Here is a 57,143-nt window from a genome sequence, read left to right on the forward strand (position 1 = left end):
GTCGTCCCAGCCGATGTGGTGAACGACCAGGATCAGCACGTGCTCGGCAGCGCCAGTGCGCACCAGCGTCGCGCGCAGCGGAAGGTCGGCGGTCAGGTCGAACGGGCGCGCGAACTCCCGGCGGGCCAGCACCTCCACCCGCAGCTTCCGGCTCGGCTCGGGCAGGTCGGTCAGATCGTGCTGCTGCCAGCACACTTCCGCGTCGGCACGGGCCACCTGGTACGGCTCGCCGTCCGGACCCACGTGGTAGGTGGTGCGCAATACCTCGTGTCGCGCGACCACGGTGGCGAACGCGGCGCGCAGGCGATCCACGTCCAGCGCTCCGGCCAGCCGGTAGGCGACGCACACGTTCAGTGTCGTGTCGGCCGGGTCGAGCCGCTGCACGAACCACATGCGCCGCTGCGCGTCCGACAGCGGACTCCGCTCGCCGCTCGTGCGCGCCCGCACCGGCGCCGGCGCGACCGCTTGCACGTCGTTGTCACGCAGCCGCTGCTTCAGCAACTGCTTCCGGCGTTCGAGAATGTCCTCTGCCATTACTGTCCTTCGAATCTACTGACGGGCTGGGCGCTGCGGGTTCGCGCGGTCTACGGGAGCGGGCCACCGACGGCGGCCGGCGTTACCGCGCGGGCCAACGCCGCGACGGCGTCGTGCCAGATCTCGGCGAGTCGTTCCACCTCCGCGGCGGTGAAGATGGCTTCGCTCCAGCGCAGCAGCGCGACCAGCCGCGGTCCGGTATCGGCACCCTGGACACCCGCGATCACGTCCATGGCGTAGCGGAGCGGGAAGTCGGGCTCGGGCGCGGTCGGCAATCGCGTGAACAGCTCGACGTCGGAGATCGGTGACCACGGCTGGTGCGCGCGAGCCAGGTCGAGTCGGCCGAGGTAGTCGAACAGCACCTGCGGCTGCGGCGCCGCGGTGAGTTCGGCGTCCGCTTCGAGGTAGCGCAAGACGCCGTAGTCGACGCCGTTGTTCGGAACCGCCGCCAACGTAGCGGCCACCGAGGCGAGCAGGGCACCGGCCTTGTCCGGATCCTGTATCGCCGTCGGGACGTCCACGCAGTCCCCACCGACGCCGAAGCGGGCGGGGTACACGCTGGTGAACCAGCCGACGGTGCGCGCGGTGTCGATATCGGCGCCGAGCGTCGCGTCCTCGCGACCGTGGCCCTCCAGGGCGAGATACGCTCCCCCGCTGGGATCTTGGCCGCGCTCCACCCGCCACGTCGCCAATGTCATGGTCAGCGCGGCGAGCAAGAACTCCCGTACGCCGATCGCACCGGTTAGGTTGCCGAGCACCGCCGCGGTGAGATCCGGCGGGGCAGGCAACGGGTACACGCGGTAGGAGGACCAGGTGTCGATGCTCGGATCGGGGCGCCGGGCGGCCAGCACCGGGTCCGGCCCGGTCGTCTGCCGAAGCCAGTATTCGCGCTGGGCGGCCACTTCCGCCGTGCCCGCGCGCGAACGGGTGCGCTGCGCCCACGCCCGATAGGTGGTGTATTCGACCGGCCGAACGAGCTCGGCGACCGGCGTTCCGGCCCGCAACTGGTCCCACATCTCGGCGAGGTCGGCGCACACGATGTGCCAGGAGACCGGATCGACCGCGAGATGGTGGATGTGCAGCAGCAGCAGATCGGCGGAGTCGGTGCGGTTGAACCACACGGCTCGAACCAGATCGCCGGTGAGCGGATCGATCTCGTCGGCTGCCGAACGTGCGTACGCGCTCAGCGTCGTGGGGAATTCGGCGCGTGCCTCGACCTCGGTAAGGATGTCCGCGGCGCGCACCACGCCGGGCGCACGGGTGACGATGTCGTACCCCGACGCGGTCTCGACGAAGCGGGCGCGCAGCATGGCGTGACCGTCCAGCACAGCTTGCAGCACTGCCTCCAGACGCGGACGATCCACGTCGGCGGGCAGTTCCACCACGGTGCTCAGCGCGAGCCTGCGATAGCCGCCGTACTCGTGCATCCAGGACAGGATCGGTGTCTGCCCGACCGAGCCGGGCTCCGCCGTGGTGGCCACCGGATCGGCTGCCGCGCCCGCGTCGATCGTCGTCGCCAGTTCCCGGATGGAGGCGGCGGCCAGCACCGCTCTGGGGCTGACCGCGATGCCCTTGCGACGCAGCGCGTTCGCCAGGGAGATGGCGACGATGCTGTCGAGACCCAGCTCGACCAGCTCCTCGTCGACGCCGGGCGCCGCGCCGCCGGTGAGTTCGGCGACCGTCGTGCACAGCGTGCGCTCGGTATCGGTGCTCGGTGCGGCGGCCGACGGGTTGCCGTCCAGCGCGACGCCGGCCATCGCCTCGAGCTGTCCAGTGTCGAGCTTGCCGTTGCCGGTGACCGGCAAGCCGCCGACAACAAGGACGCGGTGCGGAACCATATACGCGGGCAACCGATCCGACAGCGCCGCCCGCAGTCGGGCGGGTTCGATGTCCGCGCCGACCACGAATCCGACCAGAGCCGGTCCGCTCGCACGACGCAGTACGATGACCGCTGCCTCCCGCACACCGGGAAGTCCGTGCAGCGCGGCCTCGATCTCGCCGATCTCGATCCGGTAGCCACGGATCTTCACCTGGTTGTCGGCGCGTCCCAGGTAAGCGAAGTCACCAGACGGCAAGCGCCGCACCAGGTCCCCGGTCCGGTACATGCGCGAGCCGGGCCGGAACGGATCGGCGACGAAGCGGTCGGCGCTGACTCCCGGCTTTCCCGCGTAACCTCGGGCCAGCTGGGCACCGGAGAGATACAGCTCGCCGAGGACCCCGTCCGGCACCGGCCGCAGCCGCGAGTCCAAGACGTACCCGGTCATGCCGTTCGTCGGCGATCCGATGACCGGGGTCGCCGCCGGGTCCGCGACTGCCGCCACCACGGCCTCGACCGTGGTCTCGGTCGGGCCGTAGCAGTTGTGCACGGCGGTATCCGGCAAGGCGCACAACTGCTTCCACAGCGGCACGCCGATCGCCTCGCCTCCCAGCGCGAGCACCGCCAGATCGGTGCCATGCCCGTCGACCAGCCCGGCGGCGGCGAGCTGAGCGAACATCGAGGGCGTGGTGTCGATCATGTCGATGCCGTGCCGGGCTATTCCCTCGACCAGCCGCCGCGCGTCGCGCATCTCCTCGGCGTCGAACAGATGGATCGACTGGCCGCCGAGCAGGCCGACCATGGGCTGCCAGGAGGCGTCGAAGCTCAGCGACCACGCGTGGGCGATCCGCAGCGGCCTGCCCAGCCGGGCGAGCGCGGGCCGGTAGACCCGCTCGCGATGGTCGGCGAAGTAGGCGGCCAGCGCGGCATGGGTGCCGATGACGCCCTTGGGTTCTCCGGTCGAGCCCGAGGTGAAGATCAGGTACGCGCACTGCTCGGGATACCCGGCGCGGGGAGCGGTCAACGCGGTGGAGTCGGAGGCGACAGCCTCAAAGGACTCGACCGGTGGCAGTGCGGCGATACCGTCCCCCAGCGGCAGGCAGGCACCGTCCGACAGGACGAGCCGTGGTTTCGCCTGACGCAGTATCGATTCGATCCGCGCCGGAGGCTGGGTGATGTCGATCGGCACGTACGCGGCGCCGGCCGCGAGCACACCGAGGATCGCCACGATCGATCGCGCCGAACGCGGCAGGGCCAGAGCGACGACGTCTTCCGGTCCGATACCGCGCGCCGCGAGGCCACCGGCCAACCGCAGCGCGACGTCGGACAACTCGCGGTAGCTGAAGCGCTCGCGCTCGGTGCTCAACGCGAGATCGTCCGGCGCGGCGGCCACCTGCCGGGCGAACAACTGCGGCACCGTGACGCCGAGCACATCGGCGGCCGGTCCGGCCGGCGGCCGTGGGCGCTCCCGCGGCAGCAGCACGTCCACGGTGTCCTGGCCGGCCGCGCCGATGTCCGGTAGCTGCGACACCACGGCGAGCAACCGGGTGCCGAGGTCGGCGGCGGACAATTCGCCGAACACCGCTTCGACGGCTTCGACCACCACGGTCAGTTGGCCGTCGAGCAGGAACGACACCACGGCCAGCGGGTAATGGGTCAGGCTCTCCGATGCGGTTGGGCGGAACGTGGTGCCATCGGCGGTGGTCACGGGCTGCAACACGTCGGCGACCGGCGCGTTCTCATAGACGAAGAGCGTGTCGAACAGCGCGCCCCGGCCGGTGGCACGCTGAATCGCCGACAAGCTCAGATATCCGTTGTCGCGCATGGCCGCCGACGCGCGCTGCACCTGGGCGCACGCGTGGACCACACCGCCGGCGGCCGATTCGTCCAGCCGGATCCGCACCGGGACGGTATTGATGAAGAGCCCGATCATGGTCTCGACCCCGGCCAGTTCGTCCGGCCTCCCGGAGACCGTCGTGCCGAAGACGACGTCCCGGCGATCGGTCAGACGGCCGAGCAGGATCGCCCACGCGAACTGGACCACCGTGTTCATGGTCAGCCCGTTGGCGCGGGCCCAACGCTGCACCCGGTCGGTGTCGGCGGCGTCGAGCACCACCTTGTGGATGGCCGGGACGACCGTGTTGATCACGGTGTCGGAGCGATCGGCCAGGATGAGCGGATCGACGTCCGCGAGGTAGTCGACCCACGTACGCAGCGTCGCCGCCGTGTCCCGCGCGGCCAGCCAGCCGATGTAGTCCCGATACGGGCGCGGCGTGGGCAGCGCGGCAGCGGAGCCGCCCGCCTGGTACACGGCGAACAACTCGCGGAAGAACACGCCCAACGACCATCCGTCCATCAGGATGTGATGCGCCGTCACGATCATCCGGCGCGATCCGTCGGGCAGGGTGAGCACGGCGACGCGCAGCGCGGGGCCACGCTCCAGGTCGAAGCCGCGGCGTGCCTCCGACGCCACGACGGCGCGGAACTCCCGCTCGTCCGCGTTCCGTTCGAACCAGGGCAACTCGACGGTGCTGGGCACGATCTGCACGGGCTTGGGCACATCGCGGTCCCAGAACGCGGCTCTCAGGTTGGCGTGCCGTTGCAGGATCACTTCGATGCCGCGGCGCAGCAGTGCGACGTCGACCGGGCCCGTCACCTCGATCACGAACTGCATGTTGTAGAGGTCGTCGTCCCCGGCCAGTGTGGCGAGCGAGAACAGTCCCTCCTGCAAAGGGCTCAGGGCGAGCACGTCCTCGATCCGTGGCGGCGCGGACTCTCGCTCGGTCGCGGGCACGCGGGTGGTCTCCGGCATTCGGCGGACTCCTCAGCCTTTGTTCTCGGTCATCAACAGCACGACGTCATCCAGCGACGCGCCACCGAGGATGGCGGCGACCGGCAAGTCGCGATCGAGTTCGGCCTTGAGCCGCTTGCGCAGATCGAGGGCCTGCAACGAGTCCATCCCCAGCGAAACCAGCGGCACCGAACCGTCGATGGTGCCGTCGACGAGCATGACGCGGCCGAGTTCGGTGCGAATACGCTCGGCGACATCGGTGGCGGCAGGAGCCGTGACATCGACCGTTACTCGGGTCGGCCCGCTCGGCGTGGGCCGTGGCGCGGGTTCCTCCGGGAGCGCGGAGGCGGGGATTTCGGCCAGCGCGTCCAACGCGGGCGCGAATACCGGCTCCAATCCGACGGTTTCGGTGACGCCACGCAGGCGCGGCCAATCCGCCGCCAGCACGATGCAGTTGACGGAAGGATCAGCCAGTCCCGCCGCCACCGCGCCGGCAGCGTCCATAGGTAGCAGACCAGCTCCTTCGATCCGAGCCGTGACAGCGGCGTCCGCCGCGGCGGGCAGCGCCCACAAGCCCCACTGCACCGACGTGCAGACGCGTCCCTCCGCGCGCAGTCGCCATGCCATGGCATCGAGCATGCGATTGGCGCCCGCGTACAGTGCCTGGCCCCAGCCGCCGAGCGTCGCGGCGAACGAGGAGCACAGCAGCACGGTGGCGTTCGGCGTCATCGGCAGCGCACGCGACACCGCACCGAACGCGACCACCTTGACCGCGGCGGCCCGCACCGCGGTCTCGTGATCGGCGTCGCCGACAGTCGAGTACACGTAGTCCACCGCCGCGTGGACCAGCAGGCTGACCGGACGGTCCGCGTAGCGGGTGGCCAGGCTCGCGATGGCGGCCGGAGCACTGATGTCGCAGGACAGAACGGTGATCTCGGTGTCGCCGAGCGCGCGAACCGCGCGGAGCCGCTCGGTGACCGCCGCGGTCTCGCCGCTGCGGCTGACCAGTGTGACGCGGTCCGCACCAGCGCGGACGAACTGTGCGCAGCACTCCAGGCCGACGTGGCCGGTGCCGCCGAGGATCAGCACTTCGCTCAGATCGGGCGCCGAGGCGGCCGGTTCCGGCTCGGCGACGACCAGCCGCTTGGCGTGCAATTCACCCTCGCGCAGCGCGAGTTCCGGCTCGTCGGCCGAGTGCAGCGCCTGGAGAATACGGTCCGCGAGCAGCTTCGGCTCCGACGGGGGATACTCCGCCTGCAAGTCGAGATGCCGGAAGGTCACGCCGATGTGCTCGACCGCGGCGCAGCGAAAAGCCGCGCCGGCCGCGGCCGCGGCGAGATCCGGAATCTCACCCGCCCGCACGGCTTCCCCGCCCACGGTCACCAGCCAGCACTCGGTGACCCGCGGCCCCAGTGCCGACAGCCAGCCTCGATCGGTGACGAATCCGGCGAACTCGTCGACCGCCGCGGCCTCGTCGGCGGCGCGGTCCGGCCGCAGCAGCACCACCACGGTGTCGGCTTGCTCGGCGCTCGTACCGTCGAACAGCGACACCGTCGCGCCGTGTCGCTCGGCACGCAAGCAGAGCGCCTCGGCCAGCTCCGCACAACGGCTGCCGCGATCGACCACGGTGACCGTGCGTGGAGGAGTGAGGGTGCGCCGGGTCAGCCGGACCCAGTTCTCGGTCAGCCGGACGGGAGCCACTTCGGCGGGTTCCGGCGCGCCGGCCTCGGAACGGTACGGTGCCCACAGCCGCTTCGAGTCCATGCGCGTATGCGGAAAGTTCAGCAGCGGCAGACGAACGGGAGAATCCTCGACTCGGAGGCTGTCCCAGCTGTAGTTCAGGTCGTGCGTGGCGATGGTCGCCAGATTCCGGCTGAACTCCTCCAGCCCCACCGCCGTGCGCCGGGAGGTGCCCAGTACCTGGAACTCGCGCGGGCCGGTGGCCGGGTCGTCGGGCACCGAGGCCAGATTCTCCTGCAGGGCCAGCTGCAGCGTGGGATGCTCGGCGACCTCGATGAAAGTGTCGACATCCGCGGTGGCGGCCACGACGGCCCGGTCGAAGCGGACCCGGTTGCGCAGGTTCCAGTACCAGTACTGCCGGTGCGTGATATCGGGGGTGATCGGGCCGCCGAGAGTACCGCCATAGCAGGGCGTAGTTGTGGGCGCGAATGTCGGCGTGCTCATGTCGTCGCCGAGCACGGATTCCATTTCGTCGCGGACGCCGATCAGGTACGACGTGTGCGCCGGATAGGCGACCTTGATTTCTTTGGCGAACCTGCCGCGGTTCTTGGCGGCGGTGACGATGTCGGAGACGGTCTCCTGCTCTCCGGAGATCGCCAGGATATGCGGCGCGTTCACCACCGAGAGCTCGGCCCAGCCGGACTGCCGGGCGAGCAGTTCCTCGCATTCGTCGCGGTTCATGCCGAGCACCGCCATGGCGTACTTACCGGCGGGCACGATCTCGTCGACGAGCCTGGCCCGGTGCGTGACCGCCAGCACCGCGTCGCGCCGGGTCAGCACGCCGGACACCGTGCCCGCCGCCAGCTCGCCTTGGCTGTGTCCGACGGTCGCGACCGGCCGGACCCCGTAGGCCCGCCACATGGCGGCCAAGCCGACCATGTGGAACATCAACGCGGGCTGCACCTCCCAGATGACGTCCGCGTACTCGTCCGGCGTGCCCAGCAGATAGTGCAGCGGCCGGCGGTGCCCATAGCGCTGCTCGTGGATCTCGACGCAGGCGTCGACCTCGGCGCGGTACGCCGGAGACATCTCGTAATACAGCTTGCCCATGCCGGGGCGCTGGCTGCCCTGGCCGGGGAAGACGAAACCGATGCGCCGAGCGGTGGCGACACCGGCGGTGGCGACTACGGCGGGATGTGGCGTGTCCGCGACGATCGAGCGCAGCGCGTCGAGCAGTTCGGCACGGGCACCGACCATCGCCAGCGCGCGGCGGCGGCGCGCGTTCCTCGTGCGCAACAGCATGTCCGCCACCTGGTCCGGCGTCACCCGCGGACGGTTCTCCAGATAGGACAGGACGGCCGCGGCTTCGGCGCGCAGTCCGTCGGCGGTCTCGGAGGACAGCAGCACCGGGACGGTGCCGTCCGGCAGACGGTAATCAGGCATCGATATCCTCCAGGACCGGCATCGCCAGGATGGCGTGCGCGTTGGTTCCCGCGACGCCGAACGAGGAGACGGCGCCGTAGCGGACACCGTCATGGGGCTCCCAGGGCTCGAGTCCGGTGGCCAGCCGTAAGCCCGTCGCGGCCCAATCCACCGCGGGGGAGGGATTTTCCGAGTGCAGGCTGGGTGCGATGTAGCCGTTCGCCCCGCACAGCAGCATCTTGATCAGTCCGAGCATGCCCGCGGCCGCCTGCGCGTGGCCCACGTTGGTCTTGACCGAACCCAGCCGTGGCCGGAACTCCGCGTCCGCGCCGTAGGTGTTGCACAGCGCGGTGAGTTCCACCGGATCACCGACCGGAGTGCCGGTGCCGTGCCCCTCGATCAGCCCGACCAGGCGCGGTTCGATACCCGACGCGTCGAGCGTCCTGCGCACCAGCGCTTCCTGCGCCGACGCGCTCGGTACCGCGATGGGTGCGCCTGTGCCGTTGTGGTTGATCCGGGAAGCGAGCAGCCGCGCGTAGATCCGGTGGCCCAGCTCGCGAGCCCGCGATTCGCGTTCCAGCACCACCACACCCGCCCCCTCGCCCCACAGGGTGCCCGTCGCACCCGCGGAGTAGGCACGCAGGTGACCGTCGGCGGACAGCGCGTGATTCTTGGCGAACTCGTAGAAGGCGCCGGGCGAGCCCATCACACTCACCCCGCCCGCCACGGCCCATTCGCATTCGCCGGACCGGATCGCCGCCGCGGCTTGGTGCACCGCGGTCAACGACGACGCGCATGCCGTGTCCACCGAGACCGAAGGCCCGACCAGCCCGAGCCCGTGCGATATCCGCCCGGCGACAGCACCGAGCGCGGTGCCGACCGCGCGATAGCCGCTGTACTCGTTGACGGCGCCGGCCCGCGGCCCGTACTCGCTGAACGAAACCCCCATGAAGCACCCGGCTTCGGCGCGCTCGAGCGCACCCGGATTGATTCCGGCGTGCTCCAGCGCACGCCAGGCCACCCGCATCGCGACCCGCTGCTGCGGGTCCATCGCGACCGCCTCCCGTGGGGTGATCCCGAAGAAGTGCGGATCGAACTCCGCTGCACCGGTGAGAAATCCTCCGGCGTCCCGCACAGCACCCCAGCCTTCGGTGCGGTCGAGAGCGAACAGCTCCCGCAGCGGCCATTCCCGATCCCGCGGGAAAGGACCGATCAATTCCCGCGATTCGGCCAGGGCCGACCAGAAATCATCCAGATTGTCGACGCCCCCTGGCGCCTCCACCGCCATACCGGCGATGACAATGTTGTCCTCGTAGTCCTCGTCCCCCGAAACAGATCGTGCCATATCAAACCTAACCTGCGAATTGCGAACTATCTCGCGGAGAAAACCTCGGATGTCAGCAATTCGGTGATGCCGTCCACGTTGTCGTTCAGATAGAAATGCCCGCCGTCGAAGAGGGTGACGGTGCTGCCCTGCTCGCTGTGCGTCGCCCATTCCCGCAAGTGCTGGGCGGTGACGTGCTCGTCGTCGGAGCCGCCCATGATGTGCAGGCGGGCGCGGACCCGCACCTGCGGCTCGCAGGAATAGCGGTCGAACGCCGCGTAATCGGCCTTCAGCGCGGGCAGCGTCATCCGCATGATCTCCCGGCTGGCCAGCACATCGGCACCCGTGCCGTTCAGTGCGGCGAGGTGGTCGAGCAATTCCTCGTCTTCGGTGGGGTGCGGCGGCATGTCCACCACCCGAAACGGCGCGACCGCGCCGGAAGCTCCGAGCAGGCCGACTTCGACGCCCGCGGCCTCGGCCTGCCGGACGAATTCGAATGCGGCTATCGCGCCCATGCTGTGCCCGAACACGGTTATCGGAGCACCGCGGTGGTGCTCCGATTCCAGAAAAGCGCGCAACGCGCCCGCGGCCAGCTCCGGAATCGTCGCCGCAGCCGGTTCCATCGCCCGGTCCTGACGCCCGGGGTATTGGAAGATGATGACGTCGAACGTCTCACTCAGCGCCTTGGAGAAGTTGCGGTAGGCGGAGGCGCCGCTGCCCGCGTGCGGGAATATCAGCAACTGCGGGCTCGAATCCGAGTTCGGTGTGTGGAATTTGCGAATCCACCCGATGGTCTTCGGCATCTACGGCTCCTGCTCCGATATCGCTGCGATGGCCGCCCGGTTCCGCTGTTCACGGCGGGACCGGGCGCTGCCACCGAGAGACATTAGCATAGCCTTACCAACATAAGCCTAGGGTAACCTCGCGTCCGCCGTCGGCCGAACGATTGGAGCACCGACACCATGAATCCCACCGGGACGCCGCCGTACGTCCTCGCCCGAGAGTTGACCGACATCCCGGACGAGGTCCGGCGCGGGCCCGCGCCGGTTGTCCCGGAATTCTCCGCGCCCTATACGCTGCGCCCGGCCGACCCGGACGGCGACGACCCCGAAATGCTCGCCGAATGGATGAGCAGACCCCACCTGCTCGAGACCTGGGAGCAGCCGTGGCCCGCCGAGCGCCGCCGAGCGGACTGGCGCGCACAGCTGGCCGGAAACTACTCCCGCCCCTATGTTCTCGGCTACGATTTCGCCGCCATCGGCCGTCCCGAACTGGGACAGCGCGATGTCGCCTATATCGAGCTCTACCGACCCGCGAAGGACGAGATCGCCCGGTTCTACCCGGCCGATCCACACGACATGGGCTTCCATATCGCGACCGCCGACCTGAACGTGGTCGGCCGCGGCGTCATGTCGGCCTGGATAGGTCAGCTCGCGACCCAGATCTTCGCGGCGGAACCGGAATGCCGGCGACTGATGGGGGATCCGGATCACCGCAACGCCTCGATTCACCGCGCCCTGATGAAGAACGGATGGCACGAGTTGGGAATCTTCGACGTCCGACCGGGCCGTCGCATCGCGCTGTGCACGCGTCCGCGTACGCCCGCCGATGTTCCACGCGTCCAGCGATAGCGGCGGCCACCCCGAGCGGTGCCGCCGCCGAACGCGGCGCCGGCGGATCAGCGCACGGCACGATCTCGCGCGGACCTGGTCGTGGACCGGGCTCGCGCCGACTCGGTGCGCAGCACCCGGTCCGAAAGCTCGCCCAGGCAGCTGAGATTCGGGAAGCCGGGTCCCTGGGCGAGCGCGGCGAGGTTGGGCAGGTACAACTTGGCATCCAGGCCGGACACCGCCAGGTCGTAGCCGATCGACGATTCGATCCTCGCCTGCGTCGGGCGACCACCGACCGCGAGTTCCAGAAGATCCGACGCGTTCGCGTCGAACAGGTCGAGGAACCACAGCGGCTGCCCACCGGTCGCGTCCACCACGAGGTCGAAGCGGTGCACCTGGTCGGGACGCATCTCGTTGCGCAAGGTCAGCGCGACACCGTCGCCGCGATCCGCGACCCGGACCACGCGCCCCTGCATATGGTGCACCCGGTTGTCGGCGATCAGGCTGTCTTGCACGCGCACCGAGAACACGCCACGGTCGGTCCGCCGGATCACCTCCCTGCGCTCCTCGATGCTCAGCCCACCCCACTTGATCGGATCACTGAACAGCGAATTCTCGAAATAGCTCTCCCCACGGGTGTAGATCGTCGCCATCGGCGAGATGACCGAGATGGACAGCATGCCGTGCCGCACCAGCTCGTCCAGCGCCGATCCCGCGGTCTCGCCGCCGCCGATGACAGCCGCCCTGGAGGACACGGGCAGCTTGCGCTTGCCTGCGAGGTCCCAGAACTCCGCGACACTGAGCACTTTCGGATGCTGTGCCAGAGCTTTCTCGCTGCGGCCCGGACCGGTGATCATGAGCGCGTCGGCATGGATGTCGATCGAGACACCGTCGCCGTCCACAGCTGTCACCAGCCAACCACTGGCGGCCGCCGCCACGGATCGCGCCGTACCGAGGACCAACTCGACATCGACGCGGGCCGCAACCCACTGCAGATACTTCGCCCACACATGATGTTCGGGATTGGGGCGGCCACGATCGATCCACTCGGCATAGGTGCCTTGATCGATCAGGAACGATGTCCAGCTGTAAGCCGTCATGGCCTCGTTGATCGCCCGGTTGTGCCCGCGCGCCCAGGTGGAGTGATACGGGAAGCCGATGTCCTTCTCCGGACTGGTACCGAGCCGGTGCCTGCCGTCCGTCCAGCCGCCGCTGGGCAGCCAATTGCCGCCGATCGTCTGGGCCTCCACCGCGATCACTCGGGGTGCGGGAAGCCCCAATTCGCGCAATACGTGCGCTTTCGCTGCGACGGCCATCGCCTTCGGGCCCGCGCCGATCACCACAAGCGTTTCCACCGGTTCTCCCACTTTCACTTCCCGTGCATCCGTGTTCGCACCTACATCGACCGACGGCCCGCTTCATGTTTGCATAGGCTTACCTTACAGTGAACGCCTGTGCCGATCTCCGCAACGGAGAGCAAGCCGGCACGCGACCAAGGGAAGAACGGATGATCAGCACCCGAAAGAAATTGAGCGCCCTGGCCTTTGCCACAGCCGCCCTGATCGGCGCCTTCGGCACCGTGACCGCCACGGCGATCGCCGAGGCCGCCCCGCTGACCGCGCCGCTGCGCGCCGGCGCGCCGAGCGCGGGCGAATTGCGCGCCAAGCTGGCCGTCGTCTTCAACACCGGCGCATCCCGCGGCGCGCGCGCCGCCGAATTGGAGACCGGAGAAGCCGGCCTGCCCGCGTTCGACAGCGCGGCAGCGCTCATCGCCATCGCGCCGTCCAGCTGGCGCTGGAACGTCGTCGGTCCGGTGACCGTGAACGGCGACACCGCCTACGCGACCCTTACCACCAGCACCGACGGCTACGACCCGTGGAACTTCGACCTGTCCTGGAAGCAGATCGACGGCACGTGGAAGCTGAGCCGCGAATCCATCTGCACGATCGGCAACTTCGTCGGCCAAGGCTGCTGATTCCCCTCGCCCGGATGACCTCGATCGCGGAGATCGAGGTCATCTCGCGACATACGGCGGGTGAGCGCAATTCCCGGCGGGACCGATGTGTCAATTCGCGTTGGACCGGGAGCTTTCGCCAACGACGCGGAGCATCCGGCACCGAGCGGGACGACAGATCAGTATAGTTAGGCTAACCTTATCTCCATGGGTAAAGGGGCGAACGGCGTCATCCTCAAGATGTGGCGCGCCGACGACTATCGACTGAGCGTGACCTCGACCGAGGCGGTCACCGACAAATACCGACGCATCGGGTTCACCGCAGGCGGGCTGCTCGCCGACCACCCGGTGCATCCCACCCAGTTCATCCGGTTGTGGATCCCCGACGCGGACACCGACAAACTGCATCACCGCGGCTACACGATCATCGACCAGGACCCGGCCGGCGACCACTTCTACATCGAATTCGCCGTGCACAACGGCCCCGCCGGCGCGTGGGCGCAGCGAGCGAAGGTCGGCGACGAAATCGAGGCGTCGGTACTCGGTTCGGATTTCGCGCTACCGGCGACCACACCGAGCGAATACCTGATCTTCGGCGACACCGCCTCGCTCCCGGCGATCAACTCGCTGCTCGAGGCCATCGGCGACGTCGCGGCCCGAGTCTGGCTGGAATGGCAGTACGAATCCGACCAGACCCTGCCGGTCCGCAACAAACCACACCATCGAGTCACCTGGCTGCGACGCGTCGACGACGGTCGCCTACTGCGGGAACAGGCCGAGGAAATCTCCTGCCCCGCAGACGCGTACGCCTGGGTGGCCTGCGACGGACCCACCACACGTTCGATCGTCAAAACGTTCAAGCAGACCCACAACCTGCCGAAAACTCAACTGAAATACCGGGCTTACTGGAAGTAGACACCCCGGCATATCGAGCCCGTGGCACCTGGCGGCCGGTGCTACGGGCCGTTTCGTGTGGCGGGTTCGCCATCCGGCCGGGCACCGGCCGTTGTCCTGCGTGACTTATTTCGGCAACGTGCGAAAACTGCTGCGGACTCGAGGTTTTCGAGCTCCCGACGCGCCGGGGAAGCCTCCGTGAACGGCCGTGCGTCCCGGCCCGATAGCTCGTGCGCATCGCTAAATTCGGAGGAAAGCACACCCCCGGACGCGCAGGAGTATCGAATATGTGTGGCACGGAGATATTTTCGGTCCTGTCGAATTGCGCGCAAGACCCGGGCGAGCTGACCGCAGGCCAAGCGCACCGGGCCATGCAGGTGCACCTGGATTGCGGCGTCGAAATCTGCCGGGTGCGGCGGCGAGCGCGTAGAACGCTGGTAGAGGCACGGCTGATGGTCTTGGACGAGCGGGCCACGCCGTAATGGCGTCGCCGATGGGCGCACCGCGCTTATGCCTCCGGTCGCCGGTGCGACCCGCCACCACCTCCCACATACCGGCATGGCTTCTGTTCATCGATCGGAATCGACACGGCAGCCCAGGTGTTGTTGCTGCCATGACCGCAACGGCATCCGATCGACCCGCCCCTCGCGTCGTCGACACCGAGACCGAATTCGGCGCGAAAGTCGCCGAACGCCTCGACCGCGAGTCGGTCCTCTGGCTGACCACTGTCGGCCCCACCGGCACACCACAGCCCAACCCGGTCTGGTTCCAGTGGCGCGACGGCGAATTCCTCGTCTTCAGCAAGCCCGACCAGCCGAAGATCCGCAACATCCAGCGCAACCCCCGGGTCTCGCTGAATCTCAACAGCACCGAGACCGGCGGCGACGTCGTCGTGCTCACCGGCACGGCCCGGGTGGACGATCAGCGGCCCGGCGCGGACGAGATCGACGCGTTCACGAAGAAGTACGCCGACGGCCTGCGCTCGATCGACCTGACCGCCGAGCAGTTCTACGCCGAATACTCCGTCGTGCTGCGCGTCACGCCGGATCGGCTGCGGGGATTCTGACCCCGATGACGTTCGCGCCGCCGCCGCCCACCGCCGCGTGGCGGCACCAGTCCGCCCGCGACGGCTTCGAGGTGGCGTATTTCCGCGTCACCGAGCAGGGTGTGCTGATCGACGGCTGCACCACGGCCGTCGAAGGCGGTACGGCGTGGGTGGTGGACTACCGGATCGCGCTGGACACCGAATGGCGCACGCGCCGGGCGCAGGTGGCGATGCGCAAACCCGGTGGCTGGAACACACTGATGCTGGAGTGCGACGGCGCGGGGTCCTGGCTGCTGGACGGCATGCCCGCGCCATTGCTCGACGGCTGTCTGGACGTGGACCTGGAGTCCTCCGCGCTGACCAACGCCCTGCCGGTGCACCGGGCGGCGCCCGAGGTCGGCGATGGCGTGGACGCGCCCGCCGCGTACGTCTACGCCTCCGGCGCCGCGGTCGGCCGGCTGGAACAGCGCTACCTCCGCGTGGCGGACGGCGAGCACGGACCGCGGTTCGAGTACGCCGCCCCGGAATTCGACTTCCACTGCACCCTCGTCTACGACAAATCGGGCTTGGTGCGCGAGTACCCGGGCATCGCGGCCCGGATCCACTGAGCCGCCGGCCTCGGACTATGTCCGACCGCACCCACTATGGTCGATACCGATGAGAAGGCGGCAACAACCGCCGTTGCCGAAACGGCACGGCTTGGACCCGGCCCGGCTGCGACTACCGGAGCAGGGCGACTGGGCGACCATCCGGGACCATCTCGTAGAGCGTCTGCCCCGGGTACCCGCGACGCGAATCGACGAACTGCTGCGCGCCGGCGGCATCGTGGACCTGAGTGGGCCGATCGCTCCCGACGCGCCGTATGTGCCCGGCGGCGCGGTCTGGTTCCATCGCGATCTACCCGAGGAGACGATCGTCCCGTTCGACATCCCCGTCGTGCATCGTGACGACGACCTGCTGGTGGTGGACAAACCGCACTTCCTCGCCACGATCCCGCGCGGTCGGCACATCCTGGAGACCGCGCTGGTGCGGCTGCGCCGGGAGCTGGATCTCCCCGACCTGGTCCCGGCGCATCGGCTCGACCGCGTCACGGCGGGTCTAGTGCTCTTCGTGATCAATCCCGCTCGCCGCGGCGCCTACCAGACCATGTTCCACAAGCGCACCGTGCGCAAAGAGTACGAGGCCATCGCCCGGTTCGATCCGGACCTCGAGCTGCCCCGCGTGGTGCGCAGCCGCATCATCAAGGAGAAGCAGGTGTTCGCGGCCCAGGAGGTCCCCGGCGAACCCAACGCGGAAACCGAGATCGAACTGCTGGAGCACCGCGACGGCCTCGGCCGCTACCGGCTGCGCCCGCACACCGGCCGGACCCACCAGTTGCGCCTGCACATGAACAGCCTCGGCATCCCCATCCTCGGCGACGATTTCTACCCCGCGTTCACCGACAAGCCGGTCGACGACTTCACCAGGCCGCTGCAATTACTGGCCGCCGCGCTCGAGTTCACCGATCCGGTCACCCGCCGGCCGCGTCGTTTCGAGACCACCCGCACCCTGCAGGCCTGGACCGACCCGCACGGGTGGGCCGGCTGACTGCACGGAACAGCGCCCACCCGTTGTCTCCGGCAGGGCCGTCTCGACGCGATCACCCAGCGCACTGTTCCGCGACGGGCGAACTCCGGCGGAGCGCAACGGCGGCGAAAAGTGATCGATCCAGCAATAAAGCCGGGGTCCGTGGTGAACGTGTTCCGGTTCCGTAGACTCGACCGGGATGTCTGAGCCGGACCTAGCAACCCCGCCCCATCCACGCCGCAAAGTGCACGCCTACGTCGACGTCGCCGTCGTCGTTATCGTCCTCGCGGGCACCAATCTGATCGCGCATTTCACCACCGCCTGGGCGAGCATCGTGACGGTTCCGGTCGCGGCGATCGTGCTGCTGGCACTGGTGCGCAGGCGCGGTCTCGGCTGGTCGGAACTGGGCCTTTCGCCCCGGCACTGGCGGCGCGGGTCGCTCTACGCGCTCGGCGCGGTCGCCCTGGTCCTCACCGTCATCGGGATCGGGGCGGCGCTGCCGCTGACGCGGCCGTTCTTCCTGGCCGATCGCTATGCGACCATCTCCGGCGCGTTGATCGCGTCGATGATCGTGATCCCGTTGCAGACCGTGATCCCCGAGGAACTGGCCTTCCGCGGCGTGCTGCACGGCACCCTGCTTCGCGCGTACGGTGCGCGCGGCGTCTTCGCCGCGGGCTCCCTGCTGTTCGGCCTCTGGCATATCGCGTCGTCCCTCGGGCTCACCTCGGGCAATCGCGGTCTGAGCGCATTCGTCGGTGGCGGTGTGACCGGACAGGTCGTCGGGATCCTGCTCGCCGTCCTCGCGACAGCCGCGGCGGGCGTGGTGTTCACCTGGCTGCGCCAACGCAGCGGCAGTCTGCTCGCCCCGATCGCCCTGCACTGGTCGGTCAACGGCGCTGGAGCCCTGGCGGCCGCCGTCGTCTGGCAGCTGTATTGATTTGCTGTGTTGATTTGCCGCGACTTCGTCGCGGCGTGTTCGCGGCCCCTTGATGGCTCGCGTCCGAGTGACCGCCGCTGGCGCCTGCGTCGCGGACGCGGCGGTCACTCGGACGCGAGCCGGGCCGCGAACGGCGGATGCTCGGTCTCGCTGCGCTCGAAAACGGTGGTTGCGGTGCGCTGGGCACGTCGGCATCGACCGTCGCTATCCAGGTACGCGCGCTGAGGCGGTCAACTGACTGCCCCGCCCCTGCCACCTGTCGATCGGGGTTGTTACACCGCCGGGTACCCGGCGGCCGCGCAACGCGAACCGGACCGTCAACAGCGCACGCTCGCTCCCGCTGCGCTCGAAAAAGGGCGTTGCGATCGGCTCGGCACGTCAGCGCCGAATGTCGCAATCAGATGCGCGCGCCGAAGCGGCCAACCGTCGACCCCCCTGCCACCTATCGATCGGTGTTGCTACACCGCCGGGTACGCGGCGGCCACGTAAACACGAACCCGACCGCTAACAGCGCACGCTCGCTCTCGCTGCGCTCGAAAAAGGGCGTTGCGATCGGCTCGGCACGTGGGCGTTCGGCCGAGGTGTCGGGCATGCGGGCGGCAATCGGAAGCGGAAGATTTCGCGCGATTGCCGGACGCGCATTCGAACTGAGTTTCGACACGCGGAGAGCGCCGATAAAAGCGCCGATCATCCGGATATTCGCGTTTCGGCGCGAATTTCGGCAGCTCGGCGTGTCGCACTCGACCCGGCGGCGCATCGCATTGACCACGAGCAAAGGTCGGTTTAGTCTCACTTCGATCACACATATGTTCGAGCAATCATGTCTCCACCACTCGACATGACACCTGCTCTTGGGAAGGCTCGCGATGCCCGACGAACCCTCGAACGGTAGTTCCGAGATTGCCGCGCTGGCACAGCAGGTCGAAACCGCGCGCGGCAAGTTGCCCCTGCAGCTCGATCCGGCGCTGCTGGAGGTGCTGTCCGAACGCGAGATCGCCGCGGAGCGCGAGCTGGCGGAATGGATTCGCGCGCGGCGCCGCGAACAGCGGCGGCAGGCGATCGAGGCGGAACTGGCCACCGAGCGGCGCGATCGGAAGTCGGCCGCGGCGTTGCGCCGTTCGGAGGAGGCCGACGCCCGCTGGCATCTGCGCGCGCTGGCGGCGCGCCGGCGGGCGTCCAGCCAGGACGCGCGACTGGCGCAGCTCTACCGGCGGGCGGAATGGTCGTCGCGCGCCTTGATCGCGGTCGTCGTGCTCGGCATGGTGTGGGCCGGTGTCAACGTGCAGCACAATCTGGTGCCCAGCGGCGACATGGCCGATCCGCTGTACTGGTTGAGCTACGGCATCGAGGCGATGATCTCGATCCCGATCATCACCATCATGGTGGCGGCGACCACCGCGGCTCGATGGGGCCGCGAACTGGCGCGCGGCAAGGTCATCGTCTTCGAGGCAGCGCTGCTCGGCACCACCGTCGCGCTCAACACCGGCCCGCATCTCGCCGCGGGCGACCTCGGCCGCGCCGCCGAATACGCGATCGCTCCGGTGATGGTCGGCGTCGTGATCTGGTTGCACGCCTGGGTTTCCGCGCGGTACGCGGTGCTGATCGACGGCGCTCCGGTGATCGATCCCGACCCGCGAACGATCCATCTCGATGCGCGACTCGCCACGGGCATGCAGGCGGAAGCAAGTGGTCGCCCCTCGCTCGACGCGGCGGCGAACAGCGGCCGATTTCCCTGGGAAACCTACGCAGGCGTGACCGATGGCCGCGAGGCGCACCACGACGCGAATTACGGAGCGCAAGCCGGTCATCGGAGCGGTGCCGACCACCATCACGCCGGGAGCGAAGCCTCGACTCACCCCGCCGTCCCAGCCGAAATGACGGGCACTCGTCCCGGCGCACGGCCCGACGAGTTCGACTCGGCCGCCGCGCCCATGCCTGTCCCGGCACGCGTCGATCCCGGAAAGTCGGCGACCAATGGTTACGCGGTCGGATCGTCGATCAACGGGCACCCCGTCACCGTCGACCGCATGGCGTCCGCGGCGACAGCCCCCGACAGCGGCGAAGTGCGCGGGAACTTCAGCACTTCGGGTCCCACTGCTACTCGCACCGCCAACGGACATGCGGTCGATACGCCGATCAACGGCCACCCCATCGACCAGGCACAACCCGCGGGTGCCATCCCTGTGAACGGCGAAGTGAGCGAGAACTTCATTACTTCGGGTTCCGCCGACGAGCATCCGGCCAACGGCCACGCGGTCGCCACCAGCTCGAACGGTGCCGCGTTCTCGCACACTCCGAACGGCCGCCCGGCCACCAACGGCCACACCGTGCCGAGTCCTGCCGACGGCACCCCTCCGCGGGTCGACGGTGGCACCGTTCGCACCGGCGCCGATGGCGATACGGCGAAGGTCCCCGCCACGGGAGATACTCGAGTCAACGGCCACAACACCGTTCCAACCTTCGACAGTCGCCCCGCCGATATGTCCACCAGCATCAACCCCAACGCCCTTCCGGTCGACAGGCACACCGCTCCCACCTCCGAAAAGCACACGGGCACCCTCGCTCCCCAGCGAAGCGCGGGTACGTCTGCGTTGAACGGCCGCGAGGTGGTGTCGCCCGCGTCGCACGCAGTTCCGCCTGTCCCCCTCGACGTCCCGGAAGCCAACACAGACCGACGCTCGGCCCCACCGATCGAACTCGAAGCGGCACAACCTTCCTCGATGGTCTCCGAGCACGAAACGCCGAGCGGAGCAGAAGCGCCTGCCGCCAAAACCCGTAAACCGCGTTCCGCGCCCGCAGAACCGGCGGCACAGCAGATCTCGCTCGACGGACTCGAGTTCGACGAGGGTCCCGCGCCACGGACGGACAGCGCGACCTCGACGCACACGCCCGCCGGTCGAGGCGAACGGTCGACCGATCGCGTGTATCGCGGAGACGACGCCGTCCGGCGTCCGAACTCCGCCGAACCCCCGCCCACGCCGTCCCCCGCGAGCGCCGACACTGCCGCACAGGTGCACCCGAACGCCACCGCCCCTCGCGCGGCCAAGCGTGGAAAGTCGTTCTCCGCTGAGCAGAACGACCACTCCACCGACGCGGAGAGCGAACAACTGGCCCTCGAGGAAACCCCGGAACCTTCGCACCCGCGCGTCGAACCCATGCCGATCCTCGATACCGACGAGGACGACGAACTCCCCACCGAGCCGGAGGAAGCAGACACCGACGACGACGAGATCTCCGCGATCGCACGGGCCATCACCGGCCGCAGGTTGTCCGCCCTCCCGATCGAGGAGGTGAGGGAAATCCTGACGCTGGCCGATCAGGGCGGCTCGCCCCCGGCCATCGCGAACGAACTCGGCGTCCCCCGCTCCGCGGTCACCCGCGTTCTGGACTCGGCCATCAAAGTCCACCGCCCTTACGCGACCATCGGCTGACCGCCCGCTCCCCGACGGCTGGGTCTCTTTGCTGCGCAGCTCCTGGATCGGCGCGGCGAAACGCAGCGCCGATCCAGGACGGTCGCAGCCATCCGCCCCTCTCCCAGCCCCGAGCTTGTTGTCCGCTTCTGCGAGCAGTGTCCGCGCGCCGTAAAAGTTCGGCACGGTGCAGTAGGTCCGGGAAGCCGCGACACCGGGCAGTAGGCGTCGAAGGATGCGGCCGAAACTGCCGCCGACGAGCGGTCCGGCGGCCGAGGCGCGTCGTGCGCTAACGCGCACTACAGCAACTATCGGCTGGGTCTATTGCGCGAAAAAGCTGTGCGCCCAACAAATCTGGGTGCACAGCCCTTTCCGGTCCACTTCGCCGCGAGCGCCGGTAATGAACGCTCGCGTCCCGCTCAGCTTTCGCCGACCGAAGTCCCCACGACCTCCCGCGACGCCGATCCCGAACCACCGGGCTTCTCGTCCCCGTGCCCCGGCCACCACGCCTTGTGGCCGATGAGCGCCGTGAGGGCGGGTGTGAAGAACATCGCCATGACGAACGCCGCGATCGCGATGCCCACCGAGATGGCGAAGCCCATCTGAGCCAGGACGTTGTTGCCCGCCAGCATCATCGACGCGAATGTGCCCGCCAGGATCACCCCGGCCGCCGCGATGGTGGGGCCGGTGTGCCGCACGGCCAGCGCCGCGGCCTGTTTCGGCTCGTTGCCCTCGCGCGCCTCTTCCCGCAGCCTGGCGACCATGAGGATGTTGTAGTCGGTGCCCAGCGCGACCACGAACAGGTACATGACCACCGGAAGGGTGAAGATCAGGCCGGTCTCGCCCCGGATGTGCTGGAACACCAGCACCGCGGCGCCGAGCGTGGCGGCGAATCCGAGGAACACCGAGGCCATCAGGTACCACGGCGCGACCAGACTGCGCAGCAGCAATCCCAGCACGATCATGATCAGAATCGCCGCCACGGGAAACACGATCGCGTAGTCATGTGCCATCGCCTCCTGGAAGTCGACGAAGACCGAGGTCATACCGCCGACCGCGGCCGTAGCACCGGCGGGCGCCGCCGCATGCGCGACATCGCGCAGCGGTCCGGACACGGTGGCCAGGGCGGCATCCGATTCCGGCGCGGCATCGAGCGTCACCGCGAAATCGGCGATCGTCTTGTCCGGGGACACCTTCGGCTCGGCCACCTGCCCCACACCGGGTACTCCGGCCAGCGCGTTTCGGTAGGAGGTGAGCTGATCGACGGTCAACGCAGCGTCGGATCGCAACAGGACGTCCGAAGGCTGGGTGGTCCCCGCGGGCAGGCCCTTGACCAGTTCCTTGCTGTACACGACGGATTCCGATGCCGCCGAGGTCGATCCGGAGCTGAGATCGAATGTCGGGTGGAAACCCAAGGCGAAAATCCCGAGCACGACCAGCACGCCACCGGAGGCCGCGGCGAACGCACCGGGACGACGGCCGAGCGCATTCCCGATCGCGGTGAACCGCGCGCCCTTCGGTTCGATACGCCACGCCTTGGACGGCCAGAACACTGCGGTACCCAGCAGCGAGACCACGGCGGGAACCAGCGTCAGCCCCGCCGCCAGCGCGACCGCCACCGCGATCGCCAGCGCCGGGCCCATGGCGCGGAACATGCCGAGCGTGGACAGCACCAGCGCCATGAACGCGATGATCACCGCGCCCGCCGCGGAGGTGATCGCCTCACCCACTCGGGTGACGGCGCTGACCATGGCGGTTTTCGAATCCTCGCCGGCACGTAACCGCTCGCGGTAGCGGAACATCAGGAACAGGATGTAATCGGTGCCGACGCCGAACAGCACCACCACCAGAATGGCGTTGATCGACGCGTCGATCCGCAAGTCGAAGGCCTTGGCCACCACGGCGATCAACCCACTGACCATGCTGGAGATCGCGCCGATCACCACGATCGGCAACAACGCGATCACCGGGCTGCGGAAGATGATCAGCAACAGCATCAGGATCAGTACGACGGTGGCGATGCCGACGATCGCCAAACCCTTGTCGCCCGATTCCCGCTGATCCAGCACCTGCGCCGCCTGGCCGGTGATGCCCGCCTTCAGTTCGGTGCCCGAGACGCGCTCCTTCAGCTGCTTGCGCAGCGCCTCGACCGCGTCGCCCTGCGTGGTGTCGTTCTGATTCGTCACCTTCGTCATCTGCACCGCGATGATCTGGACCAGGCGGTTGGCCGACGGCGGCGTCGGTTGCATCCCGATGACGTCCTTGATCTGCGCGTTGCGCAGGGCGGTGCCGATCGAGACGACCGAAGCGGCGTCCGCGTCGGTCAGCGCCGTGCCATCCTTGCGGGCGAACACGATGATCGCCGCGGGAGCGGAGCTGTCCGGGAAAGCCTTCTGCTGCAACTTCACCGCCTGAATGGACTCGTAATGCGACGGCAGAAAAGCTGATTGGTCGGTCGTCGATTTCAGTTCCGGCGCCGCCGCCACCACCGCGATGGCGAGCAGCACCCACATGCCGATCACCTTCCACGGATTGTGGACGACCACGGCTCCCAGTCGTGCGAACATCTGCGCATAAATCCTTTCCGGATGTGGAAAAGCGGCGGTAGATCAGATCTGCAGGTCTTGCGAGCTCGGGTGCTCGGCCACGTCCACGACCGTCCGGTAGATGTGCTCCGGAATCCGGCCGCGCAGCTCAGCGGGCGAGTCCACGATCTCCACCGCGTAATCACCCCACTCACGCTCGCCGCTGCCGGGCCGCAGCAGCCCGCGCCAATTCTTCCATTCGGTCCAGTCGATCGCGACGGACATTTCGCGCCAGTCGGATTCCCGCCGATGTACCACGAACTTGCCTTTGCGGCTCACGTAGACCCGCACCACAGTCATCCCGATCTTGGTGTATTCGCGGGATTCGCCCAGCAGCCTGCCGAAAAACCGCTGCCGACGCCCGCCGCCCGGACCCACACGCAACACGATCGGGCGCAGGTCGTCCGCGTCGCCCCGCTCGTCGGATTCCTTGACGATGGCGATGGCGCGGGCCTGCTCCTCCACAGCGTCCGCGCCGCTCAGAGTGTTCGGATCGGTAGTCATGATTTCCCCATTTCATAGATAAGTGCGCATGTAGGCATGCGGATACGGCAAACCGGCCCGCTCCGAATCCGCCTGTACCGATGCGGATTCGATGTTCCCGCAAAGCCCGAGCCGTCTTCTCACTATAAGTAGATGTATACGTATAACGCAAGACCTGGCCGACCGCCTGTCCCGCCGCGCGCCCGATCCGCTCGGCTGAGCGAGCGAACGTCCGTGTTCCAGGCACCGAGGACAGCCATCGATGTACGCCAGGCGCGCCGGCCACACGCGCCGAGCCAGACGCGGTATCACATGGTCATCGATGTCGGCGACCGGAACCCACTGCCACGCATCGAGTTCCACTTCCTGCAATCAAATGGTTCGCTCGTCGTCGCACAGCACACCGCGGCCGAATACGCACAGAACCTCGTCGCCTCCGTCAGGTCACTTTCCCTGCCCGGTAACGCCGCCTCGTACTCGATGACAAGATCGTATGGTGCGCGTTCTCGTCACCGGAGCCGACGGCTACCTCGGCCGGGCGGTCGTCGAACTGCTGGGCAGTGCCGGGCACGAGCCGATCGCGATGGTTCGCAAGAGCGGTTCCACCTTGCCGGCTCCGACGCGGGTCGCCGATCTGCTGGACGAGGCCCCGCTTCGGGAGGCGCTGGACGGCGTGGACGCGGTGTTCCATCTCGGCGGGCTTACCCGGGCGCGGGAATCGACGGCCGACCCGCTGCGATATTTCCGCGTCAACGCCGGAGGAACCGTCGCGTTGCTGGATGCCATGGCGGCCACTGGAGTCTCGCGGATCGTCTTCGCCTCGACCGGCTCGATCTATGGAACTCCCGAGCGGCAACCGATGACCGAAGGCCTGCCCGACGCACCCCCGCACCCGTACGCCGCGAGCAAACTGGCGGCCGAGTGGGCGATCCGCTCGCAGGCGAGCACCGGTCGCTTGTCCGCTGTCGTGCTGCGCTTGATGAACGTGGCCGGCGGCGCGGACCCCGACCCGACGCGGTTGATTCCGCGTGCGTTCGCCGCCGCGACGAGCGGCTCGGCTCTGGAAGTCAATGGAAACGGCACCGCGGTTCGCGACTACCTGCACATCATCGATGCCGCAGCGGCTTTCGTCGCCTGCCTCGCGAATATGCCGCCGAAAGGCGAATCCAGGCATTACCTCATCGGCAGTGGTCGTGGCAGTAGCATTCTCGATGTCGTCGCTGCGGTCGAGCGGCGGACCGGCCGTCGAATTCAGCTGCGCCATCGACCACCGGCGCCCGAACCGGCCGGCCTGATCAGCGATCCCACCAAGGCGATGACCGAATTACCTTGGCGCCCCGCGCACTCCGATCTGGAGACGATTGTGCGCGACACCCGGCACCGGGTCGACCTCACCCAGTAAGCCCGGCCCGATCCAGCAGGTACGCGATCAGCGGCAGGTAGTAGTCGGGGTGGACTCCGTCATCGAGGGGCACCGTGACGGCGATTTTCCCCTCGGCCTGCCCCGCGAACAGTGCCGGATCGTTGCTGTCGGCGAATCCGACGGTCTCGATACCCGCTTCTCCCGCTGCTCCCGCCCAGCCGTGATCGGCGATGACCAGGTCGGGCCAGCGGCCGTTTCCGGCGTCACGCAGCTGCCGCAGGATCGCGCGCATCGGATGCGGGTCATGGGTGTGTCTCAGCGTTCCGTCGGTGCCGAGCGCGGCAACTCCTGAGGTGTAGACGATTTCACGATGCTGCGGACCCCAGGGCGTGCTGACCCGGTAGGACCATCCGGCGGCAGGGGCGAGCACCACACATCCCGCCGCGCGCAGCAAGTCCTCAACGGCTCGATAGACGCCCATGAGCGTGTCCGGATGCCCGGTGGCCAGGACGACGGTCTCCCGACGGCGGGCCGCGAGCGCGATGCGCGCCCCCATCGCGTCGAGTGCGTCGAGGGTCAGGTCGACGTCGATGGTGTCGGGACCCCGCAGATGACGGGGATCGGGGCTGACTCCGCACAGACGCGCCATCATCGCCAGAGTCTCGGCGAACGTCCAATCCTTCAGCGTCAGCCCGAACTGGTACCCGGGATCTTTCGCCACCATCTTGCGATAGTTCGCGAGATTCCCCTCCCGAGGCGTCGCGACATCCCCCGCGATCCGCGTCTTCAGCAGATGCTCCCGCAGCAACACCCGGTCATCGGGCTCGCCAGGTCCAGTCATCTTCCCCACCGCTCATCCTCCGTATCGGCTGTCGGGCATCGCGATCAGGACCAGACGCCGCCTACGCCGTGGCCACTCACACCTTCGATACAACCACGACAGCACCTATCCGTATGTGCTCCAACCGAGTTTCCCAGGCATCCTCAACCCATCCACGTTGCGATGCCCAACACTGCCCCACGACTCGACTTCAACCCGATCCTGGTGGCAGGCACCGCAACACCGCATATAGGTTCCCACTACCCGGAGCCACTTCACCATGTTCAAGAGCGGGTCGGTTCATATCGTCCTTGCCGATTTTCCGCCGAGATCAATGCTCTCTTCATCGTCGAGTAGCGGCGACCCCAAGACCAACCGTCTCGTGAAGCCGGCGGCTACGAGCCGCGAGTACGCCTTCTGGACTTCACTGGGAACGTCCTGCTCGATAGCCCATCCCTGGTCTGCGTAGACCCATACCCGTTGAGTGTCGCCCACCAGCATGTTGACCACGCGATTCATATCCCCGATGCAATCGAGGTAGTCGCTCAATGTGAGCGGAAGCGATCCACAGATGACGTCTACCTCCGGCCCACCGCACCCTACAGGTGGCGTAGCCGCGACGTTGTTGATACGGGCGCGAAATCAGCATCACCGACTTGATCGAGTTCAAGAAGCCGCGGGCTTCGAGCAGAGCTCGGGTGAAGTCGATGTTGTCTCCCGTGTTGGTCGCCCTGGACTCCATCAAGATCGCGCTATCCGGAACACCCAGTGCAAGAGCATGTCCGCGGTAATGCGCAGCTTCTCCGTGGGGGAACACCTCGGCGGTTGTCGGAGAGTTTGCTCCGGTGAACACGATCAGCGGGAATACGCCTCGGTGGTAAAGCTCGGCTGCGTACGTAGCCACTCCGAGGTCATGGCTCCCCAGTCCGATCCCGACATCGACGGGGCGGACCTCATGATGCATCTGGTTGTAGTCCCAAAGAATCTCGACATCGGAACGAAATTCATCGGGTAACGCAATAGTCGACATGAGAAGAGTCCTTCACTCGGGCAGCTTGAACTCATAGGTCCACGAGAATCGGGACGCCGCATGGACGCCTCGCGCGAACTCGATGAGGACATCATCCACGGTGTAGGTTCGGCGCGTCAGAATCATCACCGGTTCGCCGACCGGGCCAACCCGTGCTCGTCCCGAGGTACAGAGTCCATTTTCTCCATCAAACCGACGAAGGCCCGCTTCCCGATCGGGAAGCGGGCCTTCGTTATTCGACTTTGTCAGCCGTGGAGCAGGCTTACTTGGCCTTCTCCAGGACCTCGACCAGACGCCAGCGCTTGGTGGCCGACAGCGGACGGGTCTCCATCAGCTGAACGCGGTCGCCGATGCCGGCGATCTCGTTCTCGTCGTGCGCCTTCACCTTCGAGGTGGTGCGAATGATCTTGCCGTAGAGCGGGTGCCGGTTGCGGTCTTCCAGCTCGACGACGATCGTCTTGTTCATCTTGTCCGAGACAACGTAGCCGACACGCACCTTGCGGGTGCCGCGCTGCCCTTCCACTTTGTCGCTCATGCCGCATCTCCCTTGTCAGCGGGTCCGGTGGCCAGACCGAGCTCACGCTCACGCATGACCGTGTAGATGCGCGCGATCTCGTGACGGACGACGCGCAGGCGACGGTTGTTGTCCAGCTGACCCGTCGCCATCTGGAAGCGCAGGTTGAACAGCTCTTCCTTGGAGTCGCGCAGCTTGGCCACCAACTCCTCTTCGGTGAGCTCGCGGAGCTCTGCGGCCGGTGTTCCGGTAGCCATCAGAACTGCTCCTCCCTGGTCACGATCCGGCACTTCATCGGGAGCTTGTGCATCGCGCGACGCAGGGCCTCGCGAGCGGTCTCCTCGTTCGGGTAGCTCATCTCGAACATCACGCGACCGGGCTTGACGTTCGCGACCCACCACTCCGGCGAACCCTTACCCGAACCCATGCGGGTCTCGGCGGGCTTCTTGGTCAGCGGGCGATCCGGGTAGATGTTGATCCAGATCTTGCCGCCACGGCGGATGTGGCGAGTCATCGCGATACGCGCCGACTCGATCTGCCGGTTGGTGACGTAGGCCGGCTCCAGCGCCTGGATGCCGAAATCGCCGAACGCCACCGAGGTGCCACCCTTGGCCGTACCCGAACGGCCCGGGTGATGCTGCTTGCGGTGCTTCACCTTGCGAGGCATCAGCATGCGTCAGCCCTCCTGTGTCTCTGCCGGAGCGTCGGCCACCGCGGTGGCGGCGCGCCCGGCCTCGGTGCTGGTCGCCGTGGTGCCGGTCGAACCGGACCGACGCGGACGGCTCGGCCGCTCCCGGCGCGGACGCTCGGGCGCGGCGGCAGCGGCGGCGAGCTCACGCTTGCCACCGACGATGTCGCCCTTGTAGATCCAGACCTTCACGCCGATGCGACCGAAGGTGGTCCTGGCCTCGTAGAGGCCGTAGTCGACGTCGGCGCGCAGCGTGTGCAGCGGCACCCGACCTTCGCGGTAGAACTCCGAGCGCGACATTTCCGCGCCGCCGAGGCGGCCCGAACACTGCACACGGATGCCCTTGACGTTCGGCGAACGCATGGCCGACTGGATGGCCTTGCGCATCGCGCGACGGAACGCCACGCGGTTGGACAGCTGCTCGGCGACGGCCTGGGCGACCAGCTGCGCATCCGACTCGGGGTTCTTGACCTCGAGGATGTTCAGCTGCACCTGCTTGCCGGTCAGCTTCTCCAGCTCGGCGCGGATGCGGTCGGCCTCGGCGCCGCGGCGGCCGATCACGATACCGGGACGCGCGGTGTGGATGTCCACCCGCACACGGTCACGGGTGCGCTCGATCTCGACCTTGGCGATACCCGCCCGCTCCATGCCGGTGGCCAGCAGCTTGCGGATCGCGACGTCTTCCTTCACGTAGTCCGCGTACTGCTTGTCCGCGTACCAACGCGACTTCCAGTCGGTGGTGATACCGAGGCGGAAGCCGTGGGGGTTGATCTTCTGTCCCATTTACTTTGCCCCTCCCTTCCGGCGGTTACGAGTGGCTCCACCGGCGGTGGGGATGCTCTCGACCTCGATGGTGATGTGGCTGGTGCGCTTGCGGATGCGGAACGCACGGCCCTGGGCACGCGGCTGGAACCGCTTCAGGGTGGCACCTTCGTCGACGTAGGCGGTCGAGATGACCAGCGTGGCCGGGTTCAGGCCGAGGTTGTTCTCGGCGTTGGCCGCGGCGCTGGCGACGACCTTGGCGACCGGCTCGCTCGCGGCCTGAGGCGCGAACTTCAGCAGGGCGAGGGCGTCCTCGACGCGCTTGCCGCGGACCAGGTCCACGACACGGCGTGCCTTCATCGGGGTGACGCGAACGTGCTTGGCGGTCGCGCGCGCAGTCGGGTTCTGAACCGTCGCAGTGTCTGTTTTGGTCATCGCCGCTTGCTCTTCCGGTCTTCCTTGACGTGGCTCTTGAACGTCCTGGTCGGCGCGAACTCACCGAGCTTGTGCCCGACCATGGACTCCGAGACGAATACCGGCACGTGCTTGCGGCCGTCGTGCACCGCGAAGGTGTGCCCGATGAAATCGGGGATGATGGTCGAACGACGCGACCAGGTCTTGATGACCTGCTTGGTGCCCTTCTCGTTCTGCACGTCCACCTTCGCGAGGAGGTGGTCGTCGACGAACGGGCCCTTCTTGAGGCTACGTGGCATTTCTTACCTCCTCCTTCAGCGCTTCTTGCCGGTCTTGCGACGGCGGACGATGAGCTTGTCGCTCGGACGGTTGGGCTTGCGGGTACGGCCTTCCGGCTGACCCCACGGCGAGACCGGGTGGCGACCACCGGAGGTCTTGCCCTCACCACCACCATGCGGGTGGTCGACCGGGTTCATGACGACACCACGGACCGTGGGGCGGCGGCCCTTCCAGCGCATACGGCCCGCCTTGCCCCAGTTGATGTTCGACTGCTCGGCGTTGCCGACCTCGCCGACGGTGGCGCGGCAGCGCACGTCGACGCGACGGATCTCACCGGAGGGCATACGCAGCGTGGCGTAGGGGCCTTCCTTGCCCAGCAGCTGGATGCTCATGCCGGCCGAGCGGGCCAGCTTGGCGCCGCCGCCCGGACGCAGCTCCACCGCGTGGATGGTGGTACCGGTCGGGATGTTGCGCAGCGGCAGGTTGTTGCCCGGCTTGATGTCGGCGGTCGGGCCGGACTCGATGCGGGTGCCCTGCGTCACGCCCTTGGGGGCGATGATGTAGCGCTTCTCGCCGTCCACGAAGTGCAGCAGCGCGATGTTCGCGGTGCGGTTCGGGTCGTACTCGATGTGCGCGACCTTGGCTGGGATCCCGTCCTTGTCCAGGCGACGGAAGTCGATCAGGCGGTAGGCGCGCTTGTGCCCGCCGCCGCGGTGCCGGGTGGTGATCCGGCCGTGGGCGTTGCGGCCGCCGGACTTGGTCAGCGGGCGCAGCAGCGACTTCTCCGGGGTCGACCGGGTGATCTCGGCGAAGTCCGAGACGCTGGAGCCACGGCGGCCCGGCGTGGTCGGCTTGTACTTACGGATTGCCATGAGTTCTTCTCTGCTTTCTGGATTCCCAGGCGCTTACGCGACCGGGCCTCCGAAGATCTCGATGGGCTTGCTGTCGGCCGAGATGGTCACGAGCGCGCGCTTGGTGTTCTTGCGCTTGCCGTAACCGAAGCGGGTCCGCTTGCGCTTGCCCTGACGGTTGGCGGTGTTGACGCTGGTCACCTTCACACCGAAGACCTTCTCCACGGCGATCTTGATCTGCGTCTTGTTGGAGTCCGGGTGCACCAGGAAGGTGTAGGTGCCCTCCTCGATCAGTCCGTAGGACTTCTCGGAGATGACCGGTGCCAGCAGAATGTCGCGGGGGTCGGCGATGGTGGTCACTTGCTCTCCTCCTGTGCAATCGCCGCGGTGTCTTGCGGAGACTCCGCGGGGCCGTGCACGAACGCGTTGAGCGCCTCGACGCTGAACACCACTTCGTCGCTGTTGAGCACGTCGTAGGTGTTGAGCTGGTCCGGAGCGATCGGGTGCACGTTCTGCAGGTTCGCCACGCTCTTCCACGCGGCGAGGTCCTCGCGGCCGACCACGACCAGGAACTTCTTGCGGTCCGACAGCTCGGCCAGGAAGCTCTTGGCGGTCTTGGTGGACGGGGTCTGCCCGGCCACCAGCTCGGTGATCACGTGGATGCGCTCGTTGCGCGCCCGGTCGGACAGGGCGCCACGCAGGGCGGCGGCCTTCATCTTCTTGGGCAGGCGCTGGGTGTAGTCGCGCGGCTGCGGGCCGTGCACGGTGCCACCGCCGGTGAACTGCGGCGCGCGAGTCGAACCCTGGCGGGCGCGACCGGTGCCCTTCTGCCGGTACGGCTTCTTGCCGCCGCCGGAGACCTGGCCACGGGTCTTGGTCGCGTGCGTGCCCTGGCGGGCCGCGGCCTGCTGGGCCACGACGACCTGGTGCATCAGCGCGATGTTCGCGGTCACGTCGAAGATCTCCGCGGGGAGGTCGACGGTGCCGTTGGTCTTGCCGCCGATCTCCTTGACCGGCAGCGTGAGATTTGCAGACTTCTTCTCAGTGTTCACAGCTGAGCTCGTCATGCGTGCGCACCACCCTTCACGGCGCTCTTGACGATCACGACGCCGCCCTTGCGACCCGGGATCGCTCCCTTGATCAGCAGCAGGCCGTTCTCCGCGTCCACCTTGTGCACCGAGAGGTTCTGCGTGGTGACCCGGTCGTTACCCATCCGGCCCGACATGCGCATGCCCTTGAACACGCGGCCGGGGGTGGCGCAGCCACCGATCGAACCCGGACGGCGGTGCACGGCCTGCGCACCGTGCGAGGCACCCTGGCCACGGAAGCCGTGGCGCTTCATGGTGCCCGCGAAACCCTTGCCCTTGCTGGTGCCGGTGACGTCGACGTAGGTGCCCTCTTCGAACACGTCGGCGTTGATCTCCTGGCCGATCTCGAAGGTGGAGGCGTCCGCGACGCGGATCTCGACGACGTGGCGACGCGGCGTGACACCGGCCTTGGCGAACTGGCCGGAGACCGGCTTGTTCACCTTGCGCGGGTCGATGGCGCCGAAGGCGACCTGAACGGCGCTGTAGCCGTCGCGCTCCACGGTGCGGATCTGGGTGACGACGTTCGGCCCGGCCTTGATGACGGTCACGGGAACGACGCGGTTGTTGTCGTCGAAGACCTGGGTCATGCCGAGCTTGGTGCCCAGGATGCCCGCGGCCGGCCTGTTCTTGTTGTCAGTCATGTCTCGAGTCCCCGTCACTGAATGTTGACGTCGACGCTGGCCGGCAGGTCGATGCGCATGAGCGCGTCCACCGTCTTCGGCGTCGGGTCGAGGATGTCGATAAGCCGCTTGTGCGTACGCATCTCGAAGTGCTCGCGAGAGTCCTTGTACTTGTGCGGCGAACGGATGACGCAGTACACGTTCTTCTCGGTCGGCAACGGCACCGGGCCGACGACGCGTGCCCCGGTGCGGGTCACCGTCTCCACGATCTTGCGCGCCGAAGCGTCGATCGCCTCGTGGTCGTAGGCCTTGAGCCTGATGCGGATCTTTTGTCCCGCCACGCTAAGTGTCCTTTTCTCCGCTTTCCTTCGTGGCCCGGAAGTCCGGCTACACCAGTCCTCTGGACCACCCTCATTTGCACAGCCCGAACACACGAAGACGTCCCAGCCCGAGCGGTCCGGCCCGGAGGAGGCAACCTGCGTAACCACGCAGGGCCCCGATCGGGCTGGATCCGACACAGTGGAGACCCCGACCGGGCACGCCCGATCCTCGCCGCTGTTCATCTGTCATGGTTCTCCGGTACACGCGGTCGGGCGTGTCGCCCGTCCGCTTATTCCTCGGCCTCGAATCGCTACGCATCTCAGGCCTGAAACATTGTCCCGGACGTACCCGCGCCAGAAACCCGGCGAGGTACATGATGGGGTACTGCTCGCCTCGCCCGACCAGCTGTTTCACCCGGAAACAGACACGGCCCGGTGCAAGGCAACCCGAACAGTATGCACGACCCCGGCGGGCTACTTCAAATCAGTGGGGTATCAGTGAACTTACTTTTGAGTAAGATAGCGGCCATGAGCACCGAGACCGTGACCTATCGCGGCTGGAAGAAGCTGCCGGACAACCGGCTGGGCCATGCCCTGTTCTCGCTCGGGATGGTGGCCCGGGTGCCCTACTTCGGTACCGTGCTGCCGAACGTGGTCCGGCTCGAACCGGGGTTGTGTGAGGTGACCTCGCCGAAGTGGTTCGGCATCCGCAATCACCTGGGCACCTTCCACGCCATCGCGGCGTGCAATCTGGCCGAGGTCGCGATGGGCATGCTCAGCGAGGCGACCGTGCCCACCACGCACCGGTGGATTCCCAAGGCGATGAACGTGCGCTACCTGGCCAAGGCGGAGACCGGGCTGCGGGCCGTCGCGAAACTGGCCGAGATCCCCGACTTCGCGAGTATCGCCGAGGGCCGGGAGGTGGTGGTGCCGGTATCGATCTACGACAAGCACGGCCTGGAAGTGGTGCACGCCGACATCACCACCTGGGTCACCCCGAAGTAGTCGGCCTCCGCGCGCGACGTACCCAGGGTCCGGCGAAGGCTGCCGGTTCCGGATCTCCCGGCGCCGGGACCGATGCGTCGACGGCGACGACTCGACCGCGCTCGATGCGCAGGACGTTCTCCGCGCATCCGGCGAGGTCGTCCGCGCGGCACGCCGAGACGACGATGGTCATGTCCTGCCGCGCGAGAGCCCGCAGCATTCCGGCCAGATAGCGACGACCGTTGTCGTCCAAATCGGCCATCGGGTTGTCCAGTACGAGTGCGGTCGTACCCGCGGCCAGCGCCCTGGCCAGGCTCAGCCACTTCTTCTCGCTCCGGGAGAGCCGAAGCACAGGTGTGGAAGCGGAGTCCGCCAAACGGGTGAGATGCAATGCCCGATCGACGAGTTCCTCGGCCGCTGCGGCGCGATGGCCCGCGACCTTCGCCGAGAACTCCACGACCTCGGCTACCGACCAGCTCTCGCTGCCCTCGTACACGTCCGGGACCCAGCCGACCCTGGCGCGGACCGCCCATGGTTCGACGCTCGGATCCGCCTCCTCCACGCGGAGCCGCCCTCGGTGTGGCCGCAACAGTCCGGCGAGCATCGACAACAAGGTCGTCTTCCCCGCGCCGTTCGACCCGACCACCGCGGTGATGCGGCCCGCGGGCGCACGGAAGGTCACGTCGTCGACCACCGCGACTCCAGCGAATTCGCGGCGCAGCCCGCTACATGTGATGCCGAGACCCACCGAGGTTCTCCATCTCCGTCTCGTTCTCGTGATCGTGTCCGGCCGGGTGCGCTCAGCAGGGCAATGTTCGCCGGTCTCCGGCGAGTGCCGACAGCACGGCGGCGGTGGCGCGCGGGTCCTCCAGGAGGCCGCTGTGGTCGGCCGCGGCGCCGGGGCATCCGTCCTGCAACCACACGTTGCGGTCGGCGGGGCCGGGTGCGGCGAGCAGGGCGGTGTCCTGGGGCGTGATCACCTGATCGGCGCGGGAGGCGATGGCCGTGTACCTCGGGCCGGGCACGGTCTCGCCTCCCGCGTTCAACTGGTTCAGCAGCGGTGACCCGACCAGTTGCTGCCGGCCCGGAGTCCCGAAGACCTGGGCCGCGATCTGCGCGTCACCCAAGCCGAGCGCGGCCAGATCCGGATAGCTGCCGCGCAATCCGGCCCAGGTCGAGCCGCGATAGGGCGTGCCGAGCGTCACCACTCGGGACACCGCCGCCGCGCCGCGAGCGCGCAGGTACTGCCGGATCACGGTGCCGCCGGTGGAGTGGCCGACCAGCGCCACCCGGCTCGCGCCCGTGGTCTCCCGCACGGTCCGCACGACTTCGGCGAGTTCGCCCGCCATCCGATCGATGTCGGCCACGCCGTAGACCACGCGTCCCAGCAGTGCGGCGCCGATCGGCCCGATGCCGGTGGCACTGGAGCCGGTCTGCCCGCTCACCGCGTCGATGACACCCGGTGCGGCGCCGAGATTCGCGGCGAACACGCAGTGTCCCTCGGCCCGGACGGCGGGCGCGAGCAAGGCGAAACTGCGGCCGATATCGGTGCCCGAACCGTGCACGAGCACCACCGGCTCCGGACGCGCCGACGTGGGCCGACAGGACCAGTCGTTGGCGCCGTTCAGCGCCGGTGTCTCCGGTGCGGAGGTCGCGGTCGGCGCGTGGCACAGCGCCGCGCAGGCCGCCGCGATCATGAGGCCGACGACGCGCGCGGCCCGGATGCGAAAAGTCATCTCGAATTCCCGGCGGATCAGATTCCCAATGCAGCGGCCAGCGTCGGCCACGAGTCCTTCAGCGCGTCCTCCCAATATCCCCAGGAATGGGTTCCTTCCGGGCGGAAGTTGTATCGCGCGGGTATACCGAGACTGTCCAGCCGTTCTTTCATGTTGTGCGAGCAGTAATTGGTGGCCGCTTCGATCACACCGCCGACGACGAGCTGATTCGCGAAACCCCACGGACCGTTCAGCGAGTATTTTCCGCCGTACTGGTCGTAGACGCCGGGGATACCATTTCCACTGGCGATGTAGATCGATTTTCCGCGCAATCCCTCCGCCTGCACGTAAGGGTCGTTGGCCACCCATTGCGGGTCGCCCGCGGGCCCCCACATGTTGTCCAGTTCCGCGAGACCCCACTCCTCGACGGTCAGCCGGACGAACTCGCGGCCGACCGGATCGCTGGTCTGCGCGCACCCGCTGTAGGCGGCGACGCCGGCGAACAGGTCACCCGTGGTCGCGGCGAGCGCGAGCGTCGTGGTCCCCGACATCGAGAAACCCGCGAGGGCATTGCGCCCGCTGGTCCCCAGATACGAGTCGATCAGCGGAGGCAGTTCGCCGCTCAGGAAGGTCCGCCATTTCTGGCGGCCCAGCCTGGCGTCGTCCTTCTCCCAGTCCGCGTAGTAGCTGAACATGCCGCCGATCGGCGTGACCACGTGCACGTTCTCGTCCGCGAGGAATTGCATCGCATCGGTCTTCGTGGCCCAGGTGGAGCCGTCGACGCCACCGGCCGCGCCGAGCAGCAGATACAGCACCGGCCGGGGAACGCTCAGGTCCGCGGCGCGCTGCACTTCCACCGGAATATCGAGATCCATGGCGGCGGAATGCACCGTGAGTGTCAGGCTCCGCGCATTGTGCTCCTGCACGGAGACAATAGAAGACTCCGCGGGTGCCGCCTGGGCCTGCACCGAAACCATTGCCCATGCGCCGGCGACGACCGCCGACGACAGCAGCCGCCGGAGGTGGCTTCCTCTCATGACTCCCCTTATCCCGAATTCCGGAACGCCTCCCGTTCCGAGCTCAGGCTATGGTCTGTCGCGGACCGATTCACGACTGAAGTTGCTGGGCCACCGATTCTGGGGGCACGCCGGAGAACCGGAATTATCGCCCGCTCGGATAGATCCGATCGCGAAATAGCCAGACCCGAATTCCTCGGCCTCGATGCGTGGAATAGTTGCGCTTCCATCGGCCCACCGATTGAATGCCCCCATGGGTGTCAGCACGGAAGTCGATGTGTGCGTGGTGGGGCTCGGCCCTACCGGACGGGCACTCGCGCACCGCGCGATGATCGCCGGGCTGACGGTGACCGCGATCGACCCCCGCCCCGACCGGCTGTGGCCGCCCACCTTCTCCTGCTGGGCGGACGAACTGCCGCACTGGCTGCCACACACCACTGTCGCGACCACTATCCCCGCGCCCACGGTGTGGACGAAGAGCGTGCGTCGCATCGATCGTCCCTATTGCGTGCTGTCCAAACCCGGTCTGCGCGCGGCGCTGTCGCTCGACGACGCCACCGTGGTGGCCGGCCGCGCCACGCGGGTCGGCGCGCACCAGGTGGAGCTCGCCGACGGCGCGGTGCACCGGGCGGCGGCGGTGTTCGACACGCGCGGGCTGCCCCCGCTCGGACGCCGCCGGGCGGCGAGCGCGCACGGCATCTTCGTCGACGCCGAGACGGCCGCGCCGATGATCGCCGAAGGCGAGGGCCTGCTGCTGGACTGGCGTCCGGACAACGGCGCGGGTCCGGACGAGCCGCCGTCGTTTCTCTACGCGGTGCCGCTCGGCAACGGCACGGTGATCTTCGAGGAGACCAGCCTCGGCCTGCGGGGCGGCATGCCGCAGCGCGAACTGCGCAGACGCGCGCTCGCGCGCCTCGCCGCGCACGGCATCCGGCTCACCGGCGCCGAACCGAGCGAGGCGGCGCACTATCCGCTCGACCAGCCGCCGCCGCGCAACGGCGAAGCGCGCGCGATTCCGTTCGGCTCGCGCGGCGGCATGATGCACCCGTGCACCGGGTACAGCGTCGCCGGCTCACTCGCGCAGGTCGACACCGCGATCACCGCGCTGCGCGAAGGCCGCGACCCCATCGCCGCGCTGTGGTCGCGGCGCGCGCGACTGGTGTATTGGATGCGGATGCGCGGCCTCCACGGCCTCGGCAGACTCACCACCGAACAGTCCATCGCCATGTTCGACGCGTTCTTCAGCGCATCCCCGCGTCGTCAGCGCGCCCTGCTGTCCGCGCACGACGACTACCCGGCCCTGGGCGCGGTGCTGTTCGACACGGTCGCGCACACCTGGCCGTTCCACTGGCGTTACGACCTGGTCGGCTGGCGAAACCGGAACCGCTGGCTGGACTACGACTTCGCCGCACTCCGGGACGGCGCCGAACGCCGGATCCGGTGAATCGAAACCCGGCGCACGACGACGCACGTGGTTACGGCCCGGTCTCCGCGGCCCGACGGTATCCCCTGATCGCGGGGTAGGCGAAGACGACGATCATCCCCAACGTCCAAGCGAGCGTCTCGAGCAGCGGGTCGGCGACCGCACCGCCGTAGGACAACCCGCGCATCGCATCGATCGCGCAACTCATCGGCTGGTGCGCCACCACGTCCTGCAACCAGATCGGGTAGGCGAAGACCGGGACGAAACCCGAGTTGAAGAACATCAGCAGCGTGCTGATCATGCCGATGACGTTCACCAGTATCACGCCCTCGGACACGGTGGCCAGCGCGGTCACCAGAACGGCGAACGCCACCCCGAACAGCACCGGGATGCCGATCAGCGCCAGCGCCGCGACCGGTCCCTGATCGAACCGGAAGCCGAGCAGCAGGCCGACCGCGACGACGCACACCGTGGTCACCAGCACGCGGATCGCCTCGGCGAGCAGCCGGCCGGTGAATCCCGCCGCGCGGTGCACCGGCATCGTCCAGAACCGGCCGAGCAATCCGGTCATCTTCTCGGTCTTGAAGCCAAGGGCGCTGACCACCGCACCGGACATCGCCGCGACCAACGTCAACAACGGGACCGTGCCGTACACGGCGGGCATGCCGGTGGCCCCGGAGACGGGCTTGTTCAGCACGATGTAGAACATCACCAAAGTGAGCGCGGGATACACCAGCGTCTGGATGGTCGTCGCCGGATCACGTGCCCAGACCAGCAGCAGCCTCTTGCACTGGATCAGGCTCTGCGCCACCCAGGTGACCAGCGACGCCTCCGGCCGTGCCCGGACCACGGGCAGGGGCTCGGCCGAGCGTCCCTCGAACTCCTCGGCCTGCCCCGCGGTGCGCCGCACGGTCGATTCCACCGAACTCATGACCGCCTCACACTCGCCCAGATCGCCACCGGGGTGAACACTGCCGCCAGCCCGATCAACCACACCAGCGGAACCCATAACACCTGCCAGGTCACGCCGTCGGCCGCCATGTCGCGCAACGCGAAGGAGAACTGGGAGATCGGCTGATTGCGCACGAACGGGCGAATCCATTCCGGGAAGTTGTGTTCCGGGACGAACCCGCAGGAGAGCATGCCGAAGATCAGCGTCGGCAAGGTCAGCGCCTGACTGAGCGACTCCGGGCTCTTGGTCAGACTGCCGAGCCCGTCGGCGCCGACCGCGAGCACCGTGCCGACCGCGAGCGAGAACGCGCAGAACAGCACGGCCTGGCCGACGCCCGCGACGAAGCGGAAGCCGATCAGGTACCCGAACAGCACCGCGGCGGTGAGCGAGGTCACCGACCGGACCAGCCCGGCGCAGATGCGCGAGGTGAACGGCACCAGCGTCCCGATCGGCATGGTCTGCAGGCGGGTGCTCAGGCCCGTCATCGCCTCGAACGCGGCCAGCTGCGCGTTCGACATCATGGTGAAGGCCATGGTCTGCAACACGATGATCGGCATGACGTACTGGGCGTAGTCGACGCCCTGGATCTTCATCACGTAGCGCAACGGCAGATAGAAGCCGAGGGTGAAGATCAGCGGTGTGACGGCCGCGACGATCAGCTCGCCTTTGGTCGCCATGGTGCGGACGACGCGGCCGGTCAGCGCGCGCCACTGCGCGAAGGACGACAGCCGCGCCGCGGGCAGCTCGGCGAACAACGTCACCTCTGTCCGGGTGGGCTCCGGGGCGGTGGCAGCGGTCACGCTCGACCGCCCGAGCGGCCGGTGATGGACAGGAACACGTCGTCGAGCGAGGGGCGGCGCAGCGCGATGTCGGCCAGCTCCACACCGGCGCTGTCGAGCCTGCGCAGCGCCTCGGTCAGCGTGGCGGCGCCCTCCGGCGCCGGGATGGACAGCCGGTCACCGCCGTCGGCGTCGGCCAGCACCGCGGGCGGCACCAGGTCGCCCAGGGCGTACGCGGCGGTGCGCAGCTTCTTGCGATCCAGCGGGACGACCTCGCAGTAGCTGCCGCCGGTCTTCTCCTTGAGCTCGTCGGCGGTGCCCTCGGCGATCACCGTGCCCTTGTCGATCACGATGATGTTGTCGCTGAGCACGTCGGCTTCCTCCAGGTACTGCGTGGTCAGCAGCACGGTGATGCCCTGCTTTTTCAGCGCGGTCACCAGATCCCAGACACCCTGTCTGCTGCGCGGGTCGAGACCGGTGGTCGGCTCGTCCAGGAACACCACCTCCGGACGCACCACCAGCCCGCAGGCGATGTCGACGCGGCGGCGCATGCCGCCGGAATAGCTGCGCACGGCCCGGCGGCCCGCGCTCACCAGATCGAATTCCTCGAGCAGGGTGTCGGCGCGCTTGCGGGCGACGGACTTGCCCAGGCCCATCAGCCTGCCGAACAGCTCGAGGTTCTCCCGGCCGGAGAGATTCTCGTCCAGCGCCGCGTATTGACCGGTCATCATGATCGATCGACGCACACCCGCCGGGTCCTTCAGCACGTCGTACCCGGCGACGACGGCGGTGCCGGAGTCGGGGCGCAGCAGCGTGGAGAGGATCTTGACCATGGTCGTCTTACCCGCGCCGTTGGGCCCGAGGATGCCGAGGACCGACGCGCGTTCGGCGACGAAGCCGACGCCCTGCAGCGCATGCACATCGCCGAACGACTTGCGGACGTCCGCTACCCGGACCGCGGGCTCGCTCGCGTGCGAATCTGCTTGGTTGGAACTCGGCATCAACTCTCCACTATCGGCCGGTACGGCGACCAGGTCGCCCGAGTGCAGGCGCACGCTCGGATTGGTGATCCGTCGCGCTCGGCGTGATGTTACCGGCCCGATCGCCCCGGCTTTCGCGTCGCGTGAGGTACCCGCACCAGCGCGCGCCCGCTGTGTCCTTACTCACATTTCCCGCTGCCCGTTCGTCGTGCACAGAATCATCGCTGGTGAGCGCGATCCGGGCCGGACGCCGGGCCCGCGGCCGAGCCTTGTCGCTGCGCCGCGCGAGACCATAGTCTGCTTTGTGGGGGAAAACACTCACTCGTCCACGGCTGTGGCCCCGCTGAGCGGTCCGCACGCCGGTTTCGACACTGCGAGAGGTGATCATGGCCGAGTCCGCGCAGTCATGGTTGGCGGCGCGTCCGGGAGGAACGGGCCGAACGAACGTCCTGACGTCCTATGACCCGCGCACCGGCGAGGTCGTGGGCAACTACGCCGTGATGAGCACGGGCGAACTGAATCGCGCGGTGCGCGCGGCCCGCTCCGCCGAAAAATGGTGGACGGAACTGGGATTCAGCAGCCGGAAGCGGTGGCTGCTGGACTGGAAACGCGAGATCGCCCGGCGCTCCGGCGAATTGGTCGACCTGCTGTGCGAGGAGACCGGGAAGCCGGTGGCCGACGCCGCGATCGAAGTGATGCTCGCGGTGGAGAACCTGGACTGGGCCGCGCGCAACGCGGGCCGCGCGCTGGACCGGCGGCGCATCGGTTCCAGCTGGCTCACCCGCAATCAGCGGGCCTCCGTCGGTTATCTGCCGCTGGGCGTCGTCGGGGTACTCGGCCCCTGGAACAACCCGGTGTTCACCCCGATGGGTTCGATCGCCTACGCGATGGCCGCGGGCAACGCCGTGGTGTTCAAGCCGCACGAGTCGACCACCGGCGTCGGCGTGTGGCTGGCCGACAGCTGGTCCCGGCTCGCACCGAATCAACCTGTGCTGCAAGTGGTTACGGGCGACCAGGCCACCGGAACCGCGCTGTGCCGGGCGAAGGTCGACAAGATCGCCTACGCCGGTTCCGAGGCAGGCGCCCGCGAGGTGATCTCGGTGTGCGCGCAGACCATGACGCCGGTCGTCGTCGAGCGCAGCGGCAAGGGCAGCATGGTCGTGCACGTCGACGCGAAGCTGGACGACGCCGCCGAGGCCGCCGTGTTCGGCGCGATGGCCAACGCCGGGCAGAACGCTACCGGCATTCAGCGGGCCTACGTCGCCCAATCGGTCTACGACCGCTTCCTGGACCTGGTCGTGGACCAGGCGCGCAAGCTGCGGCCGGGCGCCGACCGGAAGGCGTCCTACGGCCCGATGATCATGGAGGCACAGGTCGAGGTGGTGCGCAGGCAGGTGCGCGATGCGGTGGCCCGCGGCGGCCGCGCGGTGGTCGGCGGGCTCGACTCCATTCGCGACCCCTACATCGAGCCGATCGTGCTGGCCGAGGTGCCGGAGGAGAGCATCGCGATCACCGGCGAGGGCATCGGGCCCGTGCTCATCGTGAACAAGGTGGCGAGCATGGACGAGGCCGCCGAACGGATCAACGCGGTGGGCACCGATGTCGCGGTGTCGGTGTTCACCAGGGATGTGCACGAGATCGAGGCGTTCGCCGAGCAACTGCGCGTCGGGGTGGTGACCATCAACTCCTCGACCGGGTACGCGAGCATTCCCGCGCTGCCGTTCGGCGGCGTGGGCGAATACGGCCAGGGGCACAGCCACGGCGACCAGGGACTGCGGGAGTTCAGCCGGACCCTGTCCATCACCCGCAAGCGCTATCAGGCCCCGGTGAACCTGTCCACGTTCGATCGGCACCCGCGCCACCTCCGCCTGGCCAGGGCGATCTTCCGGATCCGGCACGGCCGCCCCTGAGCGAGGTGCCGCGAGGCCTTCGCCGCGGCCATGCGCGGATCAATGACGGACCCGGTCCGGTTGTGCCTTTTCGGCGAGCAGAACTGCGTCCATGAGCGCGGTGACCCGCGCCACCTGCGCGGGCCGGGAATCGAATCGGATCAGCCTGCCCACATCGATCACCTGACCGATGGCGGCGTGCACCCGGAAACGCGCTTCCACCGGGTCGCCGTCCAGCAGGTTGGCCCACTCCAGCACGTTCTGCCGCTGGATGGCGCGCAGCTTGTGCTGCTCGGCCTGCGGCAGATTGCCGAACTCGGCGTAGTACACCGCCATGATCTCGGGCGTGGCGAAACTCAGCTTGGCGTAGCGGTCGGCCACATTCCGGGCGGCGTCCGCGCGGCTCGTCGATTCGGCCAGCGCCTCGGTGATCGCGATGGCCAGCCGGTCTCCGGTGCGGTGGAACGCCGCGGCGAGCAGGTCGGCCTTGCTCGCGAAATACCGGTACACGCTGGAGGCGTTGATGCCTACGGCGGCGCCGATCTCCTCGATGCTCGCCTCGTGATACCCCTGCCTGCCGAAGATCCGGATGGCCTCGGTGAGCAGTTGTTCCCGCTTGGAAGTCACCGGGATACCGCGCACGGGCGGGCCGGGATCCGGTTCGGCGGGCGCGGGCGGCAGCTCGGTGCGCAGGATGGCCCAGGACAGCTGATTCAGCAGCGGAAGCAGCCGAGCGCTCGACAACGCGGTGCGGTGCGCGGCGATGCTCGCGATCGCGCTGAGCACGCCCGCGGCCAGCATGGCCACATCCGCGGGCGGCGCCTCGGGTCGCAGCAGCGCGATCGGCGCCGCGAGGGTGTTGTTCAGGTCGTCGTAGATCTTCTTGATCCGGACGCGGTCGTCGCGCTCCAGGTAGCGACGCTCCCAGCGGTAGAGCCCCGCCTCGCGGCGGATCTCGACGGTGTGCTCGCTGATCGCGCGGATCAGCGCGTCCGCGCGCCGCGCGGGGTCGAGCCGGGCGTCGTCGGCTCCCTCGGCGACGCTCAGCAGGTGTTGCGCGCCCCCCTCCGCGGCGGCGACCAGCAGCGCGTACTTACTGGTGAAATGCCGGTAGAGGGCCGGACCGGAGATACCGACCTCGGCGGCGATCTCGTCCACACCGACCGGGTAGTAGCCGCGTTCGCTGAACGCGCGGGCGGCCGCGCGGATGATCTGCACCTTGCGGTCCTTCGGACGCCGGCGCACCGATGGCGCGCCCTCAGCGCCCGCCCTTCGGCCCGGTTCGGGGCGCGCGGGAGCGAGATCGACCTCGCTGCGATCCGCGACCATGCACCTCTCCGTTCTGCGGCGGCGCTGGTTGACAGCGCCCGACAATGGAACCTAAGTTAACCACAATTCGCAATGTTAACCACTATTCACAGCCTGCCCTCCGCCGAATTGCAGCTTAGGAGCAAACGTGAGCAACAACGATTCCGCGGCCCCGGCCGCGCCGGCCGCCGCGAAGTTCACCGCGGTGCAGGACGGCAAGGTACTTCGGATCACGATCACCAATCCGACACGGAAGAACGCCATCGACTACGACACCATGGTCGCGCTCGGGGACACCTTCCGCACGGCGGCGAACGACCGCGCGGTGCGGGCAATCGTACTGACCGGCGAAGGCGGCGCTTTCTGCACCGGCGCCGACGTCTCCGCGAGCGCGGACCAGGCGCGCCGGAGCATCACCCCGGACCTGGTGATGGACGCGGCGAACCGGCTGGTGCGGGCGATCGTCGACGCGCCGGTCCCGGTGATCGCGCGGATCCGGGGCGCCGCGGCGGGCGTCGGCGTCGGCATCGCGCTGGCCGCCGACCTGGTCTACGCGAGCGAAGACTCCTACCTGCTGCTGGCCTTCATCAACATCGGCCTGATGCCCGACGGCGGGGCGGCCACACTGGTGGCCGCGGCGGCGGGCCGCCCGCTGGCGGCGCGGATGGCACTGCTCGGCGAGCGGTTGCCCGCCCGGGAGGCCGCGGCGGCCGGTCTGTTCACCGCCGTCGTGCCCGACGACGAACTCGACGCCGCGGTCGAGGCCGGGGTGGCGAAGATCGCCACGGGTCCGCGTCGCGCGCTGGAACTCACCAAGCAAGCGCTGAACCAGGCCACGCTGGCATCGCTGGACTCGGCCCTGGCCGCCGAGAAGGCCGGGCAGACCGAACTGCTGAGCTCGCCCGATTTCATGGAGGGCGCCGCCGCGCTGCTCGGCAAGCGCAAGCCCGTCTTCACCGACTGATCGGCCCGCCGGAACGCAACAACCGATCGGCGACTATGTTCATCGGCTATGACTTACCTGGTTACCGGGGCAACTGGGTTCATCGGTCGTTTTCTCATCCCTGAGCTCCTGAAACGCGAGGGTGACATCCATGTGCTGGTTCGGCCGGACGACGCCTCGGCCGACCGGTTCGCCTGCTGGGCACAGGAATGGGCGGGCGGCGACCGCGTCCGTCCGGTACGTGGTGATCTGGGCGCCCCGGGGCTGGGCATCGACCCGGCCTGGCTGGCCCGGCATCGCGGCGCCATCGAGCATGTCTTCCATCTGGCCGCGGGCGACGACCCGACCGAACGCGGCGGGGGGACCGGACACCTGGTCGACGTCGCCGAGGAACTGAGTGTCGGCCTGCTGCACCACATCTCGACCGTGGAGGTGGCCGGGTCGAGCGAGGGCCTGTTCACCGAGGACATGTTCGATCACGGCCAGGCGCTGGCCACTGCGACGCAGCGAGCGAAGTTCGAGGCCGAGCGGATCGTGCGGGAATCGTCGCTGCGCTGGCGGATCTATCGGCCGTCGATCGTGATCGGGCATTCCAGGACCGGCGAGATCGATCGGATCGACGGCCCGTACTACTTCTTCCGCCTGCTGCGCATCGGCGCGCAGCTGCCCAGGCTGCTGCCGGTGCTCGTGCCGAAACTGGGCGAGACCAACATGGTCCCGGTGGATTTCGTGGCCCGCGCCCTCGATCACATCGCGCATCGCCCCGGCTCGGACAAGCTCACCTTCCACTTGGTGGATCCGCGCAGGCAGAGCGCGGTCGAGGCGCTCAACCTGTTCGCCGACGAGGCGGGCGCGCCGCATCTGGTGGAGGTGATGCCCAAGCGCACCCTGGACATGATGTTGCGGGTCCCCGGCGCGAACTGGCTGCTGCCCCGGGTAGGCGTGCCGCTGGACGTGCTGGAGCACAGCGAGTTCGCCTGCTGGTTCGATTGCAGGCACACCAGCGCGGCCCTGGCGGGCACCGACATCAAAGTTCCGCCGTTGGAGGCTTACGCACCGCGCATCTGGAAGTACTGGATCGAGAACTGGGTGTGATCGGCGCGCCGCACCGGGCGGGCTACCGCCCGGTGACGGTGAGATAGATCAGGGCGACGTTGAGCGCCGAGATGATCGCCGCGACCGCCCAGGCCAGCGCGGTGGTCACGCGGTGGTTGACGTCCGCGCCCATCAGCGTGCGGTCACTCGTGAACCGCACCAGGGGAATCAATGCGAACGGGATGCCGAACGACAGCACCACCTGGGAGATGATCAGCGCGCGGGTCGGGTCGATGCCCAACGCCAGGACCGCGACGGCCGGGATCAGCGTGATCAGCCTGCGCGCGATCAGCGGGATCCGCCGGTGCAGCAGGCCCTGCATGATCATCGCGCCCGCGTAGGCGCCGACCGACGTCGAGGCCAGGCCGGAGGCGAGCAGGCCGATCGCGAGCAGCAACGCGGCGGCCGGGCCCAGGACGTCGCCGACGGCCGCGTGCGCGTCTTCGATGGTCTCGACATCCCGGCCGCGCAGGGTATTGGCCGCCATCAGCAGCATGGCCATGTTCACCGTGCCCGCCAAGATCATGGCCAGCCCGACGTCGACCTTGGTGATCCGCAGCAGCCTGGTGCGCAGCGGCCCGGCCGCCGGTTGCCCGTGCCGGTCGCGGGCCAAGCCGGAGTGCAGGTAGACCGCGTGCGGCATGACCGTCGCGCCGATCATGGCGGCGGCGAGCAGGACGCTCTCGGTGCCCTGGAAGCGCGGCAGGAGTCCACCCACCGTGTCCGCGGGCGACGGCGGGGCGATGACCACGCTCGCCAGGAATCCGATCGCGATGATCGCGAGCATCCCGGTGATCACCCGCTCGAACGGCTGCTGGCCGCGGCGATCCTGCACCAGCAACAGACCCATCGATACCGCGCCGGTGATCACGCCGCCGAGCAGCATGGGCAGACCGAACAGCAGATGCAGCGCGATGGCGCCGCCGACCACCTCGGCCAAGTCGGTGGCGATCGCGACCGTCTCCGCCTGCGCCCAGTACGCGAGCCGAACCGGGCGGCCCGCCTTCGCGCGCACCGCCTCCGGCAGCGACCACCCGGTGACCAGACCGAGCTTGGCCGAGAGGAACTGGACCAGCCCCGCCATCACGTTGGCCAGGACGATCACCCAGACCAGGAGATAACCGAACTGCGCGCCCGCACTGATATTGGACGCGACATTACCGGGATCGACGTATGCGATGGCCGCGACGAATGCCGGCCCGAGCAGGACCGACGCGGCACGTGCGCGCCCGGTGACGGACTTCGTCGATTCGACCAATGTAATACCCACGAACTGAATTTTACGGTCTCCCGAACTTTTTTGTGTCGGTTAGCCCGAAAAAACAACAACCGCCTGGTACCGCGACAGCGGCACCAGGCGGTCGATGGAAGCAGGCCGGGCGTCCCGGCTCCGTTCAGGTCAGATACCGAGCCCCTTCGCGAGCACCGGCCACGACCGCTGGAACTCGTCGCGCCAGTAGCCCCACGAGTGGGTGCCCGAATCGCGGAAGTTGTAGGTGGCCGGGATGCCCAACTGGTCCAGCCGGTTCTTCAGGTTGTGCGTGCAGTAGTTGGTGCCCGCCTCGATCACACCGCCGATGACGATCTGGTTGGCCAGACCGTACGCGCCGGGAAGGGCGTACGGACCGTTGAGCGTGTCGTACTGGCCGGGCAGGCCGTTGCCGGTGGAGATGTAGAGGTCGAGCCCGCGCAACCCCTCGGCGTTCACGTACGGGTCGTTGGCCACCCACTCCGGTGAGCCTTCGGGACCCCACATGTTGTCGGTGTTGCCGCCGCCCCAGGTCTCGACGGTCAGCTTGACGAACTCCGAGCCGACCGGGTCACTGGTCTGCGCGCAGCCGCTGTAGGCCGCGGCGGCCTTGTACAGGCCTTGCTTGGCGATCGGCAGCGCCAGCACCGTGGTGCCCGAGGTGGACAGGCCCGCGATGGCGTTCACGCCATTGGTGCCCAGCGCTCCGTCGACCAGCGGGGGCAGTTCCTCGGTGAAGAACGTCTTCCACTTGTTGCGTCCGAGTACCGGGTCGTCCTTGATCCAGTCGGTGTAGTAGCTCCACTTGCCGCCGATCGGCTGGATCACATTGACGTTCTTGTCCGACAGGAACTGCAGCGCGTCGGTCTTCGCCTGCCAGGAGGCTTCGTCCTCGCCGCCGCCGGCGCCGTTGAGCAGGTACAGCGTCGGACGCGGCACGGAGGCGTCGGCCGGGCGCTGAACGTCGATGATGATCTTCTCGTCCATCGCCGCCGAGTACACGTACAGCCGGATGCTGCGCGCGTCCTTGTACTCGGCTTTGGTGATACGCGAACCGTCCGGGGCGACCGGGTTGCCCAACAGAGTCTTGGAATCGATGATCGGATCAGCCGTCGCGCTGGACGTGCCGAGACCGGTCATCATTCCCGCGAGCACCGCGGTTGCCGCGATCGCGGCGGCGGCCCGCAGGCCGCCGCGCCGGCTCTGTCGACGTATCAATTTCGCACCTTCGCTTCGTCTCGAGATTCGCTCTGCATGCCCCACACGCCGAGGTGGATATCCAGGCATCCGCCCGGCCATACGGCCTGTAGTCGTCACAACAGTGGACTTCGTTACCGCACCGTTGCCCCATCATGCCGGAACGGTGTCGGTTCGATCATGACCGCCCCGTGTTTCGTGTCGCTTCCCACCCCGGAGGATCGAGCAACTCGGACAATCGCGGACCGATCCGCGCGAGCGCCTCCGGCGATGTCATCTGATCGTGCGAGACACCGACGGGATGATCGTCCACCCGGCCGTCGACATAAGGTTGCCAGCCGGCCGCCGCGGTATCGTGACCGGCCGCGCTGAAGTACTCCAACCGGCCGCGGAAGACCTCCGGCCGGTGTTCGGCGATCAACTCGGCCGAGCGCACCGCGCTGCGGTAGATCCGGCGCACCCGCTCCGGTGTGAGCACCGCCATGTCCGGCGGGATGGTGGCGTGCAGCGCGGCCAGCGCGTCCTCGCTCAGATCGTGGATGTCGCCGTCGCCGGGCAGCAGGGCGTCCGCGCCGATGCCCAGTTCGGCCAGCGCCTCGCGGATCGCCGCACGGAAATCCGTGACATCGATGCCGGGGTGACTGTCGAGCATGGTCAGCAGCCCGATCTCCTCACCCGCGGCCTGCAATTCGGTCGCCACCGCGTGCGCCAGCACACCGCCGAGCGACCAGCCGAGCAGCCGGTAGGGTCCGTGCGGCTGCACCGCGCGGATCTCGGCCACGTAGCGGCGCGCCATCTCGATCAGCGATTCCGGCAGGTAGCGCTCTTCGGTGAGCGCGGGCGACTGTAGGCCGAAGATCGGCGTGCTCGCGGGCACGTAGCGCGCGAGTCCCGCATAGCACCAGGACAATCCGTACATCGGATGCAGACAGAACAGCGGCGCGGCGGCGGCCACGTCGTGCGGCACCATGGTGCGGATCGGCAACAGGACGCCGAGCGCCGCGTTCGAGTCCTGGTCGTAGTCGTGATCGTCGGCGAGCGCGGCCAGGATCCGGGCCGCCAGCGCCGCCGGGGTGGGATCGGTGAAGAACCACTGCACCCGCACCTCGGCGCCGGTGAGCGTGCGCAACCGCCTGACCGCCCGCGTGGCGACCAGCGACGTGCCACCGAGATCGAAGAAGTCGTCGTCCATCCCGATCCGCTGTCCCGCGCCGGGTTCGAGCACTGAGTCGAACACCTCGAGCACGGTCCGCTCCAGCGGCGTGCCCGGCGCGCGGTACGGACGGGCCACCGACCGCGGCTCGGGCAGCGCCTTGCGGTCGAGTTTGCCGCTGGCGTTGAGCGGGAGCTCGGCGAGCGCGACGACAGCCGAGGGCACCATGTACGACGGCAGCGCGGCGCGGGCGTGCCGCAGCAACGCGGCTTCGTCGAGGGTCTCCCCCGGCGTGAGGACGACATAGGCGGCCAGCCGGTCGCCGACGGCCCCGCGCACGACCGCGACCGCGGCGTGCCGCACCTGCGGATGACTCGTCAGCACGGCCTCGATCTCACCGGGCTCCACGCGCTGGCCGCGCAGCTTGATCTGGAAGTCGCTGCGGCCCAGGTACTCCAGCGCGCCGTCGCGCCAGCGCACGATGTCGCCGGTGCGGTAGAGCCGGGCGCCGCCCGCATGGGCGATGAAACGCTCGGCGGTGCCTGCCGGAGCGCCGAGATAGCCGCGCGCCAGTTGCGCACCCGCGACGTACAACTCGCCCGCCGCGCCCGGCGGCACCGGCAGCAACTGCCGGTCGAGCACGTGCACGCGAGTGTTGGCCACCGGCACGCCGATCGGAACCCCCACCGCGGCGGTGTCCCGCACGGGATGGTCGGTGACCACGGTGGCCTCGGCGGGGCCGTACCAGTTGACCAGCTCGGCGCCCGGCACGATCGCGGCGAACCTCGTCGCGGTCTCCCCGGACAACGCCTCGCCCGCGGCGAACACTCGGCGCAGCGACGGGTACGCCGCGGTCGAGTCTGCCGCCGGATCCAGGAACGCATCCAGCATCGACGGTACGAAATGCACCGTGGTCACGGCGTTGTCGACGATGGCCTGAGCCAGATAGGCCGGGTCGCGGTGCCCGTCGGGCGCGGCGATCACGATCGACGCCCCGGTCTGCAACGGCCAGAACAACTCCCAGGCGGAGATGTCGAAGGTGATCGGCGTCTTGTGCAGCACCACGTCGCCGTCGTCGTGCGGGTGGGCCGACTGCGCCCAGCGGAACTGATTCACCATCTGCCGGTGCGTGATCATCACGCCTTTGGGGCGACCGGTGGAGCCGGAGGTGTAGATGACGTAGGCGACGGTGTCCGGATGCACCTCCGCCCGCGGCCAGGGGCCGTCGTACGGAGACAGATACAGCGTGTCCACCGCGACCACCGGCACACACGTCGCGGTGTCGAACGCGTCCGCGGTGGTGGTCAGCACGCAGATCGGAGCGGTACTGCCGAGAACGTACTCGTTGCGCTCGGCCGGGTGATCCGGATCGATCGGGACGTAGCCGCCACCGGCCCGCAGCACCGCGTAGACCGCGACGACCAGGTCGACGCTTCGCCGCATGGCCACGGCGACCAGCGTCTCCGGGCCGACGCCCCAGCGCATCAGCTCGACGGCCAAGGACCGGACCCGCGAGTCGAATTCGGCGTAGCTGAGCGTGGTGTCGCCGAAGCGCACCGCGGGCGCGTCCGGCGTGCGCGCCACCTGAGCGGCGAACAACGACGGCAACGTCGCGCCGTCGAGCAGTTCCGGCACGTCGGTGGCGTTGCGCGCGGCCAGCTCGGCGCGCTCGTCGTCCAGCAGCACATCGACCTCGCCGACGCGGGCCTGCGGGGTGGTCACGAAACGGACGATCAGCGCCGAGAGCCGCTGCGCGAGCGCGAGCGCCGCCGGTTCGTCGGTCACATCGCGCAAGTACTTCACCGAGACGCGCAACTGGTCGTCCAGCAGCACCATCACCGTGAACGGGTAATGGGTGCCGTTGACCGCGCCGACGCCGGTGACGTTCATACCGTCGATGGCGCCCGCGCGGTCCAGCCCATCCCGGTCCACCGGGAACGACTCGAACACGACGAGCGAGTCGAACAGCCCCGCCACGCCGACGGCTTCCTGGATGTCGCTCAACCCCAGGTAGTGGTAGTCCAGCAGGGCGGCCTGCTCGGCCTGTAGCCGCCGCAGCAGCCCGCCCAGCGTGCCGGTCGCGTCGAGTCGCACCCGCACCGGGATCGCGTTGAGGAACAGGCCGACCATCGCCTCGACGCCGTCCAGCTCGGCCGGCCGGCCGGACACGGTGGCGCCGAAGACCACGTCGTCCCGGTCGACGGTGCGACCGATCAACACTCCCCAGGCAGCCTGCACCACGGTATTCACCGTGACGCCGAGTCCCGACGCGAACCGGGTCAGCGCGGTGGTGTCGGCGGGGGACAGCTCGAAACCGACTTCGCCCACGCCCGAGGCGATCTCGCGGCCCGGATCGACCGGCGCCAGCGGCGTCGGCTCGGTGATACCGGCCAGCGCGGCGCGCCACGCGGAACGCGCGGCTTCCGCGTCCTGAGCGACCAGCCAAGCCAGGTAGTCGCGGTAGGGCCGCACCGAAGGCAGGTGCCGGGAATTTCCGCCGAACGCGTACAGCGTGAGCAGTTCTTTCGCCAACAGCGGCATGGACCAGCCGTCGACGAGGATGTGGTGACTGGTCACCAGCAGGTGATAGCGGGCCGCGGCGGAGCGGACCAGCGCGAACCGCAGCAACGGCGCGGTCCGCATGTCGAAGTGCTCGGCCAGATCCGCCGCCTTGATCCGCTCGAACTCGGCACCGGCCGCGGCCGGTTCCAGCCGGCTCAGATCGACCAGCCGCCACGGCACCTCCAGCGAATCCTGCACGATCTGCACGGGCTTGCCCTCGCTGTCGTCGGCGAAGGCGACGCGCAGGTTGTCGTGCCGGTCCAGCACCGCCTGCGCGGCCGCCTGCATCCGGCGGGCATCCACCGCGCCGCCCAGATCCAGCACGAACTGGGTGGTGTAGACGTCGACCGAGTGCTCCGCGAGCAGGGCGTGGTACAGCATGCCCGATTGCAGCGGCGTGAGCGGCCAGGCGTCGGTCAGGTCCGGGTAGGCGCGGGCGAAGCGGTCGATGTCGGGTTGCTTGAGCCGCACCAGCGGGAAGTCCGAGGGGGTGTAGGCGCCCGCGTCCGGGCGCAGGCCGTGCTCGGCGAGGCCACCGAGCGCGCGAATCCAGTGCTCGGCGAAAGTTTTGGCGTCCTCGCCGCGGAATGCGGTGGCGGCGAAGTCGAATCGGGCGAGCAGGCCGTCGTCGGTGGCCTCGACGGTCAGCACCAGCAGCAGGTCGTGGGACGGGAGGTCGGTGTGCACCCGCGCCGGACGCAGGTCCCGGTAGCGCAGCGCGAACCGCCCGCGCCCGAGCCCGCGTAGCTCGGCGGCGGTCTCGGCATTGAGGTGGCGCAACAAGCCGTAGCCGACACCGCGCGAGGGCACCGACCGCCGCAGCTCCTTGATCTGCGCGATCGCGGTGCCCGCCGCTGGGCCGCCGATCAGGGCCTCCTCGATGTCGATCCGGCTCAACCGCAACGGAAGCGGATATTCGGTGACGAAGCCGCCCACCGTGCTCGCCGCGTCGGCATCGGTGGCCGCGCGACCGTCGGCGGACAGCCGGACGACCGAACCGATGGCGCGCGTGACGGTCTCGCCCGCGGAGGTCTGCAGGGCCAGCGCCAGCGCGGTGAGCAGGATGTCGTCGACCCCGGCGTGGTAGGCCTCGGCCGCCGCGGCGACGGCCGCCGCACCCTCCGCGGTGATGGTGAGCGATACCCGGCTGCGTGCGCGCAGATCTCGTCCGTCGGTTCCCGCACCCTCCGGCACGGAGCCGAGCGCCAATCGCCACCAACGCATTTCGGCGACGGTGACCGGATCGTGCGCCTTGGCCGAGAGCGCGCGGATCAGCGGCCGGAGGCCGGATTCGGTGCTCGCGGGCGCGGCGTGGCGCGCCCGCTGCCACCGTGCGGTCAGGTGGTCCACGATCGCCCGCCAGGAGACGTCGTCGACGACGAGGCTGCTGGCTACGACGATGAGCGTGGAGCGCGCCTCGGGACCGCCGGTGAGCACGAAGTAGATGTTGCGGCCCTGCTCCGGGTCGAGGGCGGCCGCGGCCGCCTGCACCACGTCGTCGATGGGCAGCGAAGTCTCCCCGCACTGCGGGTCCAGCCTGCGGAACGCCTCGCCGGTGCGTTCGGCCGGGGCGGGAATGCGCAGCACCGGCGTGCCGTCGTCGCTGTACGCCACCCGCACCCACAGCATCGGATGCTGATCGAGCACGGCGACCACGGCGGCGTGCACCGTCGCCACGGAGCAGGTTTCGGGGACATCGAGAGCGATGGCCCGCACTTCGATGCCGTCGTCCAGCATCCGCGCCGCGTCCGGCGTCAGCGGTAGTTCACCCGCCTCGTCACCGGGACCGCCCTCCACCGCGGCGACCCGGGCCAGCGCGGCGACGGTCCGGCAGGCGAAGACGTCCCGCGGCGCGAAGCGCACGCCGCGGGCGCGCGAGCGGGAGACCACCTGGATGGACACGATGCTGTCGCCGCCGAGGGCGAAGAAGTCGTCGTCCAGGCCGACCCGTTCGACGCCGAGCACCTCGCCGATCACCTCGGCGATCACCAGTTCCGTCGGGGTTCGCGGCGCGCGGTAGGCGCGGGTGTCCGGCTCGGGCGCGGGCAGCGCCTTGCGATCCAGCTTCCCCACTGGTGTCAGCGGAATCGCGTCGAGTACGACGATCGCCGCCGGAACCAGGTACTCCGGCAGCGTGCGTCCGATTCGCTCGGTCAGTACCGCCGGGTCGGCCGTCGCACCCTTGGCGGGCAGCACGTAGGAGACCAGCATGGTGGCGCCGGAACCGGTTTCGCGTCCCAGCGTCACGGCGAAGCCGACTTCGGGCTGGGCCGTGAGCGCGGCGTCGATCTCACCGAGTTCGATGCGGAAGCCGCGCACCTGCACCTGGAAGTCGTTGCGGCCCAGGTACTCCAGGACCGGCGCGCCCTCGGCGCGGCGCCGGCGCACCAGGTCGCCGGTGCGGTAGAGCCGCTCGCCGGGCACGCCGTACGGGTCGGCCACGAACCGGGCGGCGGTGAGCGCGGGGCGGGCATGGTAGCCGCGCGCGAGCTGGACGCCGCCCAGATACAGTTCGCCCGTGACACCCTCGGGCACCGGGCGCAGCCTGCTGTCGAGCACCAGCGACCGCATGCCGCGGATCGGTCCGCCGATCGTGACCGGTTCGCCGGGCCGCAACGGGTCGCTGATGTTGGTCATGATGGTGGTCTCGGTCGGCCCGTAACCATTGTGGAAATCCCGCTCCGGCGTGGTCGTCCACTTGGCGGCCAGCTCGGCGGGTACCGCTTCGCCGCCCGCCACGATGGCCCGGATCCCCGGCAACTCGTCCGGATCGAGGGAGGCGAGCACCGACGGCGTGAGGAAGGCGTGTGTGACTCCGCCCGCGCGCATCAGCTCGGCCAGTTCCGCACCACCGAAGGTCAGCGGCGGCGCCACCACGAGCCCGCCCGCGGAACCCAAGGCCAGCAGCAGTTCCAGTATCGACGCGTCGAACGACGGCGACGCGAACGCCAAGGCTCGCGTGGATCGGTCGAGCCGGTAGCGCTCCACCTGCTCGGCGCTGAAATTCGCCAGGCCGGCGTGGGTCACCACCACGCCCTTGGGCACGCCGGTGGAGCCGGAGGTGTAGATCACGTACGCGGCGTTGCTCGTCCGCAACGGTCCGCGCAGTTCGCCGGGCCGCAATGGTTGGTCCGAGCGCGCGGCGACGTCGAGGGTGAAGTCGTGGTCGTCCAAGGCGAGCCACCCGCCGGGGTGCGCGGGCAGGTGGTCCAGTTCGGCGGTGAGCGTCACGCCGAGTGCCACGCCGGAATCGGCGACCAGGTGCGCGATGCGGTCGGCAGGATAGGTCGGGTCGATCGGGACGAAGGCCGCCCCGGTCTTGGCCACCGCCCACAGTGTCAGCACGGATTCCACCGAACGACGGATCGCGATGGCGACCCGCGCCTCCGGTCCCGCGCCGCGGTCGATCAGCGCCCGCGCCAATTGCACGGAAGCCGCGTCGAGTTCGGCGTAGCTGAAGGTGCGGTCGCCCGCGACCACGGCGATACCGGCCGGATTCGCCGCGACGGCGGCGGCCATCAGCTCCGGCAGCGTGCGCGGCGGCACGGCGGGTGCGCCGGTACCGGTGATCAGGTCCGTGCGCTCCGAGTCGTCCAGGATCTCCAGATCGCCGACGGCGGTGTCCGGGCGCAGGGCGATCGCGGACAGGATGCGACAGAACCTGCGGCCGAACTCGACCACGGTCGGTTCGTCGAACAGGTCACGGGCATAGGTGAACGCGGCGGCGAGACCGGCTTCCGCGCCGGACTCCGTGCGCTGCTCCCGCACGGTCAACAGCAGATCGAACTTGGCGGTCTCGGCGGCCGGGTCCAGCGCGGTGAGGCTCAGGCCGGGTAGCTCGAAGCCGGTGGTGGCCAGGTTCTCGAACGACAGCGCCACCTGGAACAGCGGATGGCGACCGGTCGAACGCTCGGGGGCGAGCACCTCGACCAGCCGCTCGAACGGGATGTCGGCGTTGGCGAAGGCGTGCAGGTCCGTTTCCCGCGTGCGGGCCAGCAGTTCGGTGAAGCCGAGACCGGGCGCGACCCGGGTGCGCAGCACCAACGTGTTGACGAACATGCCGATCAGGTCGTCGAGTTCGGCCTCGCCGCGGCCCGCGACGGGCGTGCCGATGGCGATGTCCTCGGTGCCGGACAGACGAGCCGAGAAGACCGCGAACGCGGCGTGCACCACCATGAACAGCGTGGCGTTGTGCCGCCGCGCGAGTTCCGCCAGCGCCGCGTGCACGCCGGCGTCCACGACGAAATCCGCTGTGCCGCCCGCGAAGGACTGGGCGGATGGGCGCGGGCGGTCCGCGGGCAGGTTCAGCTCGTCGGGCAGATCGGCGAGTTCGGTGGTCCAGTAGGCCAGTTGCGCGCCCGCGAGCGACTCCGGGTCGTCGTCGGCGCCGAGTGCGTCGCGCTGCCACAGCGCGTAGTCGGCGTACTGGATGGGCAGCGGCGCCCAGGACGGCTCCTGGCCACCGCTGCGCGCCACGTAAGCCAGCATCAGGTCCCGGGTCAGTGGGCGCATCGACCAGCCGTCCGCGCTGATGTGGTGGGCGACGAAGACCAGCACGTACTCGGTGCCCGCGAGTTGCAACAGCTTCGCGCGGAACGGCACGTCGACGGTCACGTCGAAGCCCGCGGCGACGATCCGCTGTACCTCGTCGGCGACGTGCTCGTCGCCGATCTGCGCGGGAGTGAGATCCACGGGGACCTCGTGCGGAGCGAGGACCCGCTGGACCGGGCCGTCCGGCGTCTCGGGATAGATCGTGCGCAGGGTTTCGTGGCGCGCGACGAGATCGGCGACGGCGTGCCGCAGCGCGGCCACGTCCAGGTCGCCGGACAAGCGGATGGCGGCCGGGATGTTGTAGACCGAAGCCGAGGTATCGAACTGGTTGAGGAACCACATGCGCTGCTGCGCCGGCGACAACGGGATGCGGTCCGGACGCGGACCGGCGACGAGCGGGGTGCGTTTGTGTTCACCGGCGCCACGCTCGACCTTGATCGCGAGTCCGGCGACGGTGGAGGCTTCGAAGATGGTGCGGACCGGGACCCGAGTGTCCAACGCCGCACCGATCCGCGCCGCCACCTGCGTCGCCAGCAGTGAATTACCC

45 protein-coding genes and 1 pseudogene (1 of these 46 only partly in view) are annotated in these 57,143 nt (G+C 68.6%); 14 read left to right on the top strand and 32 right to left on the bottom strand.

Annotated features, from left to right (window positions below; all coding sequences use genetic code 11):
• The 5 genes in view from ACT89H_RS19365 to ACT89H_RS19385 are tightly spaced (at most 50 nt apart) and all read right to left on the bottom strand, a layout consistent with a single transcriptional unit that may run on beyond the window.
• Positions 1–534 carry the 5' end (the start) of a non-ribosomal peptide synthetase gene (locus tag ACT89H_RS19365; protein WP_445110019.1) on the bottom strand. It extends 4,539 nt beyond the left edge of the window, so only the first 534 of its 5,073 coding nucleotides appear in the window; it begins with the start codon at positions 532–534; the stop codon falls past the left edge of the window.
• A gap of 50 nt (positions 535–584) precedes the next feature.
• Positions 585–5,162, bottom strand: a complete 4,578-nt coding sequence (locus tag ACT89H_RS19370; protein ID WP_445110020.1) for a non-ribosomal peptide synthetase — start codon at positions 5,160–5,162, stop codon at positions 585–587.
• A gap of 12 nt (positions 5,163–5,174) precedes the next feature.
• Positions 5,175–8,264: a nocobactin polyketide synthase NbtC gene (nbtC, locus tag ACT89H_RS19375; RefSeq protein WP_445110021.1), complete on the bottom strand. Its 3,090-nt coding sequence runs from the start codon at positions 8,262–8,264 to the stop codon at positions 5,175–5,177.
• Positions 8,257–9,588, bottom strand: a complete 1,332-nt coding sequence (locus tag ACT89H_RS19380) for a beta-ketoacyl [acyl carrier protein] synthase domain-containing protein (RefSeq protein ID WP_445110022.1) — start codon at positions 9,586–9,588, stop codon at positions 8,257–8,259. The genes nbtC and ACT89H_RS19380 overlap by 8 nt, the downstream gene beginning before the upstream one ends.
• 26 nt (positions 9,589–9,614) lie before the next feature.
• The gene (locus ACT89H_RS19385) at positions 9,615–10,370 is read right to left on the bottom strand and encodes a thioesterase II family protein (RefSeq protein ID WP_445110023.1); all 756 of its coding nucleotides are present in this window, start codon (positions 10,368–10,370) and stop codon (positions 9,615–9,617) included.
• A gap of 159 nt (positions 10,371–10,529) precedes the next feature.
• Here ACT89H_RS19385 and ACT89H_RS19390 point away from each other — a divergent pair, with 159 nt between their 5' ends.
• On the top strand, positions 10,530–11,198 hold the full coding sequence (locus ACT89H_RS19390; protein ID WP_445110024.1) for a GNAT family N-acetyltransferase: 669 nt from the start codon (positions 10,530–10,532) through the stop codon (positions 11,196–11,198).
• 47 nt (positions 11,199–11,245) lie between these two features.
• Here the strand turns inward: ACT89H_RS19390 and ACT89H_RS19395 are convergent, their stop codons facing one another.
• Complete coding sequence (locus ACT89H_RS19395) at positions 11,246–12,532, bottom strand: SidA/IucD/PvdA family monooxygenase (protein WP_445110025.1); 1,287 nt, start codon at positions 12,530–12,532, stop codon at positions 11,246–11,248.
• Between the two features lie 152 nt (positions 12,533–12,684).
• Here ACT89H_RS19395 and ACT89H_RS19400 point away from each other — a divergent pair, with 152 nt between their 5' ends.
• The 7 genes from ACT89H_RS19400 (at position 12,685) to ACT89H_RS19430 (ending at position 21,004) form a co-directional block, all read left to right on the top strand.
• Entirely contained in the window at positions 12,685–13,152 is a 468-nt protein-coding gene (locus tag ACT89H_RS19400) for an MTB12 C-terminal domain-containing protein (RefSeq protein WP_445110026.1), read from the top strand.
• 186 nt (positions 13,153–13,338) lie between these two features.
• The gene (locus ACT89H_RS19405) at positions 13,339–14,046 is read left to right on the top strand and encodes a siderophore-interacting protein (protein WP_445110027.1); all 708 of its coding nucleotides are present in this window, start codon (positions 13,339–13,341) and stop codon (positions 14,044–14,046) included.
• Positions 14,047–14,638: 592 nt separating this feature from the next.
• The gene (locus ACT89H_RS19410) at positions 14,639–15,091 is read left to right on the top strand and encodes a TIGR03667 family PPOX class F420-dependent oxidoreductase (protein ID WP_445110028.1); all 453 of its coding nucleotides are present in this window, start codon (positions 14,639–14,641) and stop codon (positions 15,089–15,091) included.
• 5 nt (positions 15,092–15,096) lie between these two features.
• Positions 15,097–15,678 (top strand): putative glycolipid-binding domain-containing protein, encoded by a 582-nt coding sequence (locus tag ACT89H_RS19415; RefSeq protein WP_445110029.1) that lies wholly within the window; start codon positions 15,097–15,099, stop codon positions 15,676–15,678.
• A 49-nt stretch (positions 15,679–15,727) separates the two neighbouring features.
• On the top strand, positions 15,728–16,657 hold the full coding sequence (locus ACT89H_RS19420; RefSeq protein ID WP_445110030.1) for an RluA family pseudouridine synthase: 930 nt from the start codon (positions 15,728–15,730) through the stop codon (positions 16,655–16,657).
• Between the two features lie 178 nt (positions 16,658–16,835).
• A complete protein-coding gene (locus ACT89H_RS19425; protein ID WP_445110031.1) occupies positions 16,836–17,573 on the top strand; it encodes a CPBP family intramembrane glutamic endopeptidase in 738 nt (245 codons plus the stop codon).
• Between the two features lie 866 nt (positions 17,574–18,439).
• Positions 18,440–21,004, top strand: a complete 2,565-nt coding sequence (locus tag ACT89H_RS19430) for a sigma-70 RNA polymerase sigma factor region 4 domain-containing protein (RefSeq protein WP_445110032.1) — start codon at positions 18,440–18,442, stop codon at positions 21,002–21,004.
• 398 nt (positions 21,005–21,402) lie between these two features.
• On the opposite strand, the gene ACT89H_RS19435 is transcribed toward ACT89H_RS19430, so the two are convergent.
• Both ACT89H_RS19435 and ACT89H_RS19440 read right to left on the bottom strand, forming a co-directional pair.
• Positions 21,403–23,550: an MMPL family transporter gene (locus ACT89H_RS19435; protein ID WP_445110033.1), complete on the bottom strand. Its 2,148-nt coding sequence runs from the start codon at positions 23,548–23,550 to the stop codon at positions 21,403–21,405.
• A gap of 42 nt (positions 23,551–23,592) precedes the next feature.
• Positions 23,593–24,072: an EXLDI protein gene (locus ACT89H_RS19440; RefSeq protein ID WP_445110034.1), complete on the bottom strand. Its 480-nt coding sequence runs from the start codon at positions 24,070–24,072 to the stop codon at positions 23,593–23,595.
• 472 nt (positions 24,073–24,544) lie between these two features.
• Here ACT89H_RS19440 and ACT89H_RS19445 point away from each other — a divergent pair, with 472 nt between their 5' ends.
• On the top strand, positions 24,545–25,453 hold the full coding sequence (locus ACT89H_RS19445) for an NAD-dependent epimerase/dehydratase family protein (protein WP_445110035.1): 909 nt from the start codon (positions 24,545–24,547) through the stop codon (positions 25,451–25,453).
• On the opposite strand, the gene ACT89H_RS19450 is transcribed toward ACT89H_RS19445, so the two are convergent.
• The 14 genes and pseudogenes from ACT89H_RS19450 to rpsJ all read right to left on the bottom strand — a co-directional run bounded on the left by ACT89H_RS19450 (position 25,443) and on the right by rpsJ (position 32,821).
• Complete coding sequence (locus ACT89H_RS19450; protein WP_445110068.1) at positions 25,443–26,255, bottom strand: phosphatase; 813 nt, start codon at positions 26,253–26,255, stop codon at positions 25,443–25,445. The two genes, ACT89H_RS19445 and ACT89H_RS19450, sit on opposite strands and share 11 nt — an antisense overlap.
• Positions 26,256–26,534: 279 nt before the next feature.
• On the bottom strand, positions 26,535–26,753 hold the full coding sequence (locus tag ACT89H_RS19455) for a hypothetical protein (RefSeq protein ID WP_445110072.1): 219 nt from the start codon (positions 26,751–26,753) through the stop codon (positions 26,535–26,537).
• Complete coding sequence (locus tag ACT89H_RS19460) at positions 26,659–27,264, bottom strand: YdcF family protein (protein WP_445110036.1); 606 nt, start codon at positions 27,262–27,264, stop codon at positions 26,659–26,661. Before ACT89H_RS19460 ends, ACT89H_RS19455 begins: the two co-directional genes overlap by 95 nt.
• 262 nt (positions 27,265–27,526) lie before the next feature.
• Positions 27,527–27,775, bottom strand: a pseudogene (rpsQ, locus tag ACT89H_RS19465) (30S ribosomal protein S17); the annotation flags it as partial.
• Positions 27,776–27,795: 20 nt separating this feature from the next.
• Positions 27,796–28,035: a 50S ribosomal protein L29 gene (gene rpmC / locus ACT89H_RS19470; RefSeq protein ID WP_039795449.1), complete on the bottom strand. Its 240-nt coding sequence runs from the start codon at positions 28,033–28,035 to the stop codon at positions 27,796–27,798.
• A complete protein-coding gene (gene rplP, locus ACT89H_RS19475; RefSeq protein WP_063021258.1) occupies positions 28,035–28,451 on the bottom strand; it encodes a 50S ribosomal protein L16 in 417 nt (138 codons plus the stop codon). The genes rpmC and rplP overlap by 1 nt, the downstream gene beginning before the upstream one ends.
• 3 nt (positions 28,452–28,454) lie before the next feature.
• Positions 28,455–29,249 (bottom strand): 30S ribosomal protein S3, encoded by a 795-nt coding sequence (gene rpsC / locus ACT89H_RS19480; protein ID WP_379251934.1) that lies wholly within the window; start codon positions 29,247–29,249, stop codon positions 28,455–28,457.
• Entirely contained in the window at positions 29,250–29,663 is a 414-nt protein-coding gene (rplV, locus tag ACT89H_RS19485; protein WP_445110037.1) for a 50S ribosomal protein L22, read from the bottom strand.
• Positions 29,660–29,941 carry a 30S ribosomal protein S19 gene (gene rpsS / locus ACT89H_RS19490; protein ID WP_067785343.1) on the bottom strand — a complete coding sequence of 94 codons (282 nt, stop codon included), beginning with the start codon at positions 29,939–29,941 and terminating at the stop codon, positions 29,660–29,662. The genes rplV and rpsS overlap by 4 nt, the downstream gene beginning before the upstream one ends.
• 15 nt (positions 29,942–29,956) lie before the next feature.
• Positions 29,957–30,793, bottom strand: coding sequence for a 50S ribosomal protein L2 (rplB, locus tag ACT89H_RS19495; RefSeq protein ID WP_039795441.1), 837 nt, complete (start codon positions 30,791–30,793; stop codon positions 29,957–29,959).
• A 33-nt stretch (positions 30,794–30,826) separates the two neighbouring features.
• Positions 30,827–31,132, bottom strand: a complete 306-nt coding sequence (gene rplW / locus ACT89H_RS19500) for a 50S ribosomal protein L23 (protein ID WP_011207266.1) — start codon at positions 31,130–31,132, stop codon at positions 30,827–30,829.
• Entirely contained in the window at positions 31,129–31,839 is a 711-nt protein-coding gene (gene rplD / locus ACT89H_RS19505) for a 50S ribosomal protein L4 (protein ID WP_445110038.1), read from the bottom strand. Before rplD ends, rplW begins: the two co-directional genes overlap by 4 nt.
• Positions 31,836–32,501 carry a 50S ribosomal protein L3 gene (rplC, locus tag ACT89H_RS19510; RefSeq protein ID WP_445110039.1) on the bottom strand — a complete coding sequence of 222 codons (666 nt, stop codon included), beginning with the start codon at positions 32,499–32,501 and terminating at the stop codon, positions 31,836–31,838. Before rplC ends, rplD begins: the two co-directional genes overlap by 4 nt.
• 14 nt (positions 32,502–32,515) lie before the next feature.
• Complete coding sequence (gene rpsJ, locus ACT89H_RS19515; RefSeq protein ID WP_003938093.1) at positions 32,516–32,821, bottom strand: 30S ribosomal protein S10; 306 nt, start codon at positions 32,819–32,821, stop codon at positions 32,516–32,518.
• A 507-nt stretch (positions 32,822–33,328) separates the two neighbouring features.
• Between rpsJ and ACT89H_RS19520 the strand changes: the two genes are divergently transcribed.
• Positions 33,329–33,805, top strand: coding sequence for a hotdog fold domain-containing protein (locus ACT89H_RS19520; protein ID WP_445110040.1), 477 nt, complete (start codon positions 33,329–33,331; stop codon positions 33,803–33,805).
• On the opposite strand, the gene ACT89H_RS19525 is transcribed toward ACT89H_RS19520, so the two are convergent.
• From ACT89H_RS19525 to ACT89H_RS19535, 3 genes are read right to left on the bottom strand one after another with little or no spacing between them, the layout of a single operon-like run.
• On the bottom strand, positions 33,792–34,532 hold the full coding sequence (locus ACT89H_RS19525; RefSeq protein WP_445110041.1) for an ATP-binding cassette domain-containing protein: 741 nt from the start codon (positions 34,530–34,532) through the stop codon (positions 33,792–33,794). The genes ACT89H_RS19520 and ACT89H_RS19525 overlap by 14 nt on opposite strands.
• 52 nt (positions 34,533–34,584) lie before the next feature.
• Positions 34,585–35,520, bottom strand: a complete 936-nt coding sequence (locus ACT89H_RS19530) for a lipase family alpha/beta hydrolase (RefSeq protein ID WP_445110042.1) — start codon at positions 35,518–35,520, stop codon at positions 34,585–34,587.
• A 17-nt stretch (positions 35,521–35,537) separates the two neighbouring features.
• Positions 35,538–36,536 carry an alpha/beta hydrolase gene (locus ACT89H_RS19535; protein ID WP_445110043.1) on the bottom strand — a complete coding sequence of 333 codons (999 nt, stop codon included), beginning with the start codon at positions 36,534–36,536 and terminating at the stop codon, positions 35,538–35,540.
• 232 nt (positions 36,537–36,768) lie between these two features.
• Here ACT89H_RS19535 and ACT89H_RS19540 point away from each other — a divergent pair, with 232 nt between their 5' ends.
• Positions 36,769–37,959: a lycopene cyclase family protein gene (locus tag ACT89H_RS19540; RefSeq protein ID WP_445110044.1), complete on the top strand. Its 1,191-nt coding sequence runs from the start codon at positions 36,769–36,771 to the stop codon at positions 37,957–37,959.
• A gap of 31 nt (positions 37,960–37,990) precedes the next feature.
• Here ACT89H_RS19540 and ACT89H_RS19545 read toward each other — a convergent pair whose 3' ends face one another.
• From ACT89H_RS19545 to ACT89H_RS19555, 3 genes are read right to left on the bottom strand one after another with little or no spacing between them, the layout of a single operon-like run.
• Positions 37,991–38,869, bottom strand: a complete 879-nt coding sequence (locus ACT89H_RS19545) for an ABC transporter permease (RefSeq protein ID WP_445110045.1) — start codon at positions 38,867–38,869, stop codon at positions 37,991–37,993.
• Positions 38,866–39,690 carry an ABC transporter permease gene (locus ACT89H_RS19550; RefSeq protein WP_445110046.1) on the bottom strand — a complete coding sequence of 275 codons (825 nt, stop codon included), beginning with the start codon at positions 39,688–39,690 and terminating at the stop codon, positions 38,866–38,868. Before ACT89H_RS19550 ends, ACT89H_RS19545 begins: the two co-directional genes overlap by 4 nt.
• Positions 39,687–40,670, bottom strand: coding sequence for an ATP-binding cassette domain-containing protein (locus tag ACT89H_RS19555; protein WP_445110047.1), 984 nt, complete (start codon positions 40,668–40,670; stop codon positions 39,687–39,689). The genes ACT89H_RS19550 and ACT89H_RS19555 overlap by 4 nt, the downstream gene beginning before the upstream one ends.
• A 365-nt stretch (positions 40,671–41,035) precedes the next feature.
• Between ACT89H_RS19555 and ACT89H_RS19560 the strand changes: the two genes are divergently transcribed.
• Positions 41,036–42,559, top strand: a complete 1,524-nt coding sequence (locus tag ACT89H_RS19560) for an aldehyde dehydrogenase family protein (protein WP_445110069.1) — start codon at positions 41,036–41,038, stop codon at positions 42,557–42,559.
• A gap of 39 nt (positions 42,560–42,598) precedes the next feature.
• Here the strand turns inward: ACT89H_RS19560 and ACT89H_RS19565 are convergent, their stop codons facing one another.
• Complete coding sequence (locus ACT89H_RS19565; protein WP_445110048.1) at positions 42,599–43,867, bottom strand: TetR/AcrR family transcriptional regulator; 1,269 nt, start codon at positions 43,865–43,867, stop codon at positions 42,599–42,601.
• Positions 43,868–43,994: 127 nt separating this feature from the next.
• Here ACT89H_RS19565 and ACT89H_RS19570 point away from each other — a divergent pair, with 127 nt between their 5' ends.
• Positions 43,995–44,810 (top strand): enoyl-CoA hydratase, encoded by an 816-nt coding sequence (locus tag ACT89H_RS19570; RefSeq protein WP_445110049.1) that lies wholly within the window; start codon positions 43,995–43,997, stop codon positions 44,808–44,810.
• 48 nt (positions 44,811–44,858) lie between these two features.
• The gene (locus ACT89H_RS19575) at positions 44,859–45,884 is read left to right on the top strand and encodes an SDR family oxidoreductase (RefSeq protein ID WP_445110050.1); all 1,026 of its coding nucleotides are present in this window, start codon (positions 44,859–44,861) and stop codon (positions 45,882–45,884) included.
• 22 nt (positions 45,885–45,906) lie between these two features.
• On the opposite strand, the gene ACT89H_RS19580 is transcribed toward ACT89H_RS19575, so the two are convergent.
• The 3 genes from ACT89H_RS19580 to ACT89H_RS19590 all read right to left on the bottom strand — a co-directional run.
• A complete protein-coding gene (locus ACT89H_RS19580; protein ID WP_445110070.1) occupies positions 45,907–47,148 on the bottom strand; it encodes an Nramp family divalent metal transporter in 1,242 nt (413 codons plus the stop codon).
• 135 nt (positions 47,149–47,283) lie between these two features.
• Positions 47,284–48,273, bottom strand: a complete 990-nt coding sequence (locus tag ACT89H_RS19585) for an alpha/beta hydrolase (protein WP_445110071.1) — start codon at positions 48,271–48,273, stop codon at positions 47,284–47,286.
• Between the two features lie 235 nt (positions 48,274–48,508).
• Positions 48,509–57,143, bottom strand: an 8,635-nt coding sequence (locus ACT89H_RS19590) for a non-ribosomal peptide synthetase (protein ID WP_445110051.1), incomplete at its 5' end; no start/stop codon positions are given.

This window comes from Nocardia aegles (assembly GCF_052545135.1).

Coding starts and splice junctions, on each gene's coding strand:
- ACT89H_RS19370 (WP_445110020.1), bottom strand. CDS start 5,162: ATGCCGGAGACCACCCGCGTGCCCGCGACCGAGCGAGAGTCCGCGCCG.
- nbtC (WP_445110021.1), bottom strand. CDS start 8,264: ATGCCTGATTACCGTCTGCCGGACGGCACCGTCCCGGTGCTGCTGTCC.
- ACT89H_RS19380 (WP_445110022.1), bottom strand. CDS start 9,588: ATGGCACGATCTGTTTCGGGGGACGAGGACTACGAGGACAACATTGTC.
- ACT89H_RS19385 (WP_445110023.1), bottom strand. CDS start 10,370: ATGCCGAAGACCATCGGGTGGATTCGCAAATTCCACACACCGAACTCG.
- ACT89H_RS19390 (WP_445110024.1), top strand. CDS start 10,530: ATGAATCCCACCGGGACGCCGCCGTACGTCCTCGCCCGAGAGTTGACC.
- ACT89H_RS19400 (WP_445110026.1), top strand. CDS start 12,685: ATGATCAGCACCCGAAAGAAATTGAGCGCCCTGGCCTTTGCCACAGCC.
- ACT89H_RS19405 (WP_445110027.1), top strand. CDS start 13,339: ATGGGTAAAGGGGCGAACGGCGTCATCCTCAAGATGTGGCGCGCCGAC.
- ACT89H_RS19410 (WP_445110028.1), top strand. CDS start 14,639: ATGACCGCAACGGCATCCGATCGACCCGCCCCTCGCGTCGTCGACACC.
- ACT89H_RS19415 (WP_445110029.1), top strand. CDS start 15,097: ATGACGTTCGCGCCGCCGCCGCCCACCGCCGCGTGGCGGCACCAGTCC.
- ACT89H_RS19420 (WP_445110030.1), top strand. CDS start 15,728: ATGAGAAGGCGGCAACAACCGCCGTTGCCGAAACGGCACGGCTTGGAC.
- ACT89H_RS19425 (WP_445110031.1), top strand. CDS start 16,836: ATGTCTGAGCCGGACCTAGCAACCCCGCCCCATCCACGCCGCAAAGTG.
- ACT89H_RS19430 (WP_445110032.1), top strand. CDS start 18,440: ATGCCCGACGAACCCTCGAACGGTAGTTCCGAGATTGCCGCGCTGGCA.
- ACT89H_RS19435 (WP_445110033.1), bottom strand. CDS start 23,550: ATGTTCGCACGACTGGGAGCCGTGGTCGTCCACAATCCGTGGAAGGTG.
- ACT89H_RS19440 (WP_445110034.1), bottom strand. CDS start 24,072: ATGACTACCGATCCGAACACTCTGAGCGGCGCGGACGCTGTGGAGGAG.
- ACT89H_RS19445 (WP_445110035.1), top strand. CDS start 24,545: ATGGTGCGCGTTCTCGTCACCGGAGCCGACGGCTACCTCGGCCGGGCG.
- ACT89H_RS19450 (WP_445110068.1), bottom strand. CDS start 26,255: ATGACTGGACCTGGCGAGCCCGATGACCGGGTGTTGCTGCGGGAGCAT.
- ACT89H_RS19455 (WP_445110072.1), bottom strand. CDS start 26,753: ATGAATCGCGTGGTCAACATGCTGGTGGGCGACACTCAACGGGTATGG.
- ACT89H_RS19460 (WP_445110036.1), bottom strand. CDS start 27,264: ATGTCGACTATTGCGTTACCCGATGAATTTCGTTCCGATGTCGAGATT.
- rpmC (WP_039795449.1), bottom strand. CDS start 28,035: ATGGCTACCGGAACACCGGCCGCAGAGCTCCGCGAGCTCACCGAAGAG.
- rplP (WP_063021258.1), bottom strand. CDS start 28,451: ATGCTGATGCCTCGCAAGGTGAAGCACCGCAAGCAGCATCACCCGGGC.
- rpsC (WP_379251934.1), bottom strand. CDS start 29,249: ATGGGACAGAAGATCAACCCCCACGGCTTCCGCCTCGGTATCACCACC.
- rplV (WP_445110037.1), bottom strand. CDS start 29,663: ATGACCAAAACAGACACTGCGACGGTTCAGAACCCGACTGCGCGCGCG.
- rpsS (WP_067785343.1), bottom strand. CDS start 29,941: ATGCCACGTAGCCTCAAGAAGGGCCCGTTCGTCGACGACCACCTCCTC.
- rplB (WP_039795441.1), bottom strand. CDS start 30,793: ATGGCAATCCGTAAGTACAAGCCGACCACGCCGGGCCGCCGTGGCTCC.
- rplD (WP_445110038.1), bottom strand. CDS start 31,839: ATGACGAGCTCAGCTGTGAACACTGAGAAGAAGTCTGCAAATCTCACG.
- rplC (WP_445110039.1), bottom strand. CDS start 32,501: ATGACTGACAACAAGAACAGGCCGGCCGCGGGCATCCTGGGCACCAAG.
- ACT89H_RS19520 (WP_445110040.1), top strand. CDS start 33,329: ATGAGCACCGAGACCGTGACCTATCGCGGCTGGAAGAAGCTGCCGGAC.
- ACT89H_RS19530 (WP_445110042.1), bottom strand. CDS start 35,520: ATGACTTTTCGCATCCGGGCCGCGCGCGTCGTCGGCCTCATGATCGCG.
- ACT89H_RS19535 (WP_445110043.1), bottom strand. CDS start 36,536: ATGAGAGGAAGCCACCTCCGGCGGCTGCTGTCGTCGGCGGTCGTCGCC.
- ACT89H_RS19540 (WP_445110044.1), top strand. CDS start 36,769: ATGGGTGTCAGCACGGAAGTCGATGTGTGCGTGGTGGGGCTCGGCCCT.
- ACT89H_RS19545 (WP_445110045.1), bottom strand. CDS start 38,869: ATGAGTTCGGTGGAATCGACCGTGCGGCGCACCGCGGGGCAGGCCGAG.
- ACT89H_RS19555 (WP_445110047.1), bottom strand. CDS start 40,670: ATGCCGAGTTCCAACCAAGCAGATTCGCACGCGAGCGAGCCCGCGGTC.
- ACT89H_RS19560 (WP_445110069.1), top strand. CDS start 41,036: ATGGCCGAGTCCGCGCAGTCATGGTTGGCGGCGCGTCCGGGAGGAACG.
- ACT89H_RS19565 (WP_445110048.1), bottom strand. CDS start 43,867: ATGGTCGCGGATCGCAGCGAGGTCGATCTCGCTCCCGCGCGCCCCGAA.
- ACT89H_RS19575 (WP_445110050.1), top strand. CDS start 44,859: ATGACTTACCTGGTTACCGGGGCAACTGGGTTCATCGGTCGTTTTCTC.
- ACT89H_RS19585 (WP_445110071.1), bottom strand. CDS start 48,273: ATGACCGGTCTCGGCACGTCCAGCGCGACGGCTGATCCGATCATCGAT.